Origin of the sequence: Bradyrhizobium sp. SUTN9-2, assembly GCF_003122645.1 — a bacterium.
Taxonomy (GTDB): Bacteria; Pseudomonadota; Alphaproteobacteria; order Rhizobiales; family Xanthobacteraceae; genus Bradyrhizobium; species Bradyrhizobium yuanmingense.
In genome coordinates, this window is record NZ_LAXE01000001.1 from 5,185,360 (window position 1) to 5,240,111 (window position 54,752).

Genomic DNA, 54,752 nt, shown 5'->3' on the forward strand with positions numbered 1-54,752 from the left:
CTCTGACGCTGGACCGGTTCGCGGTCCTCGCGCGTTGGTCGAGGCCGTGGGAGCTTCGATAATGATGAGAGACGACCTCGCCGACATCTACCGCGCCTACATCGCTTGCCTGAATCGGCGGGATTGGCCGGCACTCGGACAATTCGTGCATGAGGAGGCCACCCACAACGCGCGGCCCCTTGGGCTTGCGGGCTATCGCGCGATGCTGGAACGGGATGTTCGGGAGATCCCCGATCTGCAGTTCCATATCGAGATGCTGATCTCCGATCCTCCCCGCATCGCCGCCCGATTGAAGTTTGACTGCACACCGGTCGGGACATTCGTTGGTCTTGCGGTCAACGGGCGGCGCGTGTCCTTCTGCGAAAACGTCTTCTACGAATTTCTCGACGGCAAGATCCGGCAGGTCTGGTCGGTGATCGACAAGGCCGCGATCGAGGCGCAGCTCTGACGCCACGCCTCGATCTCGAATTCACGCCGCCGCGGGCGCCACCTCGCCTTGCGGCTTTGCGAAGGGGCGGAACGTCATGGCCATCAGGAAGGCCCCTAAGCCCATCGCCCAGGAGGCGATGTAGAGCCAGGCATAGCTGGAGAAGGCATCGTAGATCAGGCCGCCGGCGAGCGGGCCGGTCGCCATGCCGAGGCTGCCTGCCATCGCCGTGCCGCCGATCACCGTGCCCATCATCTTGAGCGGGAAGTTCTCGCGGATCAGAACGGCATAGAGTGGCATAGTGCCGGCATAGATGAAGCCGAAGATCGCGCCGACCGCATAGAACGTCGTCAGCTGTTGCGCGAAGACATAGGCGAGCGCGCCAAAGGCCTGCAGCAGCAGGCCCGAGACGAGCACGCGCTTGGCGCCGAAGCGGTCGCCCATCAGCCCGAAGGCGATGCGCCCGCCGAGGCCGGCAAATCCCTCGATGCTGTAGATCGTCACCGCTGCGACCAGCGGGATGCCGCAACTCACGGCATAGCTGACGGTGTGGATGATCGGGCCGGAATGCGTCGCGCAGCAGAAGAAGTTGGTGGCGAGCAGGATCAGGAATTGCGGCGAGCGCAACGCCTCGCCCATCGACATCTCGTTTTGTCCGGCGGTTTCGCCGGCGGGCGCGGCCGGACCTTGCGCGAGCGCCGGCGGACGGCGCACCAGGAACGAGACCGGGATCATGATGGCGCCGACCACGAGCGCGATGATCTGCATCGAGGTGCGCCAGTCGTGGCCGGAGACGAGCCAGGCCGCCAGCGGCGACATCGTCATCGGCGCCATGCCCATGCCGGCCGAGACCAGCGACACGGCGAGGCCGCGATTGGTGTCGAACCAGCCCGTGACGGTCGCCATCATGGGCGCGAAGATCGCAGCGCAAGCGGCGCCGACCAACAGGCCGAAGACGATCTGGAACACGAGAAGCGAGGTGGCGTGGCTCGCCGCGAACAGGCTGAGCGCCAGCACGACCGATCCCGTCAGCACCACCGGCAGCGGCCCGAACCGGTCGGACAGCGTGCCCCAAGCCATGCTGGTGAAGGCCATGGCCAGAAAGCCGATCGTCATCGCGCTGGAGATGCCGGTCACCGACCAGCCGGTGTCCTTGGTGATCGGCTGGAGGAACACCGGCAGCGAAAACATGCCGCCGATCGCGACGCAGCCAAGCACGCCGCCGGCGGCGACGATCACCCAGCGATAGTTGGAAGAAATCATTTCAGTCTCCCGTCAGGTCTGTCTCGCGTGGAAGACGAACGGGAACCGCGCCGGCCGACAGGCTGATGTCGTTTCTGCCGCACGCTTTCGTGAGCGGCCAGCAAAACTCGAAAAACAACCCCATGCACAGTAGCGGCGCCAGCGGGATCAATGACTTACCTACCAGGAACGACAGCTCAGCGGCTCCCTGTCCTCGCGCGACATCATCACAGATCGGTTTGACACGTCGGGCAAAACAGCCGCAGAATGACAGCATCCCACACATATTGATCTGGTCCGCGATGTTCATCGTGATGATGCTTCGCGCCGCCGGTCTGTTGGTGGATTGCAGGGAGTCCCACATGCCAAAGATCGACGTCGCCGCCGTGCCGGCCCGCAAGGGCTCCGGCTATCCGGCGCCTTTCAATGCGCCTTGCGCCGAGCGCATTCGCAAGCGGCTCGGCGATGCCGGAGGCTTGTCGGATTTCGGCGTCAACCTGATGCGCCTGCCGCCGGGCACCTGGTCGAGCCAGCGGCACTGGCATTCGCACGAGGACGAGTTCGTCTACATTCTCGAAGGCGAGGTGACACTGATCGAGGATGGCGGCGAAACCGTGCTGCACGCCGGCGATTGCGCCGCCTTCCCCAAGGCCAGCGGCAACGGCCATCACATGATCAACAGGTCGAGCGTGACGGCGGTCTATCTCGAGATCGGCTCACGCTCGCCAGCCGACCTCATCACCTGCTCCGACATCGACATGATGAGCCCGGCATCGGACGGCCGCTTCCTGCACAAGGACGGCACGCCCTATCCGTAAGTGACATTGCGGCTCACAGGGCCGCACTACGGCGCCAGTCGTCGACCGTGAGCCAGACGGCCGAGACCAGGAAGTAGATCGCGCCGACGGCGGCATAGCCCGCGACATTCGCAATCGACGGCACCGCAGGCGTCGCGGCCTGGAAGATGAAGAAGCCGCCCGCCAGGGCCGACTGGCCACCGCTGAGCACCATGGCCCATTGCGCGCCGAGACGCTTCCAGCGCCGCACGGCCGTGCCGAGCTGGAGCAGTCCGGACAGGATCGCCCAGGCTCCGAAGATTCCGAGCACCCAGTTCATGCTGACCTGCAAGGCCAGGATGACCGCAATGGTGGTGGCGAGGCTGACCAGCACGTTCAGGCCCTGCGTGCGGTTCTGGTTCAAGCCACCGCTCCAGAGCGCGTCGAGATAATTGGCGGCAGCGTCCCAGGCCGGATAGGCAACGAGCAACGTCGCTGCGATCACTGCCGATGACGGCGCGATCGCGAGGGCCGCAATGACCCAAGCGACGGAAAACGCGGCACGCATGAAGTAGTACCGTTTCAGCCATTCCGCCTGGTCGGCGCCCAATGCCATCTCGCTGGTTCTCATTTTCTGCTCCTTACCTACTAGTTGGTAGTTTACGTACGACGCCGAAGCAGCGCCCTGCCCGGCCTGTGCCGATCTCGTCAGTGCCTGGTGGAAAGCCGCTCCAGCAGCGGCCGGGTGATTGTCCCGAAGATTTTTGGATCGCCATAGGCCCGCGCCGACAGCATCGCGCCGTGAACGGTTGCCATGAATCCCTCCGCCTCGGCCCGCGCGGTGCCGGAGAGATGGAGCCGGCCTTGCCGCTTGCCGCGCTCCATCACCGAAGCCAGCCACGACGACACGGAGCGGAAATGCGCGCGAACTTCGAGCGCCACTTCCTCGGGCAGAATCGGAAGCTCACTGGCAAGGAGCGCGCAGACGCAGAAGGGAGCCGTCGCATCCTTGATGCACGCCTCCCAATAGGCGATGTAGCTTTTGAGCTGCTCGGCGGGGTCGGCGACATTGCGCTCGAGCGCCGACAGCCCTGCCTGGGCCTCCTCGCGATAGCGCGACACCAGGGTGCGGACCAGATCGACCTTGCTGGCAAAGTGGTGGTGGATGCTCGGCTTGCGGATGCCGACGACATCGGCGATGTCGGCGTAACTGAAGCCGTTGTAGCCGCCCGCGATGATCAGCGTACGGGCGCAGCCAAGAATGTCGTCGGCGGTCGAGGAAGCGGTGCTCATGGCGCTTAACTACCTTCCAGTAGGTAGGCGGTCAAGCGAGGATGCTTCAATGATCCGTGAGTGAGTGGTAGGAGCCCTGCATGACCATCCGCCCGATCGTGCGCTATCCCGACCGCCGGCTTGCGCTGCCGGCCCGCCCCGTCACCGCGTTCGACGATTCCTTGCGCGAGCTCGCGCAGGATCTGCTCGACACAATGCGCGCCGCGCCCGGCATCGGCATCACCGCGCCGCATATCGGCGTGCCCTTGCGCGTCGTGGTGCTGGAGCTCGACGCGAAGGACGGCCCGCAGACCTACGTCAATCCGGAGATCACATGGGTCTCGCCGGAGATGATCATGCACCGCGAAGGCAGCGTCTCGATGCCGGGGATCAACGACGAGGTGCAGCGACACGCGCGGGTGCGGATCAGCTATCGGGATCTCGACGGCAACATGCACACCGAGGAGTCCGAAGCCCTGCGAGCTGTCTGCCATCAGCACGAGATCGACCAGCTCGACGGCATATTCTGGATTCAGCGGCTGTCGCGGCTGAAGCGGGAGCGGCTGGTGAAGAAGCTCGAGAAGATGTCGCGGAATTCGTAGGGTGGATTAGCGCAGCGTAATCCACCTGAGTACGACAAAATGAGAGAGATGGTGGATTACGCCGCCCGCTGCGCTTCGCGGCGGCCTGCTAATCCACCCTACGCTACTGCCTGTGTGGGACACCCCGGATTACGCTGCGCTCCATCCAGGCTACGGAGCCCGATTACGCCCTCTTCCCTGTCCGCTTGATGATCGGCGCCTTGCGACGCTCGCGCTTGCCGCGCGCGATCTCGGTGGCGAGCGCGTCCAGCTTCGGCTCCCAGAAAATCCTGAACTGGCCGACCCAGGCATCGACCGCTTGCAGCCCGGCGGCGTCGACCGAATAGAGGCGCCTTTGCGCTTCCGCCCGGACGCTCGCAAAGCCGCTCTCGCGCAGCACCTTGAGGTGCTGCGAGACGGCCGCCTGGGTGATGCCGAACTCGGCCCCGATGACTTCGACGACCTCGCCGGACGCCATCTCCTTGAGGCCGAGCAGCTCGAGGATGCGGCGGCGCACGGGATCGGCGAGAACCTCGAAGGCGTGCATCAGCTTCCGGTGCCGGGATGAACGATGTCGGGCGGCATCTCGCCGCGATAGAATGCGATGGTGCGGTCCGAGCGCTGCTTCGCCTCGTCAGGATCGACCCCGCTTGCGACATGCGCCGCACGCCAATATTCGCCGCTCGTCGTCATGAAGTCCTTGCCCTCGGGCGAGACCATCCACGCCTCCGCCGTTTCATGATCGACCGATGCCCCGGTCGCAAGATATCGCTCAAGTCCCGCAAGCGCGAGGTCCCAACCGATACCGACCGCACCCGGACCGAACTGATTCCAATGATCCTCGATGATCGCGGTGTGCTCAAGCGTCAGGCGCGCCTGGCTCCGCTCGGCTTTCAGGCTGACGTCGATCCAGCTCGTGGCGCCGCCGAATTCCCAGGTCGCGGCGAAATGGGTGGGCGGCGTGCAGGACGTGATGGTGCCGCCGGCATTGCCCTTGACCTGGTAGCGTCCGCCGAGCCGGAGGTCGCCCTCGACCGGCGCAAACCAGCGCGGGATCCGCTCCCTGCTGGTCACGGCGTCCCAGAGATCGTCGACGCTGGTGTCGTAGAGCCGCGTTAGCGTCACCGCGCTAGCCGGCTTGCCGTCTCTCTCCAAGCTCCTCACCGAGCGTGTCACAAGCCCCAAGACCCTGGCGACGTCGATCTGCATTTTCGGTTCTCCCTGTGGTTCGCCCGCCGGACAAATATCGATCGCGACTAATATAAGTCAATACTTATATTGCGCAACGTTCCGCTGCGTCAAACCGCCCGCGCGGCGGAACCAAACAACGGCCACGGCGTCTATCGGTGCCCTCCCCAGCCCCACAAGACGGAAAGACCTCATGAAAGTTCGCAAATTCGCCATCGCCGACGCCTCGCTCGAGCGCTCACCGGGACAGGATGGCGATATTTTCGTCGCCAACATGGTCGACCAGCGCCACGGCGGACCTATCACGATCGGCTTCGGCCGCTACGCGCCGAACCAAAATCTCAAGGAGACCATGAAGGTCGACGATGTCATGATCGTCCTCGAAGGGAAGCTGTCGGTCACGAGCGACGGCAGCACCGTGACCGCGGGGCCCGGCGAGATCGTCCATATGCCGAAGGGCGAGACGGTCACGATCCGCTCGCACGAGCAAGGCGCCGTCACCGCCTATGTCACCTATCCGCATTGGCAGGAGGCGCATGAGTGAGGCACGAGCTGCGACGCCCTACCCGCCGGGCATCAGCGCCTTCGCCGGCTCGTAGGGCGGATTAGCCGAAGGCGTAATCCGCCATTGCCGACACGGCGCGGCGAGAGATGGTGGATTACGCCGGCGGACTGCGCTTCGCGCAGCCGCAGGCCAATCCACCCTACGCACCGACCACTAGCGCTTTGGCTAGCGCCATGTAGGCCGGCAGCGTCACGGGATCGTTGGCGGCGTTGCCTGCCATGGGATGCGAGGCGTAGCGTGCGATCACCATTTCGGCTTTGGGATCGATGTAGATGCCCTGGCCGTAGACGCCGCGCGCCATGTAGGCGCCGTGCTCATTGTGCGTGATCCACCATTGATTGCGGTAGGAGGCGCCCGGCAGTGTGGTGTAGCCGGCCGGCTTGAATTTTTCGGGATCGCCGCCGCGCGCGATGTCCTCGACCACCTGCGACGGCACGATCTGGCGGCCGTTGAAGCGGCCGTGGTTGCGCATGGTCTCGCCAAAGCGAGCGAGATCGCGCAATGTCGTGGAGAGACCGCCGCCGCCGCTCTCGGTGCCTATGCGGTCGACGTGATAATGCGCGTCCTCCTCCGCACCCATCGGCTGCCAGATCCGCTCCGACAGCAGATCGGACAGCGTCATGTTGCTGGCGCGGCGGCAGATCCACGCGAGCACGTCGGTGTTGACGGTCTTGTAGGCAAAGGCCTTGCCGTGCTCGCCTTGCTTCTTCTGCGCGATGAGGAAATCGAAGATGGTGGTGGGGCCGTCATAGCCCGGAGGGATCGGCGCCATGCCGTTGGCGCGCCTGAGGCCCCACACGTCCGAGTTCTTGTCGGTGTAGACCTCGGTGTAGAGCAGCCCCGTGGTCATATCCATGACCTCGTGCACACGCGCATCGCCGAACGCGCTTGGCTTCAGCTCCGGAACATAGTCGACGACGGGCGCCTGCGGATCGACCTTGCCCTCAGCGACCAGAATCCCCGCGAGCACGCCGGTGAACGACTTCGTCACCGACATCGCGATATGCGGCTTGTGCGGCTTCAACGCGCCGAAATAGCGCTCATAGATCAGCTTGCCCCGGTGCAGCACCGCGATGCCGTCGGTGTAGGTCTCCTCCAGCATCTTCTCGAAGGTCATGGGACGCCCGTCCATCGTGGTCGAGGCAACCCGGCCGATGTCCTGCTCCGCCCGCGGCAACACCGACGCCGGCCCTGCCCCGCGCCAGACGTTCACGGTCGGCACGAGCTGGCGGATGTTGCTCCAGGCCCAGCGCAGCTCGGGGAAGCTGCGGAAGGAGCCGTCCTGGAAGGTAATGAGGCGGTCGGGGGATGGCGGGAAGCCGCGCATATAGCCGAGGGTTTCGGGGTCGGTTTCAGCGGCAGCAGGCTGCTGGCTGGCGGCAGTCGCGACGGACATTAAGCGGGCTCCTTGGAGACGATGCGGATGTCGTATCACGGGAGCAGAGGTCGGGCATCCGACGTTTGTGCCGGGTAGCTACGCAAGTCGAGATGACGTGGCCAAGCATGGCACGCGAACGGCTCGCAGCGCCGCACTATGCCGAAAGAGGAGTGGCAGCCTGCCGATCCTGCCCGCTCCGGATTCCTCATCCCGCCTTGAGCAACCACCGGATCGGCAATGCGACCACGAAGAGCGTGGTGACACCTGCAGCCCACAGCGTCACGAACCATAGCAGCTGCCTCCAAGTCCGCGATGCGCGCAGCATCAGTGATACCCCTCGCCGTGCCGCACCTTGCCGCGGAAGATCCAATAGACGTAGCCGGTATAGACAAGGATTACCGGTACCAGCACCGCCGCGCCGACGAGCAGGAACAACTGGCTGCTGGGATGCGTGGCTGCCTGCCAGATCGTAATCGAGGGCGGCACGATCATCGGCCACATGCTAATGCCCAGCCCGGCATAAGAAAGCAGGAAAAAGCCGAGCGCGCACAGGAACGGCATCCCATCCTCGCCCTTTGCGAGCGCGCGGTGAAAGCGCCATGCCAGCAGGGCCAAGAGAACTGGCACAGGCGCTGCGTAAAGCATGTTCGGCAGCGTCAGCCATCGCTCCCGGAACGCAGGGCTTTGGATGACCATCATCAGTGATATGAGGGCGATGAAGCCGAGTGTCGCAAATCCGAGAACGCGTGCGTAGTTGCGGCAGCGTGCCTGAAGCGCGCCGTCGGTCTTCCATATCAGCCAGCATGCGCCGAGCAGGCCGTAGCCGACGACAAGAGCAATACCGGTCAAAACCGAGAAAGGTGTCAGCCAGTCCCACCACCCGCCGGCGTAAGCACGCCCCTCCACGCGGATGCCCTGCACGATGGCACCAAGGCAAACGCCCTGGAGCAATGCGGCCGCAAAGCTGCCCCACGAGAAGGCGCGGTCCCACCATATTTCACCAGCCGACGTCCGCGCTCGAAACCGCATTTCGAAGGCTACTCCGCGGAACACCAGCGCCAGCAGCATCAGAATGAGCGGCATATAAAGCGCAGGAAAAATCGTCGCGTAGGCCAGTGGAAACACGGCGAACAATCCGCCGCCACCGAGGACGAGCCAGGTTTCGTTGCCGTCCCAGACCGGTGCCACCGAGTTGACCATGACATCGCGATCGGGCCTCGCCACCTCGGCCGGAAACAGGATGCCGACGCCGAGGTCGAAGCCGTCCATCACGACGTAGAGCAGCACGGCCGTGGCGATCAGCAGCGCCCAAATCAATGTGAGGTCGATGCTCATGGCCGGATCCCCGCTTGCCGCGGCTCTGCTCTGTGCGTGTCTGACCCTGCTATCAAGGCTGGCGCCGGCGTGATGCCGGCCGTGCGGACCGGCTGGCCTTGTGGCGGTCCGTGCTCGCCGGCTTCAGGGGTCTGGCGGAAGAGGTGAAACAGATAAGCAATCCCCGCGCCGAACACGACAAAGTACACGACAACGAATGCCGCCAGAGACGCGGCCACCGCCGGCGCTGCGATCGGCGCCACGCTATCGGCGGTCCTCAGCAGTCCATAAACCGTGAATGGCTGGCGTCCCGCCTCCGTCACCGTCCATCCGGCCGTCACAGCGATCAGCCCCGACGGCCCCATGGCCACGGCAAAGCGGTGCAGCCATGGCGTGTCGTACAGAGCGTCGCGCCAACGCAGAACGAGCGAGGCCATGCCGAGCACGATCATCAGAATCCCCAAGCCGACCATGATGCGGAACGCCCAGAAGACGAGCGGAATGTTGGTCGGCCAGGTGTCTTTCGGGAAAGCCTTGAGCCCCTTGACCTCTCCATCAAGGCTATGCGTGAGATAGAGGCTCGCAAAGCCAGGAATGGCAATTTGGCCGCGCGTCACCCCGGCTTCGGCGTCCGGCATTCCGAACAGGATGGAAGGCGCGCGGCGCTCGGTCTCGAAGTGACCCTCCATGGCGGCGACCTTGGTGGGCTGGTGGTGATACGAATTCACCCCATGCAGATCGCCGATCAGAAGCTGTAGCGGGGCCACGATCGCGGCCATCCACATCGCCATTGAGAACATGATGCGAGCGCGTTCGTTCATCCTGTTCCGCAGCAGGTGCCAGGCGCCCACGGCTCCCACGATCATCGCGGTGGTCAGGTAAGCCGCGGTGACCGTATGGGCGAACCGATAGGGGAACGACGGATTGAAGATGATCGCCGGCCAGCTCTCGGGGATGAATTGGCCGTCCGCTCCCATCGCGTGTCCAGCCGGCGTCTGCATCCAGGAATTTGCGGCTAGAATCCAGAAGGCCGAAAGCAAGGTGCCGCCCGCGACGAAACAGGTCGCGACGAAATGCAGGCGCGGGCCAACGCGTCCCAGGCCGAAGAGCATGACTCCAAGGAAGCCGGCCTCGAGAAAGAATGCCGTCAGCACCTCGTAGCCGAGGAGCGGCCCGAGCACCGGGGATGTCTTGTCGGCAAACACCGACCAGTTCGTGCCGAACTGGTATGACATGACCAAGCCCGACACCACGCCCATGGCGAAAGCGACGGCGAAAATCTTCAGCCAATAGCGGTAGGTATCGAGATAGGCGCCGCGGCCCGTCCACAGCCACAGCCCTTCGAGCACGGCAAGATAGCTCGCCAGCCCGATCGTGAAGGCCGGAAATAGGAAGTGCCAGACCACCGTGAAGGCAAACTGGAAGCGCGCGAGATCCAACGCGCTGGGTAATAAGTCGGACATAGCTCCGCCCCCGACATCAAGTGCGGCCCGCAGCTAACGCTTTCAACCTACGCTTGTTCCAGCTGCCTCGAACATCCGATGTCGAGGGTTTTAAGCATTCTCTGCGGGCGCTGTCCTTGAAGGCTATCCTCGGCACATTACCATCTCAATATGCCGGAATGTCCTACCCCGCGCACGGCCTGCAACGGACGAGTTGCGGTTGAGTTCGACGCGCAGAGGCCGTTCTGCCGGCTTCGAAGAGCCGGCGCCGAGCTTCTTTGATCAATGCAAGTTCTGGCGCGCTGCCGTTGGGCAAGCCTCACAAGAGGCCATTGTCCTTGAGCAGTTGAACTTCATCACCCGTAATCCAGCCGAAAACCTTCAGCAGCCCATCATTCTGCTCAAGCAGATAGGCATTGGTAAAAGGCACATCGATACGCCTGCCATCTTTCTCGAACTCGCTGCTCCAGCCCACGTGGACGAGGCAATGTGTTTCATCGATCGAATGCATCTCGATCTCGGAGACGGTGACCGCCTTGTTTCCGATCTGACGGTAGCGCTCGTATCCTTTTGAAATCCGCTCGACAAAAGCGTGATCGTTGTCCCCTGCCATGACACCCTTTGGTCCTGCAGCGATATATTGGGTGGAAAAAAGCGAACGAAAAAACTCCTCATCAAGAGTACCGTTCAAGCCATCTCTGAAGGCTTGGGCATATCGTTCAAAGAACTGTTCCACTTCGCTTGTCGAGATGGTCATCGCAACTCCTCCTTCGACTTCGAGAAAATGTTGCCAGATCCGCCGCAAGCTGACGGTGCGCTACCTATCGATCTTGGCAAAGATGGACCCTGTGCCAGCGACGCGAGTCTTGCCGGCGCTCGCAAGCACCAGCTTGAAAACGAAGAAGCCCGCATCTCTGCGGGCGTTCCAGGGTTTCACCTTTCTGGTTCCGGGCCGTGCCAACCAACCAGATCACTCCCACTCGATCGTCCCCGGCGGCTTGCTGGTCACATCATACACCACGCGGTTCACGCCCTTCACCTCGTTGATGATGCGCGTCGCGGTCTCCCCTAAGAACTTCATGTCGAACTGGTAGAAGTCCGCGGTCATTCCGTCGGTCGAGGTCACCGCGCGCAGGCCAACGACGTAATCGTAAGTGCGGCCGTCGCCCATGACGCCGACGGTCTTTACCGGGAGCAGCACCGCAAAAGCCTGCCAGATCTCGTCGTAGAGGCCGTGCTTCCTGATCTGGTCGATGTAGACAGCGTCCGCCTTGCGCAGGATGTCGAGCTTATCCCTGGTGATCTCGCCAGGGCAGCGGATGGCAAGGCCCGGACCCGGGAACGGGTGGCGGCCGACGAAGATTTCGGGGAGGCCGAGCTCGCGCCCGAGCTTGCGCACCTCGTCCTTGAACAGCTCGCGCAGGGGCTCGACGAGCTTCATGTTCATGCGCTCAGGAAGGCCGCCGACATTGTGGTGCGACTTGATGGTGACGGAAGGTCCGCCGGTGAAGGAGACGCTCTCGATCACATCAGGATAGAGCGTGCCTTGCGCCAGGAAGTCGGCGCCGCCGATCTTCTTGGCTTCAGCTTCGAACACCTCGATGAAGAGGCGGCCGATGGTCTTGCGCTTGGCTTCGGGGTCGGTGACGCCCTCGAGCTCGCCGAGGAATTGCTTGGAAGCGTCCACGTGCACGAGCGGGATGTTGTAATGGTGGCGGAAGAGGTCGACGACCTGCTCGGCCTCGTTGAGGCGCATCAAGCCGTGATCGACGAACACACACGTCAGCTGGTCGCCAATGGCCTCGTGGATCAGGACGGCCGCCACGGCCGAATCGACGCCGCCAGACAGGCCGCAGATCACCCTGCCCTTGCCGACCTGCTGGCGGATCTTTGCGATCTCCTCCTCGCGGAAGGCGCGCATGGTCCAGTCGCCGGTGAGGCCGGCGATCTTGCGCACGAAATTGCGGATGAGCTTGGCGCCGTCGGGCGTGTGCACCACCTCGGGGTGGAACATCAGGCCGTAATATTTGCGCTTCTCATCCTGGATGATTGCGAAGGGCGCGTTCGGCGAGGTGCCGGCGACGGAGAAGCCCGGCGGCATCCTGGTGATGCGGTCGCCATGGCTCATCCAGACCTGGTTCTTGCTGCCTGACGACCAGACGTCTGCGAACAGCTGGCTCTCGGCCTTCACCTCGACATCGGCGCGGCCGAATTCGCGGTGATGGCCGCCCTCGACCTCGCCCCCTAACTGGGCCGCCATGGTCATCTGGCCGTAGCAGATGCCCATCACCGGCACGCCGGAATCGAAGATGAGTTGGGGGGCGCGGGGTGAGCCGGCCTCGTGCACCGACTCGGGGCCGCCGGAGAGGATCACCGCTTTCGGCTTCATCTCCTCGAAGGCGGCTTCCGCCTTGTTGAACGGGACGATCTCGCAATAGACGCCGTCCTCGCGCACGCGACGCGCGATCAGCTGCGTCACCTGGCTGCCGAAGTCGACGATGAGAATCTTGTCGTGCGCCGAGGCCACCGAGGGCGTCGACGCGGAGCGGTCGTTCTGTGCTGCTGTCATGGCCAGCCAATACGCTGGCGGCGCGCGGGCCGCAACCGCGGTGGTGGAGCGCCCACATGCTTCTTTGGGCATGGACACGAGGCACTTAGGTAAGTAATATTTACCTAATTTGGTCAACGCAAACGTCGTCGCAACGCTAACGAGCGCTCCAAGAAAAAGCGGCCACATCGGGGCGACGATCAACGCCTCGCGCCCGCAATGACGGAGGCAACAGCGTGCGCTAACAAAAGCGGCGCCGGCTCCGAGACAGGATCGCCCCCATGAAACTCCCCACCTCCCCCTTCACCGTCACCGACTGGAGCAAGGTTGAGCCGACCACGCATCCCGGCGAGAGCGGCGAGGCCACATGGCGCACGCTCAACATCGGCGAACTCCGCGTGCGGATGGTGGAGTACTCGCCGGGCTATCTCGCGGATCACTGGTGCGACCGCGGCCACGTGCTCTACGTGCTGAAGGGCGAGCTCGATAGCGAGCTGCGCGACGGGCGCAAATTCAAGCTCACGGCGGGAATGAGCTACCAGGTATCGGACTTCGGCGACGCCGCGCACCGGTCCTCGACGACGACGGGGGCGACGCTCTTCATCGTCGACTGAAGCGCGCCGACGGTTAATTTGCACCGCGAAATAGCAAAGTGGCGGGACGTTTCGGGCCACGGGTGGTGCCTTGAAGTGGCCCCAAATTCTCGCTATATTGTGATCATCGATACTTGGCCGAACGACTGGGCCGCTTCGCTTCGTTGCTGACGGGCGCGCACGCTTCAGATGAATTCTCCAAACATCGACTCATCAGGGACTATGGGCGCAATGCTGCGTACCGGTCTGCGTGCGTACCTCTCTAACTAAACAAGGAAATTCCCATGGCTATGGGCACCGTGAAGTGGTTCAACACCCAAAAGGGTTATGGTTTCATCCAGCCGGATGACGGCCAGAAGGACGTGTTCGTTCACATCAGCGCCGTCGAGCGCGCTGGCCTCTCCTCCCTCAACGAGGGTCAGAAGGTCTCGTTCGACATCGTCGCCGACCGCCGCAGCGGCAAGTCGTCGGCTGACAATCTCCGCGTCGGCTAACGCCCTCGCACCGTTCTGACCGCGGACGTACCGGCAGAACGTTGGAACTCGAAAGCCCCGCGACCGGGATCGGTCTGCGGGGCTTTTGTTTTGATGTCATTCCGGGGCGCCCGCAGGGCGAACCCGGAATCCATGGACCCGCGGAGACCGCCGCACGATGGATTCCGGGCTCGCGCTACGCGCGCCCCGGAATGACAACGTCGATCAGCCGGTCTTTTTCAGCACCGACACGAAAAACCCATCCGTCCCGGTCCGGCGCGGCGTCATCAGCCAGCCCTCGGCTGACTGCAGCGCAGCCTCGCCAAAGGCTTCCGCCTTGTCCCAGAGCACGCTTGCAGTCTGCTCGGGCGGGACGACCGAGAACTCGCCATGCCGGCCGACGAACGCCCTCACCTGCTCGCCGTTCTCCTCCGCCAGCACCGAGCAGGTGATGTAAGCGATGCGGCCGCCTAGCTTGACCAGCGGAACCGCGCGCTCCAGCACCTCGGCCTGGTCGCGCAGGCGGATCTCCAGCGCGCCGGGGCGCATCCGCCATTTGGCATCGGGGTTGCGGCGCCAAGTGCCGGTTCCGGTGCAGGGCGCGTCGATCACGACGAGGTCGGCGGTGCTGCGGATGTCGGCAAGCGAATCGGCCTCGCCCTTGGGCGTGCGGATTTCGGCGTTGTGGACGCCGGCGCGCGACAGCCGCTCATGGATCGGCGCGAGCTGGCGCTTGTCGCGGTCGGTCGCGATCAGCCGGCCCTTGCCCTGCATCAGGGCGGCCAGCGCCAGCGTCTTGCCGCCGGCGCCGGCGCAGAGATCGATCACCTGCTCGCCGGGTTTTGCCGCTGTAAACTGGGCCGCAAGCTGCGATCCCTCATCCTGCACTTCAATCGCGCCCTTGATGAAATCCTCTTCCGCCTGGATGCCGGGGTTGCGCGCATCGGCCGAAAGCTCGATGCGCAGGCCGGTTGCGGACCAGGGCGTCGGTTTTGCATGAAGATGAGAAAGCGCCTTCAGCGCCTTGTCGCGGTTGGATTTTAGCGTGTTGACGCGCAGGTCCAGCGGCGCCCGGCTCGCCATCGCGGCCGCCTCCGCGGCGCGATCCTCGCCGAACACTTTTGCAAGGTGCGGGTCGAGCCATTCCGGGTAGTCGCCGGCGACGGCGGCAGGTGCGTCCTGGAGGGAGCGCGAGGCGAGCGCAGCCTGCTCGGCCTCGGTCAGCGGCGCCGGCGCAAAGCGGCTGCCGTCGAACAAGGCGCCCATGGTCGCCGTGTCCATTTTGCGCTCGAGGCGGAGCATGCCGATCAGCCGGGCCCGCGCGGTATCGGAATCCATCAGCCAGGCGCTCGAGGCGTAGCGGCGCAGCACATCCCAGACGAGGCCGGCGATGGCCGCGCGGTCGCCGGAACCGGCGAAGCGGTGCGCGGCGCCCCACTCCTTCAGCGCCTTCGCCGCGGGCACGCGGTCCCTCTCGATGGTGTCGATCAGTTCGATGGCTGCGGACAGCCGGGCAGCAGGGGTCATTCGCGTTCTTTCAAGTGGTGCGCAGCGCCTAGATCAGCAGCAAAAGCTTCAGCGCGAAGTAAATCCACATCGCGAGCAGCACCAGCACGCCGGCGAGCCAGACCGTGGAGCGGCGGCCGAGATCGTTGGAGGAAACGAACACGCCGGCATGGGCAAAGCGCGTCACCACGAACACCCAGGACATCAGCACGATGAAGAGATCGGCGCGGCGCAAGGGCAATGCCAGCGCAATCAGGACATAGAACAGCACCGGCAGCTCGAACTGGTTGCGGTAGCAATTGGCGATTTGTGTGGCGCCCTTCGGCCAGTTCGGCTCGCCGAGCGCAATGTCACGGATCTTGGTCTCGCCGGAGACCAAGGTCTTGCGGCGCGCCAGGACCATGCCGATCAGCAGCGCGAAGGTGAGAGCGACCTGCACGAAGACCGGCAGCAGGACCATTTGAACGGACATCGGAACTTTCCCGGGAGGCGAAATGCCGCCGACGTCATTAGCCGCGACTTTTGGCGCTGACAATGAACGACTTGAACCGGCATTCCCGCTTCCCCGACCAACCCCAGATTGTTGAAGCGATTTCGGCCCCTTGGGCCCCGAGGCGAGACAGCCATGAATTCCTTGTCCAGCTTGTTCAGCGAAGCCGCCGCGGGCCAGCTCGGCCTCCTGATGTCGGCACTGTCGGGGATCGCGGCAGCGCTCGCGGTCGCGTTGGCCATGACGGTCTACTTCCGCCTGAGCTATCGGACCTGGCGGGACGTCGCCCGGCATGGCCTGGCGACCTTGGCCGCGCTCGCGCTGTTCGCCTTTGCCGCCTACGACATGCGTCACGCGGCGCTCGCCTATCTCGGTCTCAACCCCTCCAAGCCTGCGGTCGAGTTCGAGATCCGCATGCCCTGGGAGATGCTGGCGGCGGTGGGCGACAGCCAGATCGAGCTGCACACCGACCGCAACCAGACATTGGCGCTGGTGGATGGCGTGCGCGACCTCTCGGACGGCCGGGCCGTGCTGCGCGGCGCAGTGGTGCTCAACCACCGCACGGCCGATCGCGTTCTGGTCGTGAACCTCTCAGGCAAGGGCGTCTTCGAGTTCCGCCTCCGCTTGCCGGCCGAGCCGCATCGCTCCGGCCAGTTCGGCCCCTGGCACCTCGCCGACCGCATCGCTTCCCCGCTCGCCGCTGCCGTCGCCCCGCAGGACGGCTACAGCATCCGCTATCGCGTGCTTTAAACTTTGTTCGTTGCGATCCATGCCCGGCCCGTCATCGTTCCGACGCGCGGCGACGGGTAGGATGATCGCATGTCCGAATTTCGTCTCACGCAGATTTCCGACACCCATCTCGGCCGGCGCTTTCCCGGCCTGATCGCCAACTTCGCGGCGATCAGCGAGCATATCGACGCCGGTAGGCCCGATCTCGTCGTCAACACCGGCGATGTCTCGTTCGACGGGCCGACCAGCCGCGACGACGTCGAATTCGCAAAGAGCCTGCACGACGCGCTGCCGGTCACCTGCCGCTATCTCCCCGGCAATCACGATATTGGGGACAATCCGACCGCGATCGGGCCGGCGCCGAAGCCGCCGGTCAGCGAGACGCACCGCCAGCAGTTCTGCGACATCATCGGCGAAGATCATTGGGTGTTTGACGCCGCGGGCTGGCGCTTCATCGGCCTCAATTCGCTGGTGATGAATTCGGGCCTCGCCTTCGAGGCCGAGCAGTTCGACTGGCTGTCTCAGGAAATCTCGCGCGTGAACGGCAGGCCGGTCGCGCTGTTCCTGCACAAGCCGCTGTTTCTCAACCTGCCCGACGATCCCGAGACGCCGGAGACGTCGATCCGCTACGTGCCGCAGCCGGCGCGGGCGCGGCTGATCGAGATGTTCGGCAAGGTCGACCTGCGTCTCATCGCCAGCGGGCACGTGCACCAGCGCCGCGACTTCACCTTCCGCCACACCCGCCACGTCTGGGCGCCGTCAGCGGGCTTCGTCATCAACGATCAGCGCCAGGACCGGATCGCGATCAAGGAAGTCGGCCTGGTCGAATACCGCTTCCAGGCCGACAGTCTCGAGGTCCGCCACATCAGGGCGGCCGGCCAGGTCGATGTCGATATCGAGGAGCTGCTGATCCAGATGGGCGGCGGGCACTGATAAAATCGGCTGCGTGCAGTAGGCGCGCTTGATGTCCGCCTGTCACTCAACACCTAGCGCAGAACCGGACACGCGTGCTCCACATCCCGACCCCGTAAGCGAGGCCTGTCTCGTGGTTCTGGAGCTTCGGCTTGCGACCAACAGGAACATCGCTGGCTCCGCGCGCATTGAAGGACGATCAGACTACGTCGATGGAGGCCCCATGACCAGGACAACGCTGAATGAAGCGAGGCTGACCAATTTGGCCACGGCTTGCGCGGCCTTGGCACTCGTCCTCACGATGGTTCCGGCAACGGCGCAGGAGGCTGGGCGCTCGAGAGTCGGCACACTCACGTGCAACATATCGCCCGGAGTCGGCATGATTGTTGCGGGACAACGGCAGCTGAGCTGCATCTATGCATCGGCACGAGGCAGGGCGCGCGAGGCTTACGAAGGCACCGTCAGCACGCTTGGTCTGGACATAGGAGCCACGTCCGGCGGTCAGCTCGTTTGGACCGTGTTTGCGCCAACGACAGTTCGCCGGGCAGCCTTGGCCGGAACTTATGCGGGCGCGACCGCCGGCGGCACTGTCGGCGCCGGAGTTGGTGCCAACCTCCTGGTGGGCGGCTCGGATCGTACGATCGCCTTGCAGCCGGTGTCCGTCCAGGCGCAGACAGGTGTGAACGTCGCAGCAGGCATATCAAGAATGGAATTGCGGCCGGTTGCAGCGCCTGCACGCGGCAAGGCCCAGTGACGGCCGTCGCTGCCGATCTCAGGAGTTCGTCATTGAGTTGACGACCTCCACGATGGCGGCGGGGTCTGCGTACGTGACCATATGCCCGGCATTTGGAACAAGGTGAAGATCGGACCGAGGCAGTGCTTGATGTAAATCCTGCGCTTGTCTGAATTCGATCACTTGGTCCTCTGTTCCGTGGAATATCTGCACTCGCTCGCCGATGGCTGGATAATAAGCTTGGAATTGTGTTGCAGTTGGAATGAGGAGTGCACTTTCCTCCGCAGCCGCCCTCAACTGTGTAGGTCTGAGCACCAAAGACGCTGGAAATTCATTCCTGAACGTCTGCGGGACAGAACGGGGCGCAAAGATCTTGCGAAGAGCTCCTGGCAGGACGGCCCACGAAACGATCGGCGCGACAGTGTAACTGACCAGGTCGCCCAGGACCGGTATGGCTGGACCTGACATCAGCCACACGTCCAATCGGCCGGTCGGGAAATAGTACCCTGACGCAAGCACAAGACCCTGGGTCGGATAATCCTTTCGCACGGCGAGAGCGATAGCGACCAAGGCGCCCCAAGAATGGCCGAGCACAACCGGATTGCGGATTCCAAGTTGATTGAGCGCCTTCGCCAACAGAGCGGCTTGAGCTGCCGCGGTCCATATTCGGAGCCGCGGCCGCTGACTATAGCCAAAGCCTGGGCGATCGAAGCACACCACGCGATTGGTGCGGGCAAGAAGATCGACCAGACCGCTGATCGTGAAGTCCTGGATCATGGATCCGTTGCCATGGAGCAGCACGACGCAAGGAGCGGCCGGATCCCCTCGATCGACATAGTGGAGCACTACGCCGTCGCATTCGAGGAACTTGCCGATTGGTGGATTCCTCCACTCGGCCAGTTTTGAGAAGCCGATGTTACCGACGACGAGAAGCGCCAATAACAAGGCAGCGATGAGCAACACGGTTTCAGCGGTGGTCATTACTGACCCTTGATGATCGAGGGTATGAACATGAGACCCGCGGCGCCAAGCAAGTGAACCAATCCATGGAGTAATTGGAAGTTGAAGCGCTCGTTCCTGCGCGCGATCGCGGAGGATTGATTAAAAATCACGTGCCCCGGAACGGTCCAGAAATGCCCACGTTGGCCGCTAAGGATCGCACCTGTGACGGAGAGGATCCGACGTCACCAACAATAACCAAGGAGCAACAGATGGCTAATCCACGCCAGGAGGAAAAGTCTACGCAAAGCCCTGAGGACACAATGCGCCGCGCCGCCGAAAGGACCGCTGAGCAAACCAGACGGATCGGCTTAGCTACCGCTGAGGCCAGCGAGGAGGTGGCCCAAGCCAGCAGTCACCTGCTGCAACAGAATGCCGAGATGTTGCAAAACAGTTGGCGCTTCGGCGTCGACATGGCCACTGTAATGTTGGGCCGGTCTGCTGATCAGCTTGGTCGCACGTTCGGTGTGACGGGCAATGAAACGGAGCAGGCAACAGAACGATCGGTCCGCAACGCTGAAGCAATCATGTACTCTACAACCGCGGTCGTCAAAGGAATGAACGGCGTCTCACGCGAGTACTTCGATTTCGTTCGACAGCAGATCGAGAGGACCATGGACCGTATGAATGAACTCTGGCGCTGCCGAACTCCGCAGGATTTGGCGGCTGTGCAGACCGATCTGATGCGCGATTCGATCAGAAGCGCCCTCGATACCAGCCGCCGGATGGCGGACATGTCTTTGAAGGTGGCTGACGATGCAGGAAACCATATTACTCAGAGTATCGAACGCATGCGGCACGCCGCCTAAAGCGCGACGCGATTAAGATGAATCGTCATCGCGCTTTGGGTTACTGTTTGAGCATGAGCTTTTCGGAAAACCGCCACCCACTTTTCCGAATCATGCTGTAGCGCACTGTCACAGCCATGGCGCACATGTGCGGCTGAACCTCAGCCGCTCTTGTGTTGCGGCCTCGCGAAAGACTCAAGCCACGCTTTTGAGATCCTGCTGGATCGCGGCGAGCAGCGATTGCAGCGCAGCGCTGTTCACCGGCTTGGCCTCGGTGCCGGCTGGCTGAGCAGCGGGGCGCTGCGCAGCTTTCACGGGACGCTTCGGGAATGGCGGAGGCGCAGGCATTGCGGCCGGGGCGAATTCGCCCTCGTCCTCGGCGTGAACGAACTTGCCATGGATGACGTCGTCGCGACGGCCCATGATGAACATGGTCGCCCAATAGCCGACGGCCAGGAGGATGACGCAGAAAATACCAATCTCTAACATCGCAGCACCTAAAATATGCGCGATGATTCAATGCCTTCGTCCGGCCGTCAATGAACAGGCGGTCACACCCGCGGCTTTTGCGGGCAGGTGTGACCATTTGGTGACTCTTTCTTAACTATCCCCACGCGGCGTGTGGCCGCGGGGCCACGTGAGTCCCATTCCCTGTCGCCTAAAGCGCGATCAATGCGCTCGCGCTTTAGGTTGTTGTTTGGGCATGATCTTTCCGGAAAACCGCTTCGCACTTTTCCGGATCATGCCTAGGCCTTGTCCGGCCCGACCCGGACCAACTGTTTGCCGAAATTGGCGCCCTTCAGCAGGCCCATGAAGGCGCCGGGGGCGCTTTCCAGGCCCTCGGTGACGAACTCCTTGTACTTGACCTTGCCGTCGCGAACCCAAGCGGACATGTCGCGCAGGAAGTCGCCGTGGCGGGCGGCAAAGTCTGAGACGATGAAGCCGCGGAAGGTCAGCCGCTTGGTCAGCGTGGCGCGCATCAGGCTGGCGGCCCATTTCGGCGGCTTGGCCTCGGTGTCGTTGTAATGGGCGATCAGGCCGCACACCGGCACGCGCGCAAACGGGTTGAGCAGCGGGAACACCGCCTCGAACACCGCACCGCCGACATTCTCGAAATAGACGTCGATGCCCTTTGGGCAGGCTTCCTTCAGCTTGGCGGCGAGATCGGGATCGCGGTGATCGATGCAGGCATCGAAACCGAGCTCCTTCACGACGTAGTCGCACTTGTCCTTGCCGCCGGCGATGCCGACCGCGCGTGCGCCCTTGATCTTCGCGATCTGCCCCACCGCCGAACCGACCGCGCCGGACGCACCGGCAACGACGACAGTCTCGCCCGGTTGCGGCTTGCCGATGTCGAGCAGGCCGGTATAGGCGGTCATGCCGGGCATGCCGAGCACGCCGATCGAGGTCGAGATCGGCCCGAGCTTGGGGTCCACCTTAATCAGGCCCTTGCCGTTCGAGATCGCATGAGTCTGCCAGCCCGAGCGGATGCGCACGATATCACCGACCGCGAAATCGGGATTGTTGGAGGCCGCGACCTCGCTGACCGCCTCGCCTTCCATCACGCCGCCGACCGGCACCGGAGCTGCGTAGGACGGCCCTTCGCTCATGCGCCCGCGCATATAGGGATCGAGCGACAGCCAGATCGTGCGCAGCAGGACTTCGCCCTGCCCTGGCGTCGGAACGGCGAATTCCTCCAGGCGAAAATCAGACGGCTTGGGTTCGCCGACGGGACGCGCGGCGAGAACGATGCGTTTGGCTTGGGCCATGGCTTCCTCCTTTTGTCTTTCGATACGGACGGAAGCGGAGGCAGCGAGGCGCGTCAACACAAAAGCGGTGAGCGGTTGGCCCCTCGGAGCCGAGGGCGCGTCAGCGTCGATTCAAGGCCTATCGCCGATCAAGCCTGTTCAGATCCGTTGTCGCCGTTTCCAGCATTTTGTGCCGAGACAGCGTCCTTCATTCGGGTAGCCCGGCCATCCGCATGCCCTCCGAGGCGAGCGCGAAATCCTGCGGGCGGCGGACGAGCAGCCAATCCTCCAAAACGCCAACCCGTAAAGTCGGATCCAGCCTGCGAACGTGGGCCATCGCTTCTCGGGCGTCGTCCATCCGCCCGGCCAGCGCATGGCTCGCCGCCATGAAGGCGGCCACCCGCAGGACGTTCGGCATCTGCCGCGACGCCCGCTGCAGTGACGCCACCGCCTCGTCGAAGCGGCGGCAATACAGATGTCCCATCGCGATCCCGGTCTGCATCTGAAATATCTCGGGGTCGAGCGGGCTGAGCCGCATGGCGCGACTGAAATAGTCGATCGCGCCGTCGTGTTCGCCCATCGAGATTCGTTGATACCCGCCGAGATACCAGATCGTCGACGAATTCGGATTGAGCACCAGCGCGCGGTCTACATGGGCGACGCAGGTGTCCAGATCGCCGCCGAAATGGGGCCATGCGTGGCCGCCACGGCACAATGCAACTGCGTCGTTCTTGTTCAGCGTCACCGCGCGCTGGCACAACCGCGCCGCCTCGGCGCCATCGGCGGCGCGGTCTGCGAGCCAGCGATTCATCTTGCGCCAGTAAAAGCACCACGCCGCCATGCCATAAGCCGCAGCAAAGTCCGGATCGCGATCGATCGCCCCGTAGAACAGTGGCAACGCCGCATCGATTCCGTCGCGGGTCGCGGTGTGGAATTGCGCCAGCCCGCGGAGATAATAGTCGTAGGCATCGAGGCTTTCGGTCGGTTTGCGCTTGGCGCGTTCGATTTCGGCGAGTTCGAGCTGCGGCGCAATCGCGCCGACGACGCTGGCGGTGATCTGGTCCTGCAGTTCGAAGATGTCGTCCATCGCGCTCTCGAACCGTTCAGCCCACAGATGAGCGCCGGTAGAGGCGTCGATCAATTGTCCGGTGATGCGCACGCGGCCAGCGGAGCGGCGCACGCTGCCTTCCAGGACGTAGCGCACGCCCAGTTCGCGGCCAATTTGCTTCACATCGACCGCGCGGCCCTTGTAGGTGAAGCTGGAATTGCGGGCGATCACGAACAGCCAGCGGATTCGCGACAGACCGAAGATGATGTCTTCGACGACGCCGTCGGCGAAGTAGTCCTGAGCGGGGTCCCCGCTCAGGTTCAGAAACGGCAGCACTGCGATCGAGGGCCGGTCGGGCAGGTCGAGCGCGGCAACCGGCTTCTCCGCCGACGGCACGATCGCGATGCGCTGATCGGCCGCTACGTGCACCTCGCCGACGAAGCGGAACCCCTTGCGCGGAACGGTTCGAATCAGCCGCTGTCCCTCTCCACTGTCTTCCAGCGCCCTGCGCACAGCGTTGATGTGGCTGGCCAGCGTCGATTCCGAGACGATCCGCCCGCCCCAGACCGTGTCGAACAGATCATTCTTGCTGACGACGTGGCCGCGGTTGCGCACCAGATACAGCAGCAGATCGAAAGCCTGCGGCGTGAGGCTGACCGCCTCGGAGTCCCGCCGCAACTCCCGCCGGTCCTCATCGAGGACATAGGCTTCGAAGGTGAACCGCACCACAAAGACCCTGATTGAAACCCGAGCGGCATCCCGCTCTCGGCGCACCCAGCCGATGCTGCTGCGCCCTGTTTGGACGAAACTGCAAGTAGATTTCAAGCAAAAACCAAGGGCGCTGCACGTCCATACCAAGGTCTTGGGCCGGATTCCGGCGCATCCTTGCCGCCTCTAGAGCGAACGAGACGCGAGGGCACAATGAAGATCGTGGTGATCGGCGGCAGCGGCCTGATCGGAAGCAATGTGGTGCGCAGGCTTCAGGCCAAAGGCCACGAGGTGGTCGCGGCCTCGCCCTCCTCCGGCGTCAACACATTGACCCGCGAGGGCCTCGCCGAGGCAGTCGACGGTGCACAAGTCGTAATCGACGTCGCGAACTCGCCGGCCTTCGACGACAAGACCGCGATGGATTTCTTCCGGACCTCGGGCCGCAACCTGCTGGCGGCCGAAACCGCCGCCGAGGTGAAGCATCATCTCGCGCTGTCGGTGGTGGGCACCGACCGACTGCAGACGAGCGGCTATTTCCGCGCAAAGCTTGTGCAAGAGGAGCTCATCCAAGCATCAAGCCTTCCATACACCATCCTGCGCGCGACCCAGTTCTTCGAATTCATCGACGCGATCATCGCAGGCGGCGCCGAGGGCGACGTGATCCGGCTGTCGCCTGCGCATCTCCAGCCCGTCGCTGCCGACGACGTCGCGGCCACACTGACCGAATTGGCGCTCGGTCCGCCCCGCAACCGCATAGTCGAGATCGCTGGTCCCGAAAGGCGCGGCCTCGATGACTTCGCGCAGCAGGTTCTGGCCGCCAGGGGCGACACGCGCCGAGTGATCCCCGATATCCACGCCGACTATTTCGGCCTGACCCTGAACGATCAGTCGCTGACGCCGGGCGACGAGCCGCAGCTCGGGCGGACCCGGCTCGCCGACTGGCTCCACAACTCTCTCCTCACCCCAAAGGACGCAAAACGATGAGCACGATCACCACTAGGGACGGCACCGAGATCTATTACAAGGACTGGGGCCAAGGCCCTGTCGTGACCTTCTCGCACGGCTGGCCGCTGAATGCAGACGCCTGGGACGGCCAGATGCTGTTCCTTGTCCAGCACGGCTTTCGCGTCGTCGCGCACGACCGGCGCGGGCATGGTCGCTCCAGCCAGGCCTCGGAGCACAACGACATGAACGGCTATGCCGACGATCTCGCCGCGGTGATCGAAGCGCTTGATTTACGGGACGCCACGCTGATCGGCCATTCCACCGGCGGTGGCGAGGTCGCGCGCTATATCGGCCGCCATGGTACCGGTCGCGTCGCCAAGGCGGTACTGATCGCGGCGGTGCCGCCGATCATGCTGAAGACCGAAGCCAACCCGGAGGGACTTCCGGTCGAGGTGTTCGATGCCATTCGTGCAGGCGTCGCCGGCGACCGGTCGCAATACTACAAGGATCTGGCGATTGCCTTCTACGGCGCAAACCGGCCGGGTGCAAAAGTCTCGCAGGGCACGCTCGACCAGTTCTGGCTGTGGAGCATGCAGGCAGGCGCCAAGAATGCCTATGAGAGCGTCAAAGCTTTCTCGGAAACTGATTTCACCGAGGACCTGAAGAAGTTCGACGTGCCGACCCTGGTCCTGCACGGCGAGGACGACCAGATCGTGCCGGTCAAGGACTCCGCGCGCAAATCGGCGAAGCTGATCAAGGGCGCCAAGGACGTCTACTACCCGGGGGCCCCGCACGGCCTGACCGCCACCCATCAGGATCAGATCAACGCCGAGCTGCTGAAATTCATCCGAAGCTAGCGATCTCGTTCACCTGAATTGCAGATCTCAACGAGAAAGACAGCAGCATGGACAAACCTGCCCACCGCACCCTCGCGGGCGTCGTCGTTCCCGACGCTCCCATAGTCGATGCCGCAATCGAACATGCGCGGCAGCACTGCGCGCCGTATCTGTTCAACCACGTCGTCCGCTCGTGGCTGTTCGCGGCAAGGCTCGGACAATTGCAGAACGTGGTGCACGATGAGGAGGTGCTCGCGGTCGGCACCCTGCTGCACGACATCACGCTGAATGAAAGCTTCGCCGGACCTCGCCGCTTCGAGGTCGAAGGCGCGGACCTGGCGCGGCACTTTGCCGCCGAGCGCGGCTTCGACCGGCGCCGCGCCCAGCTGATCTGGGACAGCGTCGCGCTGAACTCGACCCCGTCGATCGCTCTCTACAAAGAGAGCGAGGTTGCACTCGCCACGGCCGGCATCTGCTTCGACGTCATCGGGCTGCAATACGACATCATCCCCGCCGCCGAAGTGTCGCGGATCGTCGCCGAATTCCCGCGAATGCAGATCAAGCGGCAATTCCGCCGCTGCTTCTGCCATATTGCAAGCACCAGGCCGGAAACAAGCTACGACAATTTCATCCGGGATTTCGGCGAACGCTTTGTCGAAGGATACAGCGCGCCTTCGGTGGTTGATCTGGTGGATGCAGCGCCATTCGCCGAGTAGGATTGCATCTCAACCTTACCTGAGCGACCGCGACGACGAGCTTATCCGAAATCCGGTCGCGGGCCGCTCCGGTCGAACCAAGCACGGCAGTATCTTATCGCGCGCAAAACGCGCGCGCGACCGAAGCGCCTAACCCCCGCCCGGATAGTTCGGGCTCTCGCGCGTGATGGTGACGTCGTGGACGTGGCTTTCGCGCAAGCCCGCGCCGGTGATGCGGACGAACTGGGCCTTGTCGTGCAGCTCCTTCATGTCGCGCGCGCCGACATAGCCCATCGCGGCGCGCAAGCCGCCGGCGAGCTGATGCATGACGTTGCCGACCGGGCCCTTGTAGGGCACCTGGCCCTCGATGCCCTCAGGCACGAGCTTGAGCGTGTCCTTGATGTCCTGCTGGAAGTAGCGGTCGGCCGATCCCCGCGCCATCGCGCCGACCGAGCCCATGCCGCGATAGGCCTTGTAGGAACGGCCCTGCCACAAAAACACTTCGCCGGGCGTCTCGTCGGTGCCGGCGAGCAGCGAACCGACCATGGCGATGTCGGCGCCGGCCGCGAGCGCTTTCGCAAGGTCGCCGGAAAATTTGATGCCGCCATCGGCGATGACGGGGATGTCGGCCTTCTTCGCCGCTTCGACCGCATCCATGATCGCGGTGAGCTGGGGCACGCCGACGCCGGCGACGATGCGCGTGGTGCAGATCGAGCCCGGGCCGATGCCGACCTTGATGCAATCCGCGCCCGCATCGATCAGCGCCTGCGCGCCTTCCGTGGTGGCAACGTTGCCGGCGACCACCTGCACCGAATTGGACAGGCGCTTGATGCGGTTCACCGCCTGCAGCACGTGACGGGAATGGCCGTGCGCGGTGTCGACGACGACAAGGTCGACGCCGGCATCGATCAGCCGCTCGGTGCGCTCGAATCCGGTATCGCCGACCGTGGTGGCGGCAGCGACGCGAAGACGCCCCTGCCCGTCCTTGCAGGCGAGCGGATGAGCAACCGCCTTCTCCATGTCCTTCACGGTGATGAGCCCGACGCAGCGATATTGATCGTCGACCACCAGCAGCTTCTCGATGCGGTGCTGGTGCAGCATCCGCCGCGCCTCATCCTGGTTGACATTCTCACGGACCGTGACGAGCCCTTCACGGGTCATCAGCTCGGAGACTTTTTGCCGGCGGTCGGTGGCAAAGCGCACGTCGCGGTTGGTGAGGATGCCGACCAGCTTGCCGGGCGTGTTCTTGCCGGCGCCGGTGACGACGGGAATGCCGGATATGCCGTGATCGCTCATCAGCTTGAGCGCGTCGTCGAGCGTGGCGTCGGGGCTGATGGTGAGCGGGTTCACCACCATGCCGGACTCGTAGCGCTTGACCTGCCGCACCTGGGCGGCCTGCCCTTCGGGATCGAAATTGCGGTGGATGACGCCAAGGCCGCCGGCCTGCGCCATGGCGATCGCCATGCGGGCCTCGGTGACGGTGTCCATGGCCGAGGCCATGATCGGGATGTTGAGCGGAATGGCGCGGGTGACGCGGGAGCGAATGTCGACCTCGCCCGGCATGACGTCGGACAGGCCCGGCTTCAACAGCACGTCGTCGAACGTAAAGGCTTCGCGGATGCCCTGAAGTTGCACCGTGGCCATCTGCCAACTCCTTCCTGCGGCCCTGCCGCAAATGCTAATGGATGAGCGCCGCCCTCGGCGTCCCTTGCGGCAACGCCTTGAGAATCGGAGCCCATCGGTGGGGTTGACGCGGGTCGATAGCACGGCCGCGTGACGAATCAAAGCAATTCGGGCCGCTGGCCAGCCATGCACAGGGGTTTTTTGGCCGATTCAGCGGGGTTGGGCTCGGTACGCCGTCCCTCCTCCGGTCATTCCGGGGCGCGACGAAGTCGCGAGCCCGGAATCCATCGCGCAGCGGATGCTGCAGTCCGATGGATTCCGCGTTCGCGCCAAGTGGGCGCGCCCCGGAATGACGAAAGACGGTCACACCGTTGTTACGCGGGATTTAGGTACCATGCATGGATCCGCAATGGTCGGCGGCGGACGGCGGTGATAAGCCGCAACTCCACTCCTCCTTCCGATTTCATTGCCCTCATGGTCGACAAGCAACGCGTCATTCCGCTGATCGTGGCCACGGCTCTCTTCATGGAGAACATGGATTCGACCGTGATCGCCACCTCGCTGCCGGCGATCGCGGCCGACATCGGCACCAGCCCGCTGACGCTGAAGCTCGCGATCACCTCCTATCTGCTGTCGCTCGCGGTGTTCATTCCGGCGAGCGGCTGGACCGCCGACCGGTTTGGCGCGCGGATGGTGTTCGCGATCGCCGTCGGCGTCTTCATGGTCGGCTCGGTCGGCTGCGCGCTCTCGACCTCGGTCACCGACTTCGTGTTCGCGCGCATCCTGCAAGGCATGGGCGGCGCCATGATGACGCCGGTCGGGCGCCTCGTGCTGCTGCGTTCGGTCGATAAGAGCGCGCTGGTCAACGCCATGGCTTGGGTGACGGTCCCTGCCCTGATCGGTCCCGTGATCGGCCCGCCGCTCGGCGGCTTCATCACGACCTATGCGTCCTGGCACTGGATCTTCCTGATCAACATCCCGATCGGGCTGCTCGGGATCTTCATGGCGCTGCGCTTCATCGATCCCATCAAGAGCGAGACGCAGGAGCCGTTCGATCTCTACGGCATGGTGCTCTCTGGGCTGGGGCTCGCAGGCATCGCCTTCGGCCTTTCCGTTGCCGGCCTCAACCTTCTGCCATGGAGCACCGTCGCCGCGTTGATCGTGGGCGGTGCGATCTCGATGACGCTCTACGTCATCCATGCGCGGCGGACCGGATCGCCGGTGCTGGACTTCTCGCTCCTGAAGCTGCCGACGCTGCGCGCCGCCGTGTTCGGCGGCTTCCTGTTCCGGCTCGGCATCGGCGCACTGCCGTTCCTGCTGCCGCTCCTGATGCAGATCGGCTTCGGCCTGTCCCCGTTCCATTCCGGCCTCGTCACCTTTGCCTCCTCGCTCGGGGCCATGGGCATGAAGACGCTGGCTGCGCGGATCATCCGCACGTTCGGCTTCCGCAATTTGATGACGGTGAACGCGATCATCAGCGCGTTCTTCCTCGGCGTCTGCGCGCTGTTTACGGTGACGACGCCGCTGCTCATCATCATGGTGATCCTGGTGGTCGGCGGCTTCTTTCGCTCGCTTGAGTTCACCGCGATCAACACGGTCGCCTATGCCGACGTCGAGACCGCGCAAATGAGCCGCGCCACCACCCTCGTCAGCGTCAACCAGCAGCTCGCGATCTCGGCCGGCGTCGCCGTCGGCGCGGCCTGTGTCGAGACCACGATGTGGTTCAGCCATGTCAGCGAGCTCAACGCCACGGTGTTCGCGCCCGCCTTCGTCGTAGTCGCGCTGACCTCGGCGGCCTCGAGCTGGTTCTTTTGGCAGATGCCTGCGGACGCCGGCCACGAGATTTCTGGACGCAAGGCGGTGGAGATCGCGAGCCGCAAGGGCGCCGGCAAGGGTGCGGAGAAGGCCGCGGTCAAGGCGGCATCCGAGGATACGCAGGACGTGCGGGATCAGCGGCTGGGGTAGTCTCCTCCCGTCATTGCGAGCGAAGCGAAGCAATCCAGAATCTCTCCGCAGAAGCACTCTGGATTGCTTCGTCGCAAGAGCTCCTCGCAATGACGGAGTGCGAGGCTACGCCGCTCCCCCGCCGCGAAATCCCGTCGCCAGCACATAGCGTTCGGACGAATCCTGACGGCTCGCCGCCGGCTTGACGTGACGCACCGTTGCAAAGTCGCGCTTGAGCTGGGCCAGCAGCTCGGCATCAGCGCCGCTCTGGAACGTTTTCGCCAGGAACGTGCCGCCGGGTTTGAGCACGTCGCAGGCAAAGGCCGCCGCGGTCTCGACGAGGCCGACGATGCGGAGCTGGTCGGTCTTGCGGTGGCCGGTGGTGTTGGCCGCCATGTCGGACATCACGACGTCGGCCTTGCCGCCCAGCATGGCGGTCAGCTTCTCGGGCGCGTCGTTGTCCATGAAGTCGAGCTGCGCGAAATCCACGCCCGGAATCTCGGGCATCTCGAGCAGATCGATGGCGATGACCTTGCCCTTGCCTTCCAATGATCCGACGCGCTTGGCGGCGATCTGGCTCCAGCCGCCGGGTGCAGCGCCGAGATCGACCACGGCCATGCCGGGCTTCAGAAGCCGGAACTTGTCGTCCATCTCCAAGAGCTTGAACGCGGCGCGCGAGCGATAGCCCGCCGCCTTGGCCTTGGCGACATAGGGATCGTTGAGCTGCCGCTCCAGCCACAGCTTCGACGACAATTTGCGCTTGCCGCCGGTCTTGACCTGGACGTGCAAGCGGCCGGTGGTGTCCTTGGCCATACTCACCAGCTCCTGAGCGCGCCGTCCTCGCGCATCATCTCGACCAGCATGCCCTCGCGCAAGCCGCGGTCGGCGACGCGCAGGCGCGGCAGCGGAAAGGCGCGGCGGATAGCGTCGAGGATGGCGCAGCCGGCCAGCACAAGATCGGCACGCTCGACGCTGATGCAGCTGTTGGCGGCACGCTCCTCGTAGCTCATGCCGAGCAGCTTGTTGATGGTCGCGGTGATGTCGGCATCGTTCATCCAGATGCTGTCGATGCGGCGGCGGTCGTAGCGCGCGAGGTTGAGATGGATGCCGGCCAGCGTCGTCACCGTGCCCGACGTGCCGAGCAGGTGCATGTCGGCGAGATCGCGGCCGTGCTCCTCGGCGAATGGCGCGACGTGGCTTGCGACCTCCTGCTCCATGGCGGCATAGATCTCTGGCGTGACGTCGCGTCCGCCGAACTGCTCAGCGAGCGTGACCACACCATAGGGAATCGACATCCAGGCCTTGATGCGCGGTTCCGGCTTTTCCGGGTCGCGCTCGATCCGCACCAGCTCGGTGGAGCCGCCGCCGATGTCGAACAGGATCGCGCCCCGTCCCCTGGGATCGACCAGCGGCGAGCAGCCCAGCACGGCGAGCGCGGCCTCGGTCTCGCGGTCGATCACCTCGAGCTCGATGCCGGTCTCGGCCGCAACGCGGCTGCGGAAACCTTCCGCGTTCGAAGCCGCGCGGCAGGCTTCGGTCGCGATCAGCCGCAGCCGCCGTGCCTTCCGCAGATTGATCTTGTCGCGGCAGATGCTGAGCGCGGCGATGGCGCGCTCGATCGCGGCGTCGCTGATGCACCCGGTCGCCGAGACGCCCTCCCCGAGCCGGATGATGCGCGAGAAGGAATCGACCACACGAAAGCCGTCCTGAGTCGGACAGGCGATCAGCAGCCTGCAATTGTTGGTGCCGAGGTCCAGCGCCGCATAGACGCCGGTTCCCGGCGCCTGCGCGCCGACGGCAGGATTGGTGGCCAACGCCACCGCCGCCATCGACCCCTCCAGCTCGCTATGCGGCGCATGGCCGTCGCGGAGCCGCGTGTGGTCATTCATACAAACTGTCTTTCCGCGGCCGGTCGGGCCGGTCTGGAATTGATTATTCGCCTGAAACATTAGCAGCGCGGCAGGCCTGCGCAACAACGCATCACATGGGACCATGTCCAATCGTGCGTTGTCGTGAACGGGGGTGGTGGGTTATTTGAGGGAGTCCGGTGCTCCGCTGCCGCGAAAATGCGCAAATGCCGGCTTTTCAGGTCAATTCCCATGCAAGAACACACCAAATCGTCGACGCTCGAGAACGCTATTGCACTGCAAAAGTATGGCGTCGGGCAACCGGTCCGCCGCAAGGAGGATGACACGCTGGTGCGCGGCAAGGGCCGCTACACCGACGATTTCAACCTGCCGAACCAGGCCTATGCCGTAGTCGTCCGCTCGACCCATGCCCATGGATTCATCCGCAGCATCGGCCTCGATGCCGCCAAGGCGATGCCGGGCGTGCTGGGGGCGTGGTCCGGGAAGGATCTTGATGCCGCCGGCTATGGCCCCTTCACCTGCGGCCTGCCGCTGAAGAGCCGCGACGGCTCGCCCCTGCTCCAGACCAACCGCCAGCCCCTGGCGACCGACAAGGTCCGCTTCGTCGGCGATCCCGTCGCCTTCGTGGTGGCCGAGACGCTGGCTCAGGCGCGCGACGCGGCCGAGGCGGTCGACCTCGACATCGAGCCGCTGCCGGCGGTGACGGACCCCGAGCAAGCCGCCAAGCCCGGCGCGCCGCAGCTCTATGACCACATTCCTGGTAACGTCGCGCTCGACTACCACTATGGCGACATGGACAAGGTGAACGCCGCCTTCGCCAGCGCCGCTCATGTGACCAAGCTCGACATCGAGAACACCCGCGTTGCCGTGGTCTCGATGGAGCCGCGCGTGGGGCTTGCCTCCTACGACAAGAAGACCGAGCGCTACACGCTTCAGGTGCCGACGCAGGGCGTTGCCGGCAACCGCGCCAATCTCGCGAAGAACCTGAAGGTGCCGAACGAGAAGGTGCGCATCCTCACCGCCAATGTCGGCGGCTCCTTCGGCATGAAGAACATCAACTATCCCGAGTACATGTGCATTCTGTATGCGGCGAAGGCACTGGGACGCCCGGTGAAGTGGCTGGACGAGCGCTCGACCAGCTTCCTCTCCGACAGCCACGGCCGCGCCCAGAAGATCCACGCCGAGCTCGCGCTCGATACCGAGGGGCACTTCCTCGCGGCAAAACTGTCCGGCTACGGCAATCTCGGCGCCTACATCACCGGCGTCGCGCCGGGGCCGCTTTCGCTCAACACCGGCAAGAACTTCTCCAGCGTCTATCGCACGCCGCTGATGGCGGTCGACATCAAGGTGGTGCTGACCAACACCACGCTGATGGGGGCCTATCGCGGCGCCGGCCGGCCCGAGGCGAACTATTACATGGAGCGGCTGATCGACCGCGCCGCCGACGAGATGGGCATCAATCGGCTGACCTTGCGTAAGCGCAACTTCATCAAGCCGAACCAGATCCCGTTCGCGGCGTCGTCCGGCGTCACCTATGACAGCGGCGACTTCCAGGCCGTGTTCAACAAGGCGCTCGAGATCTCCGACCACGAGAACTTCGCCAAGCGCAAGAAGGAGAGCAAGAAGGCGGGCAAGCTGCGCGGCATTGCGGTCGGCTCCTATCTCGAGGTCACGGCGCCGCCGAGCCCCGAGCTCGGCAAGATCGTGTTCGATCCTGACGGCACCGTGCAGCTCATCACCGGCACGCTCGATTACGGCCAGGGCCATGCCACGCCGTTCGCGCAGGTGCTGTGCGAGCAGCTCGGCGTCCCCTTCGAGAGCGTGAAGCTCGTGCAGGGCGACAGCGACATCGTCCACACCGGCAACGGCACCGGCGGCTCGCGCTCGATCACCGCGACCGGCCAGGCCATCGTGGGCGCCGCAAAGCTCGTCATCGAGAAGGGCAAGCGCGCGGCCGCGCATATGCTGGAAGCATCCGAAGCCGATATCGAGTTTGCCGACGGCAGCTTTACGATCGCCGGCACCGATCGCAGCATCGACATCATGGAGCTCGCAAAGAAGCTGCACGACGGCAAGGTGCCGGAGGGCGTGCCTGACAGCCTCGATGTCGACCACACCAGCGAACCGGTCGCCTCGGCCTTCCCGAACGGCTGCCACGTCGCCGAGGTCGAGATCGACCCGGACACCGGTGTGGTGCAGATCGTGCGCTACAGCGCGGTCAACGATTTCGGCACGGTGATCAATCCGTTGCTGGTTGCGGGCCAGCTCCATGGCGGTGTGGTCCAGGGCATCGGCCAGGCGCTGATGGAGCACATCCGCTACGACGACAATGGCCAGCCGATCACAGGCTCACTGATGGACTACGCCCTGCCCCGCGCGGAGGACGTCCCCAACATGACGGTCGGCGATCACCCGGTGCCCGCCACCACCAACCCGCTCGGCAGCAAGGGCTGCGGCGAAGCCGGCTGCGCCGGCAGCCTGTCGACGGTGGTGAACGCGGTGATCGATGCGCTCTCCGACTACGGCATCAAGCATATCGACATGCCGCTGACCCCGGAGCGGGTGTGGCGCGCGATCCAGGAGGCGAAGGCCAAGGCGGCGTAAGGGGCTCTTTCGCAGACGGTCATTCGCCGCGTCCACACGCACAGCTGTCATCGCCCGACTTGATCGGGCGATCCAGTACTCCGAGGCAGTCGTGATTCATGGATGGGCCGCGGCGTACTGGATGCCCCGGTCAAGCCGGGGCATGACACCGTCTTTGGAGTGACGGGCTCGGCCTTCCGCCTACGCCGCCGCCTGCTCGCGCGGCTGGTAGATCGCGGTGTGCTGGCAATGCGCGAGCGGTGTCGTGCCGTTGGCGACGACCAGCGCGTCGAGCTCGACGAAGCGGTGGCCCTTCTTCTCGTAGTTCGCAGTGACTTTTGCGCGCGCGGTGATCTCGTCGCCGGCGTGCGCCGCGGACAGCAGCTGCATGCGGCTGCCGACGTGGATCCAGGGGCCCAGGATGGTGTTGTCCACCAGCACGCGGTTCATGACGCGCTGGATCAGGCCGGGATGGCCTAACCCTTCGCGCGCGAAGATCGGATCGGCCTCCCTGACGTCAGTGAGATAGTCGGCCGCATCCTGGCCGGCCCAGCGGCGCGGCGTCGTGCCGAGCCATTTGCCCATCTCGAATGTCGCAGGACTGACAGGCTTGCGCTCGGCGACGGCGGGGACTTCGACATAGTCGCTCAACGACACCGCCGGCACCGCCGCCGGCAGCGACGCCGTTCCCGTGGCGCAGAGCTCGGTGCGGCTGAACACCTCGATGGTCAGCAGGCGGTTATGCTCGGTGGCATCGACATCGGCGGTCTCGCCGTCATAAACAGGCTTGATGAAGCGGGCCTCGACCAGCCCACGTGAGAGGAAATCGCGGCCCCAGCGCGCGATCGGCACGTGCATCATGTAGGCGAAGACGTCGACGCCGGGGACCAGCCCGCCGGAAAAGCCGAAGCGGCGCGCCACATTGTCATCGTGCATCTTGTTTTCGGACTGTTTGGCGGTGTTGTAGGCCTCGACGCGGTAGGTTTCGAGCCGGTTCGGCATGGTTGGCGTTCCCATTTCTTGTTGTTCGCGGCCGATGGTAGGCGCCGGGGAACAGCGGTCAATCCCCCTCGCCTTTGCGGCCTGAATGGGGTACCACGCGGCGAATGACCGATACCCCGACCCGCATCTATGTCGACGCCGACGCCTGTCCGGTGAAGGACGAGATCTACCGCGTCGCGCTCCGGCACGGCGTGCCCGTGAGCGTCGTCGCCGGCAACTTCATCCGCGTGCCGCAGGACCCGCTGATCGAGCGCATCGCTGCGGGTAGCGGCATGGATGCGGCCGACGACTGGATCGCCGAGCGCGCCAGGCCCGGCGACGTGGTCGTGACCTCGGACATCCCGCTGGCGAGCCGCTGTGTGAAGGCGGGCGCCGACGTGATCGCCCCGAACGGCAAGCCTTTCACGGAGGAATCGATCGGCATGACGCTGGCGGTGCGCAATCTGATGACCGATCTGCGCTCGGCCGGCGAAGTCACCGGCGGCCCACGCTCGTTCTTGCCACGAGACCGCTCCACCTTCCTCTCGGCGCTCGACCAAACGCTGCGCCGGATCCAGCGCCGCCGCGCAGATCAGGCCGCAACGAGCCAAGGCTGACCATGGCGCCGCCGTTGATCCAACTGAAAGACATCCGGCTGACCTTCGGCGGCACGCCGCTGCTCTCAGGCGTCGAGCTCAACGTTGCGCCATCCGAACGGGTCTGCCTGATCGGCCGCAACGGCTCCGGCAAGTCGACGCTGCTGAAGATCGCAGCCGGCCTGGTCGAGCCGGATTCCGGCACGCGCTTCGTGCAGCCGGGCGCAACGGTGCGCTACCTGCCGCAGGAGCCGGATTTTGGCGCGCACAAGACCACGCTCGCTTATGTCGAATCCGGGCTCGCGCCCGGCGACGACCAGCACCAGGCGCGCTATCTCCTGGAGCAGCTCGGCCTCACCGGCGAGGAGAACCCGCACGACCTCTCCGGCGGCGAGGCGCGCCGCGCCGCGCTGGCGTTCGTGTTGGCGCCCTCGCCCGACATTCTGCTGCTGGACGAGCCGACCAACCATCTCGATCTCGCCACCATCGAATGGCTGGAGCAGGAGCTCGACTCCAGGCGCAGCGCGCTCGTCATCATCAGCCACGACCGCCGCTTCCTCACCAACCTCTCGCGCTCAACCGCCTGGCTCGACCGCGGCAGGATCAAGCAGATCGACCGCGGCTTCGCCTCGTTCGAGAGCTGGCGCGACGAGGTGCTGGCCGAGGAGGAGCGCGACCAGCACAAGCTCGACCGCAAGATCGTCGACGAGGAGCACTGGCTGCGCCACGGCGTCTCCGGCCGGCGCAAGCGCAACGTCAAACGCCTTGCCAATCTGCACGCATTGCGCGCCCAGCGCCGCAATTACCGCGGCACCGCCGGCAACGCCAACCTCGCAGCCAGCGAGGCCGAGCAGTCCGGCAAGCTGGTGATCGAGGCCAAGGGCATCACCAAATCGTATGGCGAGCGCAAGATCGTCGAGAACTTTTCGACCCGCATCCAGCGCGGCGACCGCCTCGGCATCATCGGGCCGAACGGCGCCGGCAAGACCACGCTGGTCAATCTGCTCACCGGCGGCATGCAGCCCGATTCCGGCACGATACGTCTCGGTGCCAACCTGGAGATGGCTACTCTCGACCAGCACCGCGAAAGCCTCGATCCCAAATCGACGCTGGCCGAAGCGCTCACCGGCGGCCGCGGCGATCAAATCATGGTCGGCGGCAAGCCGAAGCACGTCGTCGGCTACATGAAGGATTTTCTGTTCGCGCAGGAGCAGCGCGGCACGCCGCTGGAGGCGCTCTCCGGTGGGGAGCGCGGCAGGCTGATGCTGGCGCGCGCGCTGGCAAAGCCGTCGAATCTCCTGGTGCTCGACGAGCCGACCAACGATCTCGACCTCGAAACGCTCGACGTGCTCGAGGAGATGCTCGGCGACTACGAAGGCACCGTGATCCTGATCAGCCACGACCGCGACTTCCTCGACCGCGTCGTCACCTCCGTGATCGCGCCCGAGGGTAACGGCAAGTGGATCGAATATGCCGGCGGCTACAGCGACATGCTGAGCCAACGTGGCGCCGATTTGAAGCGCGAGGCGCCGAAGGCGCCACCGCTTGCGGAGAAGAAGGACGAGCGCGCCGCGGTCCCCTCGTCCGCGCCCAAGCGCAAGCTCAGCTTCAACGAGAAGCACGCGCTGGAAACGCTGCCGAAGAAGATGGAAACGTTGCACGCCGATATTGCAAAATTGCAGCGCGTGCTCGACGATCCCAGTCTCTATGCGAAAGATCGCAAAAAATTCGACGATACGTCGGCCGCCATCGCCAAGGCCCACGAAGAGCTGTCGGCCGCCGAAGAGCGCTGGCTCGAACTTGAAATGCTCCGTGAAGAGATTGAACAGGCATAACTCATGACAACAACTCTCGCAGCCAAGATCGCCCGCGAATACGGCACGCCCTGTGCCGTCATCGACATGGATAGGGTCGAACGGAACATCGCGCGGATCCAGAAGGCCTGCGACGACGCCGGGATCGCCAATCGTCCCCACATCAAGACGCACAAGAACCCGACCATTGCCAAGATGCAGGTCGCGGCCGGCGCCAAGGGCATCACCTGCCAGAAGCTGGGCGAAGCCGAGATCATGGCCAATGCCGGCATCGACGACATCCTGATCAGCTACAATCTGCTGGGCGACGAGAAGATGGCCCGCCTCGGCGCGTTGCAGGCGAAGGCCAACATGACGGTCGCGGCCGACAATTCGACCGTCGTCGCCGGCCTGCCGAAAGCCGCTGCCGCGTCAGGCCGCCCGCTCGCGGTCGTGGTCGAATGCGACACGGGGCGCAAGCGCGCCGGCGTCGAGACGCCGGCCGAGGCGATTGCCCTGGCACGCGAGATTGCGGCGTCTGAGGGACTCGAGTTCGCCGGCTTCATGCTGTATCCGACCGAGACCGGCTGGGCTGAGGCGCAGAAGTTTTACGACGAGGCGCTGGCCGGCGTGCGCGCGCACGGGCTGGACGCCAAGATCGTCTCGACCGGCGGCACGCCGAACCTCGTCAATATCGGCAAGCTCAAAGGCGGCACCGAGCACCGCTTCGGCACCTACATCTACAACGATCGCATGCAGGTCGCCGCGGGCTCGGCGACCTGGGATGATTGCGCGCTGCACATCTATTCGACGGTGGTGAGCCGCGCCGCGCCCGAGCGCGGCATTCTGGACGCTGGCTCGAAGACGCTGACGACAGACACCGGCGGGCTCGACGGCCACGGTCTGATCCTGGAGCACCCCGAAGCGAAAATCGCGAAATTCGCCGAGGAGCACGGCTTCCTCGACCTCTCCCGCAGCAACACGCGCCCGAATGTCGGCGACGTCGTCCGCATCGTTCCGAACCATGTCTGCGTCGTCGTCAACATGATGGACGAGGTGGTGATGGTGCGCGGCGAGGACATCATCGGCACGCTGCCGGTCGCGGCGCGGGGGAAGCTGCGGTAGGGGCACATTGCCGTAGGGTGGGCAAAGCGAAGCGTGCCCACGACTTTCTCGCCGTGCCTGCGAAAGATGGTGGGCACGGCGCTTCGCGCCTTTGCCCACCCTACGATTTCTGCAATTGAGCGACCCACTCCAGCACGCCCCTGCCGGCCGCAGCCCCGGTCGCGAACGACGCCTGCAACAAATACCCGCCGGTCGGCGCCTCCCAATCCAGCATCTCGCCGGCGACGAACACACCTTGCAGCTTGCGGAGCATGAAGTGCTCGTCGAGCTCGTCGAACAAAATTCCGCCTGCCGTCGAGATCGCACGATCGATCGGCGCCACTCCGGTGAGCTGAACTGGAATGGCATTGATCAGCTGAGCAAGCTCCGCCGGCGAGAACGCGGCCAGCGGCCGGCCGGAGGCGATGGCGGATTCCTGCATCAGGCCGATGCCGACCGGCGACAGCTGCGCCGCCTTGCGCAGGAAGTTCGCCAGCGATTGCTTGCCGCGCACACCCGACAGCCGCGTGGTCAGTGCAGCGGCGTCGAGGTCGGGCCGCAACGCGATCATCAGCGTCGCCTGCCCGAGATTCAGCACGGCCTCGCGCAGCTCGGCCGACAGCGCGTAGATCGCGCCGCCTTCGATACCGCTGCGGGTGATCATCGCCTCTCCGCGCACCGTTTGCGCGCCAATCGTCAGCGCCACGCCTTTGAGCGGCTGGCCTTCGAAACGGTCGCGGAGCACTTTGGACCAGGCGACCGTGAAGCCGGAATTGGCCGGCCGCAGTTTCGAGACAGCAATGCCCTTTGCGGCGAGGATGTCGACCCAGCTGCCGTCCGAGCCCAGCCGCGGCCAGCTTGCGCCGCCAAGGGCGAGCAGCGTTGCGTTCGCTTCGACAGCGGTGACGCCATTCGGCGCCTGAAAGATCAGCCGGCCCTCGCCGTCCCAGCCGGTCCAGCGATGGCGAAACGCAAAGCGGACGCCGGCGGCATCGAGCCGCCGCAGCCATGCGCGCAGCAAGGGCGAGGCCTTGAACGCCCTGGGAAACACGCGTCCGCTGCTGCCGACAAAGGTCGGCTCGCCCAGCGCCTCGCTCCAGGCACGCAGCGCATCGGGCGAAAATGCCTCGACCGCCGCCTGCAGCTTCGGTGCGGCCTCGCGGTAGCGCGCCATGAATTGCGGCAGCGGTTCGCTGTGAGTGAGGTTGAGTCCGCCGCGGCCGGCCATCAGGAATTTGCGTCCCGCCGACGGCATCGCGTCGTAGACAGTGACGCGGGCGCCGCCTGACGCCAGCACCTCCGCCGCCATCAGCCCGGCGGGACCGGCGCCGATCACGGCGATATGGGGGGCGGTAATGGTCATGGCGTGAGTTTAGGCCGAGCCGCGTGCCAAACCAAAGGTCGTCATGCTCGGGCTTGTCCCGGGCATCCACGAGAGCGATGTTCGCGGATACGAAGACGTGGATGGCCGGGTCAAGCCCGGCCATGACGACTGAGACTGAGATTATGCCGCGCTTAAAGCTTGATCCCCGCCCGCGCAGCAGCCTGGGCAACGTATTTCTGCGTCTGCTCGAACGCGCCCTGCAGCGCCCTCGCCTTCGACATGTCACTGATTTCGGCGAAATGCGCGGCGATCGCATCCGGCGTCCACTCGCTCTCCGGCAGGTTGATGCCTTCGCTCTCCAAAATCTTGATCACCGCAAACGAGCCGGCACCGGCGCCCATGATGGTGCGGGTCGGCGCATCCTCGCTCAGCATGTACTCGACCGCGGGGGTGATCGCGTTCGCCTTCATCAGCTGCAGCGCCTGCGGCGGCAGCAGCTCTTCCGTCATGCGGGTCGCAGCCGTCGGCGAGATGATGTTGACGCGAATGTCGTTCTTGCGGCCCTCCTCGGCGAGCACGTTCATCAAGCCGACCATGCCGGATTTCGCGGCGCCGTAATTGGCCTGGCCGAAATTGCCGTAGAGGCCCGAGGACGACGTCGTCAGCACGATGCGGCCGTAATTGCGGTCACGCATGCCGGCCCAGGCTGCCTTGCAGCAATAGAAGGTGCCGACGAGATGCACGTCGAGTACCTTCTGGAAATCGGCCACCTCCATCTTGCCGAACGACTTGTCGCGCAGGATGCCGGCATTGGCGCACAAGAGATCGACGCTGCCCCACTCCTTGGTAGCGCGCTCGACCATGGCGGTGACCTGCTCGAAATTGGAGACGTCGGCGCCGTCGGCCATCGCGATGCCGCCGGCCTTGCGGATCTCCTCGACCACGGCCTCGGCCGGCGACAGCGAGCCTCCGGTGCCGTCGCGCGCGCCACCGAAATCGTTGACCACGACCTTGGCGCCGCGGCTCGCCAGCCCCAGCGCATGCGCGCGTCCGAGACCATTGCCCGCGCCGGTGACGATGGCGACGCGTCCGTCGAACCTGATTGGCATGAGTAAAGTCCTTGTTCTTCCTTCTCCCCTTGTGGGAGAAGGTGGCATAGGCGGCCTACGGCCGCCGTACCTAAAATGGACGCCGACGCGTAGCGTCGGCTGCGGCGCCGGATGAGGGGTTTGCTTCTACAAGCGAGTCCGCGGAGAGAAACCCCTCACCCGGCTTCGCTTCGCGAAGCCACCCTCTCCCACAAGGGGAGAGGGTGACACCGCGCTTTGGGTGGCTTTTTGAGCAGCGATGGGTTGCCGGGTCAAGCCCGGCAACGACGCCTCAGATCAAGCGAAATAGATCAACCCAAGCCAGTCCGCGACCAGCGCCGGCTTGTCCTCGCCCTCGATCTCCACCGTGACGTTGGTGCGGGACTGCAATTCGTTCGGCTTGCGGAGCTTGGCTTCCGCCAGCACGAAGCGGCCACGGACGCGCTTGCCCGAGCGCACCGGCGAGATGAAGCGCAGCCTGTCGAAGCCGTAATTCACGCCCATCGTGGTGCCCGCAATCACGGGCATCACCTCGTAGGACATGATCGACAGCAGCGACATCGTGAGAAAACCGTGCGCAATGGTGGTGCCGAACGCGGTTTCCTTCTTCGCGCGTTCCGGATCGATGTGGATGAACTGGTGATCCTCGATCACGTCGGCATAGCTGTCGATGCGGGGCTGATCGATCAGGTGCCACGACGATACGCCGATCTCCTTGCCGATCATGGCCTGATAGGCCTCGAGCGTAACAGGCGGCTTCTTCCAGACTTCGTTCACTTAGGTCTCACTCCGTGTCTTCGCCAGCTCCGGAAAATCCTCCTCACGGAATTCCCGGCCGCGCAAGGGATCGCTGCGATCGTCGTCGCGTTCGAGCCGTCGTAGCTGGACGCGGCGGATCTTTCCAGAGATCGTCTTCGGCAGCTCGGTGACGATTTCGAGGCGGCGGATGCGCTTGAACGGGGCCAGACGCGCGTGCAGGTGCTTGAAGATCGATAGCGCGGTTTCCGGCGAGCGTTCTGCACCCGCGGTCAGCAGCACGAACGCCTTGGGGATCGCGAGCCGGATTGGATCCGGGCTCGGCACCACCGCAGCTTCCGCGACCAGCTCGTGCTCGAGCAGGACGCTCTCCAGTTCGAACGGGCTGATGCGATAATCGGAGGATTTGAAGACGTCGTCAGAGCGGCCGACGAAGGTCAAGTAGCCGTCCTCATCCGCGAATACGACGTCGCCACTGCGATAGAGCGCGCCTGCGGCGCCGGACAATTTGCCGTCGTCGCCCTGATAGCCCTGCATCAGGCCGGCGGGGCGGTCGGCGCCGAGCACCAGCGTCACCTCGCCCTCCTTTGCGGGATGGCCGTCGGCATCGCTGATCTGCACGCGATAGCCCGGCAACGGACGGCCCATCGAGCCGATCTTGATCGGCTGGCCCGGCGAATTGCCGGCGAGCGCCGTGGTCTCGGTCTGGCCGTAGCCGTCGCGAATGGTGAGGCCCCAGGCTGCCTGCACCTGATCAATCACCTCGGGATTGAGCGGCTCGCCGGCGCCGCAGACCTCGCGAAGCGCCACCTTGAACGAGGCGAGGTTCTCCTGGATGAACAGCCGCCACACCGTCGGCGGCGCGCACAGCGTGGTGACGCCGCAGCGGCCGATGGTGGCAAGCAGCGACTTGGCATCAAAGCGCGGCTGGTTGACCACGAACACGGTCGCGCCCGCATTCCACGGCGCGAAGAAGCAGCTCCAGGCATGCTTGGCCCAGCCGGGCGAGGAGATGTTGAGATGGACGTCGCCGGGCTTCAGCCCGATCCAGTACATCGTCGAGAGATGGCCGACGGGATAGCTGCGCTGACTGTGTCGCACCAATTTTGGTTTTGCTGTCGTACCCGAGGTGAAATACAGCAGCATCGGATCGTCGGCATTGGTCGGACCATCAGGCGCGAAGCTTTCGGAAGCTTTTGCTGCTTCGTCATATGCCAGCCAACCGTCGGAGCCCGCGCCGACGACGATGCGAACGACATTCTCGGCGCCTAGGCTCGTGAATTTCGCGACCTGGTCCTGCGCGGCGACCACTGCCCTTGCCTTGCCGCGATCGAGCCGGTCGCGCAGCTCGTCGGCGGTCAGCAGCGTCGTGGCGGGAATGACGACCACGCCGAGCTTCATCGCGGCAAGCATCGTCTCCCACAGCGGAACCACGTTGCCGAGCAGCAGCAGGAGATGGTCGCCGCGCCGGAGGCCCTGCGCGCGGAGGAAGTTGGCGACCTGGTTGGAGCGGCGCGACAGCGCCGCAAAGGACAGCTTCGTCTGCTTGTCCTGGGCGGCATCAACGATCCAGAGCGCGGGCCGATCCTTGCTGTCCGCATTGGCCGCGAGCTCGGCGTCGAACCAGTCGAGCGCCCAGTTGAAAGGAACCGGATCAGGCCAGCGGAAACCTTTGACCGCAGCCTCGTATTCCGTGCGGTGTTGCAGAAGGAACGCGCGTGCTTCCTGGAATGTGGTCATCAAGCTTTCCCGGCTAAACTCCTAACGTGCTTGATAATTCCGGAAAAATCCACCCCGCCCTGGCCGGCTGCGTCGAAAGACTGATAGATCTCCTGCGCATGCTTGCCGAGCGGCGTCGCCGCGCCGGCAGCCTTGGCGGCATCCTGCGCCAGGGTGAGGTCCTTCACCATCAGCGCGGAGGCAAAGCCCGGCTTGTAATCGTTGTTGGCCGGCGAGGTCGGCACCGGGCCCGGCACCGGGCAATAGGTCGTCAGCGACCAGCACTGGCCGGACGAGGTCGAGGCCACATCGAACAGCGCCTGATGCGAGAGCCCGAGCTTTTCAGCCAAGGCAAAGGCCTCGCTCACCGCGATCATGGAAATGCCGAGGATCATGTTGTTGCAGATTTTTGCGGCCTGCCCGGCGCCGGCACCGCCGCAATGCACGATCTTCTTGCCCATGTTCTCGAGCACGGGCTTTGCCGCGGCAAATGCCTTCTCCTCGCCGCCGCACATGAAGGTGAGCGTCGCACCCTTGGCACCGCCCGTGCCGCCGGAGACCGGCGCATCGACCGAGAGCACGCCGTGCTTGGCGGCGAGCGCATGCGCGGCTCGCGCGCTTTCGACGTCGATGGTGGAGCTGTCGATGATGAGCGCACCCTTGGTCATGGCGGGCACGACCTCGTTCCAGACGCCGAGCACATGCTTGCCTGCGGGCAGCATGGTGACGACGACATCGGCGCCCTTCACCGCGGCCGGGGCGCTGTCGGCGATGCTGGCGCCATCGGTCTTGGCCTGATTGCGCGAGGCTTCGACAAGATCGAACGCCACCACCTTGTGGCCGGCCTTGACGAGGTTGGCCGCCATCGGGCCGCCCATGTTGCCGAGACCGATGAATGCGATCGCCGCCATTGTCGTTTCCTCCGCTACAGCGTTGTTAATTGAACTTCAATTCGTCCGCGCCGATCTCGGCGAAATAGGGCGCAAGCACCTCCGGCGTCACATCCTCGATCCGCGGCGGCGACCAGGTCGGGTTGCGGTCCTTGTCGATCACGGCGGCGCGCACGCCCTCGCGAAAATCATCGCTCCGAAACACCTCCAGCGCGGCGCGGTATTCGCGAACCAGGCACTCTTCCAGGCTCGATCCGCGCGCAAGGCGCAGTAGCTTCAGCGTGACCACCATGCCGCGCGGCGATTTTTCGTTCAGCGTCTTCAGCGTGGCCAGCGCGAACTCGGAACCATCGCGCTTCAGCGCAGCGACAATGTCCTCCATGCGGTCGAAGCCGAACAACGCATCGATGACCGGCTCCCTGGCGGCGACCGGCCCCGCAGTCTCGCCGGAGGCGAAGCCGTCGATGAGCTTGCTGACATCGGCTGCGGTCGCACCGGACCGCAGCTTGGTCAGCGCCTCGCGCAGCTCCGGCAATCTCACGGCCGGCACCACCCAATCGGCAAACTTCGCGTGGATCGCGTCCGGCCCGTTCATGGTCTGGCCGGTCAGCCCGAAATAGGTGCCGATCTCGCCCGGCGAATGCGACAGCAGATAGGTGCCGCCGACATCGGGGAAGAAGCCGAGGCCGACTTCGGGCATCGCGAGCTTGGTCCGATCGGTGACGATACGGTGGCTGGCATGGGCGGACAGACCGACACCGCCGCCCATCACGATGCCGTCCATGAAGGCGACATAGGGTTTTGGAAATTTCTTGATCCGGGCATTGAGGATGTACTCCTCGCGCCACAGGATCTTGCCGAGGTCGCCATTGACCTTGGAACTTTCCCAGAGCGTGCGGATGTCGCCACCGGCGCAGAGGCCGCGCTCGCCGGCGCCTTCCAGCAGGATCACGGCAACGGCAGGATCAGCCTCGAAGCGATCGAGCGCCTTGTCGATGTCGCGAAACATCTCAAGCGTCACGGCGTTGATCGCCTTGGGACGATTGAGCCTGATGATGCCGGCCGCGCCTTCGACGCGCGCGACCAGATCGCCCTCTTCCACCCCACTCATCGCGCGCCCTCGATCAGCTTGCGCGCCACGATGAGCCGCATGATTTCATTGGTGCCTTCGAGGATCTGGTGCACGCGTAAGTCGCGCACGATCTTCTCGATGCCGTATTCGCTGAGGTAGCCGTAGCCGCCGTGGAGTTGCAGCGCATGGTTGGCAACCTCGAACCCGACATCGGTGCCGAAGCGTTTCGCCATGGCGCAGAGCATGGTGGCGTCGGGGTCTTTGCGATCGAGCGCCGCGGCGGCGCGCCACAGGAAGGTGCGCGCGGCCTCCAACTCGATCGCCATGTCGGCGAGACGGAATTGCAGCGCCTGGAATTCGTCGAGCCGCTTCCCGAACGCCTTGCGCTCCTTCATGTAGGCGCGCGCCTTGTCGAGTGCTGCTTGCGCGCCGCCGAGCGAGCACGCTGTAATGTTGAGACGGCCGCCGTCGAGGCCGGCCATCGCGATCTTGAAGCCTGTGCCCTCCTCGCTCAGGCGATTGGCCACAGGCACGCGGGCGTTCTCGAATATCACCGCGCGGGTCGGCTGCGCGTTCCAGCCCATCTTGCGTTCATTGGCGCCGAAGGAGACACCCGGCGCCTTGCCGTCGATCACGAGCGTCGAGATGCCGCCGGGACCGTCGCCACCGGTACGTACCATCGCGACCAGAATATCCGTTCCGCCAGCGCCGGAGATGAATTGCTTCTGGCCGTTTAGGACGTAGTGGTCGCCGTCGCGCACGGCGCGCGTGCGCAGCGCCGCGGCGTCCGAGCCGGCACCCGGCTCGGTCAGGCAGTAGCTTGCGATCAGCTCCATGGTGCAGAGCTTCGGCAGCCATTGGTGGCGCTGGGTGTCGCTACCGAAGGCATCGATCATCCAGCTCGCCATGTTGTGGATGGAGATGAAGGCCGAGGTGGTCGGGCAGCCCGTCGCCAGCGCCTCGAAGATCAGCGCTGCGTCGAACCGCGTCATGGCGGAGCCGCCAACATCGTCGCGGATATAGATGCCGCCCATGCCGAGCTTGGCGGCTTCGCGCATCACCTCGACTGGAAAATACTTCTCCTCGTCCCAACGCAGCGCGTGCGGCGCGATCTTCTCGGCCGCAAACGCCAATGCCATGTCGCGAACCGCGATCTGATCCTCATTCAGAGCGAACTGCATGCCGGGCTGCTCTTTCTTTCGTCATTGCGAGCGAAGCGAAGCAATCCAGACCGTCTCCGCGGAAAGATACTGGATTGCTTCGTCGCTACGCTCCTCGCAATGACAGGCTGGGCTACAGCCTTACTTCATCAGCGGGATCGAGAACTCCGCGCCTTCCTTGACGCCGGACGGCCAGCGCGAAGTCACCGTCTTGGTCTTGGTGTAGAAGCGGATCGAATCCGGTCCGTGCTGGTTGAGATCGCCGAAGCCCGATTTCTTCCAGCCGCCGAAGGTGTAATAAGCGATCGGCACCGGGATCGGCACGTTGATGCCGACCATGCCGACGTTGACCCTGGCCGCGAAGTCGCGCGCGGCATCGCCGTCGCGGGTGAAGATGGCAACGCCGTTGCCGTAATCGTGGTCGGACGGCAGCGCCAGCGCCTCCTTGTAGTCGTGCGCGCGCACCACCGAGAGCACCGGGCCAAAGATCTCTTCCTTGTAGATCCGCATGTCCTTGGTGACGTTGTCGAACAGCGAGCCGCCGAGATAGAAGCCGTTCTCGTAGCCCTGCATCTTGAAGCCGCGGCCGTCGACGGCGAGCGTCGCGCCTTCCTTGACGCCGATGTCGATGTAGCTCTTGACCTTCTCGACCGCCTCGCGGGTCACGAGCGGACCGTAGTCGGCCGACGGATCGATCGAGGTGCCGATCTTGAGCGACTCGACGCGCGGGATCAGCTTTTCCATCAGGCGGTCGGCGGTGGACTTGCCGACGGGGACCGCGACGGAAACGGCCATGCAGCGCTCCCCGGCCGAGCCGTAGCCGGCGCCGATCAGCGCGTCCACGGCCTGGTCCATGTCGGCGTCGGGCATGACGATGGCGTGGTTCTTGGCGCCGCCGAAGCACTGGCAGCGCTTGCCGGTCTGCGCGGCGCGCTCGTAGATGTATTGCGCGATCGGCGTCGAGCCGACGAAGCCGATGGCCTTGATGTCGGGATCGTCGAGGATGGCGTCGACCGCCTCCTTGTCGCCGTTGACGACGTTGAGGATGCCGGCGGGCAGGCCCGCTTCCATCATGAGTTCAGCGAGCAGCATCGGCACGCCGGGGTCGCGCTCCGAGGGCTTGAGGATGAAAGCGTTGCCGCAGGCGATCGCCGGCGCAAACTTCCACATCGGGATCATCGCCGGGAAATTGAACGGCGTGATGCCTGCGACGACGCCGAGCGGCTGGCGCATCGAATAGATGTCGATGCCGGGGCCAGCGCCTTCGGTGTATTCGCCCTTCATCAGATGCGGAATGCCGCAAGCGAACTCCGCGACTTCTAGGCCGCGCTGGATGTCGCCCTTGGCATCGGGGACGGTCTTGCCGTGCTCGCGCGCGAGCAGCTCGGCGAGCTTGTCGTAATCGCGCTGGACCAGCTCCACAAATTTCATCATGACGCGGGCGCGGCGCTGCGGATTGGTCGCGGCCCATTCGGGCTGTGCCGCGCGCGCGTTCTCGACAGCGGCGCGGACTTCGGCCTTGGACGCCAGCGCCACCTTGGCCTGAACGTCACCGGTCATCGGCTCGAAAACGTCGGCGGTGCGGCCAGAGGTGCCCTTGACCTCCTTGCCACCGATGAAATGTCCGATTGAACGCATGGAATGGTCTCCTTCAGGCCGAGCGTGGTCGCTTTGACAAATCCTATTGACCTGCATTTTATAGGATTCAAGTCTGAGATAATGCACCATAGATGTGCGAAAATGCTGGATCAAGGCGCTATCGATTGGGACGACTTTCGCTTCGTGCTGGCCATCGTGCGGGGCGGCTCGGTGTCGGCTGCGGCAAAACAGCTGGGGGTCGACCATGCCACCGTGATCCGCCGCGTCGACCGGCTGGAGAAGCACCTCTCGGCCAAGCTGTTCGACCGGCGCAAGACCGGCTACCTCCTCACCGAGGCCGGCCAGCGCGTCGCCGACAGCGCCGAAGCCATGGAATCGACCATTGTTGCCAATCAGGAGCAGGTCGGCGGCTCCGTGGCGCGGCTGACCGGGACGGTGCGGATCGGCGCGCCTGATGGGTTCGGCACCGCCTTCCTGGCGCCGCGGCTGACGCCGTTCGCGGACCGCTATCCCGATCTCGACTTGCAACTTGTAGCAACCGCGCGGCTGTTCAGCCTCTCCAAGCGCGAGGCCGACATCGCCATCAGCCTGACCATGCCGAAGGAAGGTCGCATCGTCGGGCGCAAGCTGCTCGACTACCGCCTCGGGCTCTACGCGGCCCCCGCCTATCTCGACCGCTTCCCGAAAATCGCCTCGCGGCAGGATCTGACGCAGCACCGCTTCGTCGGCTACATCGAGGAACTCTTGTTCACGCCTGAGCTCGACTATCTGCCGCAGGTGTCGCCGCGGATCTCGGCGCGCTTCCGCAGCGCCAATCTGATCGCGCAGCTCAACGCCACCCTCTCCGGCTTCGGCATCGCGGTGCTGCCGCATTTCATGGCGAGCGACTATCCGCAGCTTGTCGCCGTGCTGCCCGAAGAGATCTCGATCACGCGGACGTTCTGGATGCTGATGCACGCCGACAGTAAGGACCTGGCGCGGATCAGGGCCGTGGCGGATTACATCAGCGAGATCGTGGAGCGCGAGCGGGCGTTGTTTGCAGGGCGTTAGCACCGCTCTCGTAGCGTGGGTTAGCCGAAGGCGTAACCCACCTCTTCCGTCTCCGCGGACGAACACAGTGGTGGGTTACGCCAAGCGAATGCGCTTCGCGCAATCGCATGGCTAACCCACCCTACACGGCATCTCGCCTAGTTCTGTTTCGCCTTCTTCGCGGCCGCCACTTTCGACTCACGCTTCGCTCCCTCGAGCGCGTGGTCCCGGCCGGCCTTCAGCATCTCGTCGGACAATTCGCTCGAGCCGGCGATGCGCGCCAGCAGCATGGTTCCGGCCATCGTCGCGAGCGTCGCGATCGCCTGCTTGCGTGCCGCCTTGCGCGGCATGTTCGAGATGGTGTCGGTCAGGGCCTCGATCATCTCATCCAGCTTGCCGGCAAAGGCCTTGCGTGTCTTCGGACTCTCGCGGGCGATCTCGGCTCCCAGCGCGGGAATCGAGCAGCCGTGACCGGGATTGTCGCGATGCAGCGTGGACAAATAGCTTTCCGCGATCAGCGCCAGCCGCTTTTCCGGAGCGACCTCGCCGGTGAGCTTGCGCCAGTGTTCCATCGAACGGTCCATCGCGTAGGCAAAAGCCTCGATCACCAGCGCCTCGCGGGAATCGAAATGCGCGTAAAAGCCGCCGTGGGTCAGGCCCGCCTCCTTCATGAGGTCGGCGACGCCGATACCGTGGGCACCCTTCTCCCGCAGCCGCACCGAGGCCTTCTTCACGATGCGATCGTGGGTTTCCTGCTTGTGTTCCCGGGAATAGCGCATGCGGATCTCATTGAATGTCGGAGATCATCTCATAACACGCAAATGCCGCGATGGGTGCATTAATTCATGTCAAGTTGCTTCCGATCATGGAGAACGTTGCAGTTGCGTGCACCGCGAGGGCCCCCTTCCCGTCGCGAACGAAACCCTCGGTATAGCTGGTCTGCCGCCCCAGCTTGATGATCTTGCCCTCGGCCGAGATCAGCCCCGAGCGAACCGACAGGGGGCGGAGAAACGTCAGCTTCAGATCGAGGGTCACCGAGCTTTGTCCGGCCTCGAGCCGGGTCGAGATGGCACATCCCATCGCGGTATCGAGCAGCGCCGCGGCGGTCGCGCCGTGGAGAAGACCGATGGTGTTTTCGAGATCCTCGCGCGGCTGCAGTTCCATGACGATACGGCCCGGCTCGACCACGGCCATGGTGAAACCTATCAGCTTGGCGAAGGGCGGCGGCGGCAGGCGGCCGTCACGGATGCCCAGCATGGCATCCATGCCCGACAGGCCCATCGCCGCCCGCGCCACCGGCGCAGGCACCTGCCAGTCCACTACGCGTTCCCGCCTCTGCGCGGGCGAAAACAGGTCGGGTTGATCGTCACCGGTCATGGCAGCCTCTTTAGATGATATTCGTCATACTATGCCACGGACTTCACGCTGGCAACCCGCCCTCCCCGCCGCTTGACAAGACGTACGTTTCGGCCCGGAAGTGATCCCGACCGGCGCGCCCCGCGCATGTCCACGAAACCTTTCGAGATCCCACGATGGAAATGCTCAACAATCATTGCGGCGTGACGCGCGATGCGCGCGGCGTCGTTCATGTCGCGATCTGCAACGCCGGCCCGCTCAACATCCTCGGCTCGCCCGTGACCGACGCCGTGCGCGAAGGCCTGCAGCAGCTCGCATCCGACCGCAGCATCCGCGTCGTGGTGCTGCGCGGACAGAGCGAGAAGAGCCTGATCGGCGGAGCCGACATCAAGGAGATGGCCGGGCTCGACCAGACATCCGCCGAGGCCTTCATCAGCCGCCTGCGCGATCTCTGCGAGGCGGTGCGCGCCTTCCCTGCCCCGATCATCGCACGCATGCCGGGCTGGTGCCTCGGCGGCGGGCTCGAAGTGGCGGCGGCCTGCGACTTCCGCGTCGCCGCGCATGATGCCCATTTCGGCATGCCCGAGGTGCGTGTCGGCATCCCCTCCGTGATCCATGCCGCGCTGTTGCCGCGCCTGATCGGTTGGGCCCGCGCGCGCTGGCTGGTGATGACGGCGGAGAACATCGATGCAGCCACGGCGCTGGCATGGGGCCTGGTCGACAAGGTCGCTGCGCCCGGCGAGCTCGATGCCGAGGTCGAGCATCTAGTGAAGGCCTTGCTCGAATGCGGCCCCGAGGCGCTGCGCTCGCAAAAGGCGCTGCTGCGGCAATGGGAGGAACTGCCGCTGACCGAGTCGGTGAATTTGAGCGTGAAAGTGTTCGGCGAGTCATTCCTGACGGACGAGCCGACGCGGCTGATGGGCGCGTTTGTGAACCGGAAGCGGTAGGATGCAGGTTGCCGTGCCCCGGACGCAGCGCAGCGCCCGCTTGGCGGTGCGCTGCTGAGCCGGGGCCCATGCACCGATGAGGTCGGCGCGATCTGGGTCCCGGCTCTGCGTCGCAACGTTGCACGTCGCGCCGCGTCCGGGACACGGACGAGGGAGTGACCAAATCTCATCCGACCCACGACATTTTCTCATCCCAACCGCGGTTGCATTTTTTGCGCCGCATCATATGATGTTCATCATCTTACACGTCATCGCCAGGGAGTTCTCGTCATGGCCGAAGCCGCCGATCCCGTCGTCATCGTCTCCGCCGCACGCACCCCGCTCGGCCGCTTCATGGGCGAGTTGTCGCCGCTCCCGGCCCACAAGCTCGGCTCACACGTAATCGGTGCGGTGCTCGAACGCGCCAAGCTCGCGCCCGAGAAGGTCGACGAGGTCTTCATGGGCTGCGTGCTGCCGGCAGGCCAAGGCCAGGCGCCGGCGCGCCAGGCCGCACGCAGCGCCGGTCTGCCTGATGCGACCGGTGCCACCACCGTCAACAAGGTCTGCGGTTCCGGCATGAAGGCGACCATGCTGGCGCACGACATCATCCGCGCCGGCTCGGCCGACATCGTCGTCTCCGGCGGCATGGAGAGCATGAGCAACGCGCCCTACCTGCTCGCCAAGGCGCGCGGCGGCTATCGCGTCGGCCACGACCGCATCATCGACCACATGATGATGGACGGCCTGGAGGACGCCTACGAGACCGGCCGTTCCATGGGCGATTTCGGCGAAGCCACGGCGGAAGCCTATCAATTCACCCGCAAGGATCAGGACGCCTATGCGATGGAGACGCTGAGCCGCGCCCGCAAGGCCGTCGAGGGCGGCGCGTTCAAGGCCGAGATTGCGCCGATCACGCTGACCGAAAAGGCCGGACCGCGCGTGATCGCCAATGACGAGCATCCGCTCAAGGTCGACCCCGCCAAGATCCCCGGATTGAAGCCGGCGTTCCGCGCCAACGGTACCATCACGCCGGCCGCCTCCTCCGCCAATGCCGACGGCGCCGCCGCGCTGGTGCTGACGAAGCGCGCGCTTGCCGACCGGGGCGGCCTGCCTGTTCTCGCCGAGATCAAGGGCCACGCCACCCATAGCCAGGAGCCACAATGGTTCACCACGGCGCCGATCCCGGCGATCCGCAAGCTGCTGGACAAGGTCGGCTGGAGCGCGGGCGACGTCGACCTGTTCGAGATCAACGAGGCCTTTGCCGTGGTGGCGATGGCGGCGCAGCGCGACCTCGGCATTCCCCGCGAGAAGCTCAACGTCAATGGCGGCGCCTGCGCGCTGGGCCACCCCATCGGCGCCACCGGCGCGCGGCTGATCGTGACGCTGCTGCATGCGCTGGAGGCCAACAACCTCAAGCGCGGCATCGCCGCGCTCTGCATCGGCGGCGGTGAAGCCACGGCCATCGCGGTGGAACGCCGCTGACGCGGACGTCCGGAAACGAGGGAACTCTGTCATTTGCGACAGATACATCCCGTGTCATTCTCTAGACTGACGCAGGTCTGTCTCGGCCTGCCCATCAATGTTGAGGCCCAATGATCTCGAACTGGCTCGCGGCAGCACTGTCCCGCCGTAACATTCATTACGGTTGGGTGATGGTCGGCGTGACTTTCCTCACCGCGCTGATCAGCGCCGGCACGGTCGGCGCGCCCGGCGTGTTCATCGTTCCCCTGCAGAAGGAGTTCGGCTGGAGCACGGCGGAGATCTCGTCCGCGCTGTCGATCCGCTTCATCCTGTTCGGACTGATGGCGCCGTTCGCGGCCGCCCTGCTCAACCGCTATGGCCTGCGCAACGTCACGCTGGCCGCCCAGCTGATCGTGGTCTCGGCGCTCGTGCTCTCGCTCGGCATGACGGAGGTCTGGCAGCTCATTGCCCTCTGGGGCGTGGTGATCGGGATCGGCACCGGCATGACGGCCTTGGTGCTCGGCGCGACCATCGCCACGCGCTGGTTCGCGGCACGACGCGGCCTCGTCATCGGCATCATGACGGCGAGCGTTGCCACCGGCCAGCTCGTGTTCCTGCCGCTGCTGGCAAGCCTCACCGAGCGCTATGGCTGGCGCCTCGCGCTCGGTCTCGTCTGCATCATGCTCGGTGTTTCCGCGCTGGCCGTGCTGCTCGCGATGCGTGACCGCCCCAGCGACGTCGGCCTGCGGCCGTTCGGCGACGAAGGCACCGCACCCTTGCCCGCGCCGCCCGTCAGCCACGGCTCGATCACGGGCGTTGCACTCGGCACGCTGCGCGACGCCTCGACGTCGATGACGTTCTGGATCCTGTTCGCGACCTTCTTCATCTGCGGCGCCTCCACCAACGGGCTGGTGCAGGTGCACCTGATCCCGATGTGCCTCGATTTCGGCATCCCGCAGGTGCAGGCGGCGAGCCTGCTGGCGGCGATGGGCATCTTCGACTTCTTCGGCACGATCATGTCGGGCTGGCTGTCCGACCGCTACGACAATCGCTGGCTCCTGTTCTGGTACTACGGCCTGCGCGGGCTCTCGCTGATCTTCCTGCCGTTCAGCGATTTCTCCTTCTACGGCCTCTCGGTCTTCGCGATGTTCTATGGTCTCGACTGGATCGCGACGGTGCCGCCGACGGTGCGGCTCACCGCGCAAAAGTTCGGGCCCGAGCGCGCCAATCTGGTGTTCGGCTGGATATTCGCCGGCCATCAGCTCGGCGCCGGCGCCGCGGCGTTCGGCGCGGGGTTCTCGCGCACAGTCTACCAGAGCTACCTGCCCGCCTTCTTCATCGCCGGCGCGCTCTGCGTGTTCGCGGCCCTGATCGTGCTGGCGCTGTCGCGGCAGCCGAAGCCGCAAGTGGCGATGGCGTGAGAAGGAACCACGTCTTCTGCCTTCCGGTTTGACAGAAGAAACAGAGCCCCGCAGTGTCGTGAAGGCGGGCCAAATCTTCCGACATGACCACGCCGCAAAGATGCCTCCTATGCTGTGGCGATGACAGACAGGCCTGGACGGACGCGCAAGCATGCCCTTCGGATTGGCACGGCGGGATGGAACGTGCCGTCCCAGCATGCGGATGCGTTCAAGGCCGAGGGCTCCCACCTTGAGCGCTACGCCTCAGTGCTGAACTGCACCGAGATCAACACGTCGTTCTATCGTCCGCATCGGCGCACGACATATGAGCGATGGAGCGCTGCGGTGCCGGCCGGCTTCCGTTTTGCGGTCAAGGTCCCGCAATCGATCAGCCATGCGCCGGAGCTGAGGTTCGATCGCGCGGACGTCGATCGGTTCTGCGAGGAGATTTCCGGCCTTGGGCAAAAGCTCGGCGTGCTGCTGCTGCAATTGCCTTCGTCGACAATCTTCGCAAGGCGCGGCGCCGGGAAGCTCGTAATAGCGC

Annotated in this window: 55 protein-coding genes (2 of these 55 only partly in view); 24 read left to right on the top strand and 31 right to left on the bottom strand. The window is 64.7% G+C overall.

What is annotated here, in order from left to right:
* Both XF30_RS24115 and XF30_RS24120 read left to right on the top strand, forming a co-directional pair.
* A protein-coding gene (locus XF30_RS24115; protein WP_109144035.1) for a bifunctional helix-turn-helix transcriptional regulator/GNAT family N-acetyltransferase crosses the window boundary here: on the top strand, positions 1–6 show its end. The gene continues 867 nt to the left of window position 1, outside the view; only the last 6 of its 873 coding nucleotides appear in the window; its start codon lies beyond the left edge, outside the window; it ends in the stop codon at positions 4–6.
* Positions 7–61: 55 nt separating this feature from the next.
* The gene (locus XF30_RS24120) at positions 62–448 is read left to right on the top strand and encodes an ester cyclase (protein WP_109144036.1); all 387 of its coding nucleotides are present in this window, start codon (positions 62–64) and stop codon (positions 446–448) included.
* A 21-nt stretch (positions 449–469) separates the two neighbouring features.
* On the opposite strand, the gene XF30_RS24125 is transcribed toward XF30_RS24120, so the two are convergent.
* Both XF30_RS24125 and XF30_RS24130 read right to left on the bottom strand, forming a co-directional pair.
* Entirely contained in the window at positions 470–1,690 is a 1,221-nt protein-coding gene (locus XF30_RS24125) for an MFS transporter (RefSeq protein ID WP_109144037.1), read from the bottom strand.
* Position 1,691: 1 nt separating this feature from the next.
* Positions 1,692–2,033, bottom strand: a complete 342-nt coding sequence (locus XF30_RS24130) for a hypothetical protein (RefSeq protein WP_109144038.1) — start codon at positions 2,031–2,033, stop codon at positions 1,692–1,694.
* Between XF30_RS24130 and XF30_RS24135 the strand changes: the two genes are divergently transcribed.
* Positions 2,032–2,487 carry a cupin domain-containing protein gene (locus XF30_RS24135; protein ID WP_109144039.1) on the top strand — a complete coding sequence of 152 codons (456 nt, stop codon included), beginning with the start codon at positions 2,032–2,034 and terminating at the stop codon, positions 2,485–2,487. The two genes, XF30_RS24130 and XF30_RS24135, sit on opposite strands and share 2 nt — an antisense overlap.
* A gap of 13 nt (positions 2,488–2,500) precedes the next feature.
* Here XF30_RS24135 and XF30_RS24140 read toward each other — a convergent pair whose 3' ends face one another.
* Positions 2,501–3,076, bottom strand: coding sequence for a DUF308 domain-containing protein (locus tag XF30_RS24140; protein ID WP_109144040.1), 576 nt, complete (start codon positions 3,074–3,076; stop codon positions 2,501–2,503).
* A 77-nt stretch (positions 3,077–3,153) separates the two neighbouring features.
* Entirely contained in the window at positions 3,154–3,738 is a 585-nt protein-coding gene (locus XF30_RS24145; RefSeq protein WP_036000944.1) for a TetR/AcrR family transcriptional regulator, read from the bottom strand.
* 80 nt (positions 3,739–3,818) lie between these two features.
* On the opposite strand from XF30_RS24145, the gene XF30_RS24150 reads away from it, so the two are divergent.
* Positions 3,819–4,319 carry a peptide deformylase gene (locus XF30_RS24150; protein WP_109144041.1) on the top strand — a complete coding sequence of 167 codons (501 nt, stop codon included), beginning with the start codon at positions 3,819–3,821 and terminating at the stop codon, positions 4,317–4,319.
* 163 nt (positions 4,320–4,482) lie between these two features.
* Here the strand turns inward: XF30_RS24150 and XF30_RS24155 are convergent, their stop codons facing one another.
* Together XF30_RS24155 and XF30_RS24160 are read right to left on the bottom strand one after the other, a co-directional pair.
* Positions 4,483–4,845: an ArsR/SmtB family transcription factor gene (locus XF30_RS24155; protein WP_057028929.1), complete on the bottom strand. Its 363-nt coding sequence runs from the start codon at positions 4,843–4,845 to the stop codon at positions 4,483–4,485.
* Positions 4,845–5,507, bottom strand: a complete 663-nt coding sequence (locus XF30_RS24160; protein ID WP_036000961.1) for an SRPBCC family protein — start codon at positions 5,505–5,507, stop codon at positions 4,845–4,847. The genes XF30_RS24155 and XF30_RS24160 overlap by 1 nt, the downstream gene beginning before the upstream one ends.
* Before the next feature lie 172 nt (positions 5,508–5,679).
* Between XF30_RS24160 and XF30_RS24165 the strand changes: the two genes are divergently transcribed.
* The gene (locus XF30_RS24165) at positions 5,680–6,030 is read left to right on the top strand and encodes a EutQ-related cupin domain-containing protein (RefSeq protein ID WP_109144042.1); all 351 of its coding nucleotides are present in this window, start codon (positions 5,680–5,682) and stop codon (positions 6,028–6,030) included.
* A gap of 160 nt (positions 6,031–6,190) precedes the next feature.
* On the opposite strand, the gene XF30_RS24170 is transcribed toward XF30_RS24165, so the two are convergent.
* The 5 genes from XF30_RS24170 to guaA form a co-directional block, all read right to left on the bottom strand.
* Entirely contained in the window at positions 6,191–7,447 is a 1,257-nt protein-coding gene (locus XF30_RS24170; RefSeq protein ID WP_109144043.1) for a serine hydrolase domain-containing protein, read from the bottom strand.
* A 306-nt stretch (positions 7,448–7,753) separates the two neighbouring features.
* Positions 7,754–8,764 carry a cytochrome d ubiquinol oxidase subunit II gene (gene cydB / locus XF30_RS24180; protein WP_036000973.1) on the bottom strand — a complete coding sequence of 337 codons (1,011 nt, stop codon included), beginning with the start codon at positions 8,762–8,764 and terminating at the stop codon, positions 7,754–7,756.
* Entirely contained in the window at positions 8,761–10,206 is a 1,446-nt protein-coding gene (locus tag XF30_RS24185; RefSeq protein WP_057028924.1) for a cytochrome ubiquinol oxidase subunit I, read from the bottom strand. Before XF30_RS24185 ends, cydB begins: the two co-directional genes overlap by 4 nt.
* A gap of 298 nt (positions 10,207–10,504) precedes the next feature.
* Entirely contained in the window at positions 10,505–10,942 is a 438-nt protein-coding gene (locus XF30_RS24190) for a DUF6841 family protein (protein WP_109144045.1), read from the bottom strand.
* A gap of 213 nt (positions 10,943–11,155) precedes the next feature.
* A complete protein-coding gene (gene guaA, locus XF30_RS24195) occupies positions 11,156–12,754 on the bottom strand; it encodes a glutamine-hydrolyzing GMP synthase (protein ID WP_109144046.1) in 1,599 nt (532 codons plus the stop codon).
* Between the two features lie 260 nt (positions 12,755–13,014).
* Between guaA and XF30_RS24200 the strand changes: the two genes are divergently transcribed.
* Together XF30_RS24200 and XF30_RS24205 are read left to right on the top strand one after the other, a co-directional pair.
* Positions 13,015–13,347: a DHCW motif cupin fold protein gene (locus XF30_RS24200; protein WP_036000985.1), complete on the top strand. Its 333-nt coding sequence runs from the start codon at positions 13,015–13,017 to the stop codon at positions 13,345–13,347.
* A 263-nt stretch (positions 13,348–13,610) separates the two neighbouring features.
* Entirely contained in the window at positions 13,611–13,820 is a 210-nt protein-coding gene (locus XF30_RS24205; protein WP_008141931.1) for a cold-shock protein, read from the top strand.
* Between the two features lie 204 nt (positions 13,821–14,024).
* Here XF30_RS24205 and XF30_RS24210 read toward each other — a convergent pair whose 3' ends face one another.
* The gene (locus XF30_RS24210; RefSeq protein WP_109144047.1) at positions 14,025–15,326 is read right to left on the bottom strand and encodes an RsmB/NOP family class I SAM-dependent RNA methyltransferase; all 1,302 of its coding nucleotides are present in this window, start codon (positions 15,324–15,326) and stop codon (positions 14,025–14,027) included.
* Positions 15,327–15,354: 28 nt separating this feature from the next.
* Positions 15,355–15,777, bottom strand: coding sequence for an MAPEG family protein (locus XF30_RS24215; RefSeq protein WP_036000992.1), 423 nt, complete (start codon positions 15,775–15,777; stop codon positions 15,355–15,357).
* A 153-nt stretch (positions 15,778–15,930) separates the two neighbouring features.
* On the opposite strand from XF30_RS24215, the gene XF30_RS24220 reads away from it, so the two are divergent.
* The 3 genes from XF30_RS24220 (at position 15,931) to XF30_RS24230 (ending at position 18,190) form a co-directional block, all read left to right on the top strand.
* Positions 15,931–16,545, top strand: a complete 615-nt coding sequence (locus XF30_RS24220) for an acriflavin resistance protein (protein WP_109144048.1) — start codon at positions 15,931–15,933, stop codon at positions 16,543–16,545.
* Between the two features lie 69 nt (positions 16,546–16,614).
* Positions 16,615–17,457: a metallophosphoesterase family protein gene (locus XF30_RS24225; protein ID WP_109144049.1), complete on the top strand. Its 843-nt coding sequence runs from the start codon at positions 16,615–16,617 to the stop codon at positions 17,455–17,457.
* Positions 17,458–17,737: 280 nt separating this feature from the next.
* On the top strand, positions 17,738–18,190 hold the full coding sequence (locus XF30_RS24230; protein WP_081492880.1) for a DUF992 domain-containing protein: 453 nt from the start codon (positions 17,738–17,740) through the stop codon (positions 18,188–18,190).
* Positions 18,191–18,208: 18 nt separating this feature from the next.
* On the opposite strand, the gene XF30_RS24235 is transcribed toward XF30_RS24230, so the two are convergent.
* A complete protein-coding gene (locus XF30_RS24235) occupies positions 18,209–19,150 on the bottom strand; it encodes an alpha/beta fold hydrolase (RefSeq protein ID WP_036022562.1) in 942 nt (313 codons plus the stop codon).
* A 230-nt stretch (positions 19,151–19,380) separates the two neighbouring features.
* Here XF30_RS24235 and XF30_RS24240 point away from each other — a divergent pair, with 230 nt between their 5' ends.
* On the top strand, positions 19,381–19,977 hold the full coding sequence (locus XF30_RS24240) for a phasin family protein (protein WP_036001015.1): 597 nt from the start codon (positions 19,381–19,383) through the stop codon (positions 19,975–19,977).
* Positions 19,978–20,151: 174 nt separating this feature from the next.
* Here the strand turns inward: XF30_RS24240 and XF30_RS24245 are convergent, their stop codons facing one another.
* From XF30_RS24245 to XF30_RS24255, 3 genes are all read right to left on the bottom strand, one after another.
* A complete protein-coding gene (locus XF30_RS24245) occupies positions 20,152–20,445 on the bottom strand; it encodes a hypothetical protein (protein WP_057028917.1) in 294 nt (97 codons plus the stop codon).
* A 257-nt stretch (positions 20,446–20,702) separates the two neighbouring features.
* A complete protein-coding gene (curA, locus tag XF30_RS24250; protein ID WP_036001009.1) occupies positions 20,703–21,725 on the bottom strand; it encodes an NADPH-dependent curcumin/dihydrocurcumin reductase in 1,023 nt (340 codons plus the stop codon).
* Between the two features lie 187 nt (positions 21,726–21,912).
* Positions 21,913–23,478 (bottom strand): winged helix-turn-helix domain-containing protein, encoded by a 1,566-nt coding sequence (locus XF30_RS24255; protein ID WP_109145835.1) that lies wholly within the window; start codon positions 23,476–23,478, stop codon positions 21,913–21,915.
* Positions 23,479–23,673: 195 nt separating this feature from the next.
* Here XF30_RS24255 and XF30_RS24260 point away from each other — a divergent pair, with 195 nt between their 5' ends.
* The 3 genes from XF30_RS24260 to XF30_RS24270 are packed head-to-tail and all read left to right on the top strand — an operon-like array spanning position 23,674 to position 25,957.
* A complete protein-coding gene (locus tag XF30_RS24260; RefSeq protein ID WP_109144050.1) occupies positions 23,674–24,444 on the top strand; it encodes an SDR family oxidoreductase in 771 nt (256 codons plus the stop codon).
* Positions 24,441–25,262 (top strand): alpha/beta fold hydrolase, encoded by an 822-nt coding sequence (locus XF30_RS24265; RefSeq protein ID WP_109144051.1) that lies wholly within the window; start codon positions 24,441–24,443, stop codon positions 25,260–25,262. The genes XF30_RS24260 and XF30_RS24265 overlap by 4 nt, the downstream gene beginning before the upstream one ends.
* A gap of 47 nt (positions 25,263–25,309) precedes the next feature.
* Positions 25,310–25,957, top strand: coding sequence for an HD domain-containing protein (locus XF30_RS24270; protein WP_109144052.1), 648 nt, complete (start codon positions 25,310–25,312; stop codon positions 25,955–25,957).
* Between the two features lie 129 nt (positions 25,958–26,086).
* Here XF30_RS24270 and guaB read toward each other — a convergent pair whose 3' ends face one another.
* Positions 26,087–27,580: an IMP dehydrogenase gene (gene guaB, locus XF30_RS24275; protein WP_109144053.1), complete on the bottom strand. Its 1,494-nt coding sequence runs from the start codon at positions 27,578–27,580 to the stop codon at positions 26,087–26,089.
* A 453-nt stretch (positions 27,581–28,033) separates the two neighbouring features.
* Here guaB and XF30_RS24280 point away from each other — a divergent pair, with 453 nt between their 5' ends.
* Positions 28,034–29,524, top strand: coding sequence for an MFS transporter (locus tag XF30_RS24280; RefSeq protein WP_109144054.1), 1,491 nt, complete (start codon positions 28,034–28,036; stop codon positions 29,522–29,524).
* A gap of 105 nt (positions 29,525–29,629) precedes the next feature.
* Here the strand turns inward: XF30_RS24280 and XF30_RS24285 are convergent, their stop codons facing one another.
* Both XF30_RS24285 and XF30_RS24290 read right to left on the bottom strand, forming a co-directional pair.
* Positions 29,630–30,316 carry an RlmE family RNA methyltransferase gene (locus XF30_RS24285; RefSeq protein ID WP_109144055.1) on the bottom strand — a complete coding sequence of 229 codons (687 nt, stop codon included), beginning with the start codon at positions 30,314–30,316 and terminating at the stop codon, positions 29,630–29,632.
* A 2-nt stretch (positions 30,317–30,318) separates the two neighbouring features.
* Complete coding sequence (locus tag XF30_RS24290) at positions 30,319–31,392, bottom strand: Ppx/GppA phosphatase family protein (RefSeq protein ID WP_109144056.1); 1,074 nt, start codon at positions 31,390–31,392, stop codon at positions 30,319–30,321.
* A gap of 210 nt (positions 31,393–31,602) precedes the next feature.
* On the opposite strand from XF30_RS24290, the gene XF30_RS24295 reads away from it, so the two are divergent.
* Complete coding sequence (locus XF30_RS24295) at positions 31,603–33,975, top strand: xanthine dehydrogenase family protein molybdopterin-binding subunit (RefSeq protein ID WP_109144057.1); 2,373 nt, start codon at positions 31,603–31,605, stop codon at positions 33,973–33,975.
* A 180-nt stretch (positions 33,976–34,155) separates the two neighbouring features.
* Here XF30_RS24295 and XF30_RS24300 read toward each other — a convergent pair whose 3' ends face one another.
* Positions 34,156–34,956 carry a hypothetical protein gene (locus XF30_RS24300; RefSeq protein ID WP_109144058.1) on the bottom strand — a complete coding sequence of 267 codons (801 nt, stop codon included), beginning with the start codon at positions 34,954–34,956 and terminating at the stop codon, positions 34,156–34,158.
* Between the two features lie 104 nt (positions 34,957–35,060).
* Here XF30_RS24300 and XF30_RS24305 point away from each other — a divergent pair, with 104 nt between their 5' ends.
* Genes XF30_RS24305 through XF30_RS24315 form a run of 3 tightly spaced genes read left to right on the top strand, consistent with a single transcriptional unit; the run spans position 35,061 to position 38,449 of the window.
* Positions 35,061–35,552 carry a YaiI/YqxD family protein gene (locus tag XF30_RS24305; RefSeq protein WP_109144059.1) on the top strand — a complete coding sequence of 164 codons (492 nt, stop codon included), beginning with the start codon at positions 35,061–35,063 and terminating at the stop codon, positions 35,550–35,552.
* 2 nt (positions 35,553–35,554) lie between these two features.
* Complete coding sequence (locus XF30_RS24310) at positions 35,555–37,366, top strand: ABC-F family ATP-binding cassette domain-containing protein (RefSeq protein ID WP_109144060.1); 1,812 nt, start codon at positions 35,555–35,557, stop codon at positions 37,364–37,366.
* 3 nt (positions 37,367–37,369) lie between these two features.
* Positions 37,370–38,449 carry a D-TA family PLP-dependent enzyme gene (locus XF30_RS24315; protein ID WP_109144061.1) on the top strand — a complete coding sequence of 360 codons (1,080 nt, stop codon included), beginning with the start codon at positions 37,370–37,372 and terminating at the stop codon, positions 38,447–38,449.
* Positions 38,450–38,549: 100 nt separating this feature from the next.
* Here the strand turns inward: XF30_RS24315 and XF30_RS24320 are convergent, their stop codons facing one another.
* The 8 genes from XF30_RS24320 to XF30_RS24355 form a co-directional block, all read right to left on the bottom strand.
* The gene (locus XF30_RS24320; RefSeq protein WP_109144062.1) at positions 38,550–39,791 is read right to left on the bottom strand and encodes a BaiN/RdsA family NAD(P)/FAD-dependent oxidoreductase; all 1,242 of its coding nucleotides are present in this window, start codon (positions 39,789–39,791) and stop codon (positions 38,550–38,552) included.
* Between the two features lie 152 nt (positions 39,792–39,943).
* Entirely contained in the window at positions 39,944–40,861 is a 918-nt protein-coding gene (locus tag XF30_RS24325) for an SDR family NAD(P)-dependent oxidoreductase (RefSeq protein WP_036022527.1), read from the bottom strand.
* 276 nt (positions 40,862–41,137) lie between these two features.
* Positions 41,138–41,617, bottom strand: coding sequence for a MaoC family dehydratase (locus tag XF30_RS24330; RefSeq protein WP_109144063.1), 480 nt, complete (start codon positions 41,615–41,617; stop codon positions 41,138–41,140).
* Positions 41,618–43,336: an AMP-binding protein gene (locus XF30_RS24335; protein WP_109144064.1), complete on the bottom strand. Its 1,719-nt coding sequence runs from the start codon at positions 43,334–43,336 to the stop codon at positions 41,618–41,620.
* Positions 43,336–44,226: a 3-hydroxyisobutyrate dehydrogenase gene (gene mmsB, locus XF30_RS24340; protein WP_109144065.1), complete on the bottom strand. Its 891-nt coding sequence runs from the start codon at positions 44,224–44,226 to the stop codon at positions 43,336–43,338. Before mmsB ends, XF30_RS24335 begins: the two co-directional genes overlap by 1 nt.
* A gap of 25 nt (positions 44,227–44,251) precedes the next feature.
* Entirely contained in the window at positions 44,252–45,316 is a 1,065-nt protein-coding gene (locus XF30_RS24345) for an enoyl-CoA hydratase/isomerase family protein (RefSeq protein WP_109144066.1), read from the bottom strand.
* Entirely contained in the window at positions 45,313–46,458 is a 1,146-nt protein-coding gene (locus tag XF30_RS24350) for an isobutyryl-CoA dehydrogenase (protein WP_109144067.1), read from the bottom strand. Before XF30_RS24350 ends, XF30_RS24345 begins: the two co-directional genes overlap by 4 nt.
* A gap of 120 nt (positions 46,459–46,578) precedes the next feature.
* Entirely contained in the window at positions 46,579–48,075 is a 1,497-nt protein-coding gene (locus XF30_RS24355; protein WP_036001072.1) for a CoA-acylating methylmalonate-semialdehyde dehydrogenase, read from the bottom strand.
* A 102-nt stretch (positions 48,076–48,177) separates the two neighbouring features.
* On the opposite strand from XF30_RS24355, the gene XF30_RS24360 reads away from it, so the two are divergent.
* Positions 48,178–49,086 carry a LysR family transcriptional regulator gene (locus tag XF30_RS24360; protein ID WP_036001074.1) on the top strand — a complete coding sequence of 303 codons (909 nt, stop codon included), beginning with the start codon at positions 48,178–48,180 and terminating at the stop codon, positions 49,084–49,086.
* 137 nt (positions 49,087–49,223) lie between these two features.
* Here the strand turns inward: XF30_RS24360 and XF30_RS24365 are convergent, their stop codons facing one another.
* Both XF30_RS24365 and XF30_RS24370 read right to left on the bottom strand, forming a co-directional pair.
* Positions 49,224–49,844 carry a TetR/AcrR family transcriptional regulator gene (locus XF30_RS24365; protein ID WP_036022516.1) on the bottom strand — a complete coding sequence of 207 codons (621 nt, stop codon included), beginning with the start codon at positions 49,842–49,844 and terminating at the stop codon, positions 49,224–49,226.
* A gap of 64 nt (positions 49,845–49,908) precedes the next feature.
* A complete protein-coding gene (locus tag XF30_RS24370) occupies positions 49,909–50,442 on the bottom strand; it encodes a PaaI family thioesterase (protein WP_192893237.1) in 534 nt (177 codons plus the stop codon).
* 155 nt (positions 50,443–50,597) lie between these two features.
* Here XF30_RS24370 and XF30_RS24375 point away from each other — a divergent pair, with 155 nt between their 5' ends.
* From XF30_RS24375 to XF30_RS24390, 4 genes are all read left to right on the top strand, one after another.
* Positions 50,598–51,368, top strand: a complete 771-nt coding sequence (locus tag XF30_RS24375; protein WP_109144069.1) for an enoyl-CoA hydratase — start codon at positions 50,598–50,600, stop codon at positions 51,366–51,368.
* A 270-nt stretch (positions 51,369–51,638) separates the two neighbouring features.
* Positions 51,639–52,829, top strand: a complete 1,191-nt coding sequence (locus XF30_RS24380; protein WP_109144070.1) for an acetyl-CoA C-acyltransferase — start codon at positions 51,639–51,641, stop codon at positions 52,827–52,829.
* A 110-nt stretch (positions 52,830–52,939) separates the two neighbouring features.
* On the top strand, positions 52,940–54,229 hold the full coding sequence (locus tag XF30_RS24385; RefSeq protein ID WP_109144071.1) for an MFS transporter: 1,290 nt from the start codon (positions 52,940–52,942) through the stop codon (positions 54,227–54,229).
* A gap of 120 nt (positions 54,230–54,349) precedes the next feature.
* Positions 54,350–54,752: the 5' portion of a DUF72 domain-containing protein gene (locus XF30_RS24390; protein WP_051056846.1), read on the top strand. It continues 341 nt past the right edge of the window; the window shows 403 of its 744 coding nt (coding positions 1–403); its start codon is at positions 54,350–54,352; the stop codon falls past the right edge of the window.

What these genes read in the sequence shown, in the direction of transcription:
- XF30_RS24120 (WP_109144036.1), top strand. Translation starts at nt 62, where the DNA reads ATGATGAGAGACGACCTCGCCGACATCTACCGCGCCTACATCGCTTGC.
- XF30_RS24125 (WP_109144037.1), bottom strand. Translation starts at nt 1,690, where the DNA reads ATGATTTCTTCCAACTATCGCTGGGTGATCGTCGCCGCCGGCGGCGTG.
- XF30_RS24135 (WP_109144039.1), top strand. Translation starts at nt 2,032, where the DNA reads ATGCCAAAGATCGACGTCGCCGCCGTGCCGGCCCGCAAGGGCTCCGGC.
- XF30_RS24130 (WP_109144038.1), bottom strand. Translation starts at nt 2,033, where the DNA reads ATGTGGGACTCCCTGCAATCCACCAACAGACCGGCGGCGCGAAGCATC.
- XF30_RS24140 (WP_109144040.1), bottom strand. Translation starts at nt 3,076, where the DNA reads ATGAGAACCAGCGAGATGGCATTGGGCGCCGACCAGGCGGAATGGCTG.
- XF30_RS24145 (WP_036000944.1), bottom strand. Translation starts at nt 3,738, where the DNA reads ATGAGCACCGCTTCCTCGACCGCCGACGACATTCTTGGCTGCGCCCGT.
- XF30_RS24150 (WP_109144041.1), top strand. Translation starts at nt 3,819, where the DNA reads ATGACCATCCGCCCGATCGTGCGCTATCCCGACCGCCGGCTTGCGCTG.
- XF30_RS24155 (WP_057028929.1), bottom strand. Translation starts at nt 4,845, where the DNA reads ATGCACGCCTTCGAGGTTCTCGCCGATCCCGTGCGCCGCCGCATCCTC.
- XF30_RS24160 (WP_036000961.1), bottom strand. Translation starts at nt 5,507, where the DNA reads ATGCAGATCGACGTCGCCAGGGTCTTGGGGCTTGTGACACGCTCGGTG.
- XF30_RS24165 (WP_109144042.1), top strand. Translation starts at nt 5,680, where the DNA reads ATGAAAGTTCGCAAATTCGCCATCGCCGACGCCTCGCTCGAGCGCTCA.
- XF30_RS24170 (WP_109144043.1), bottom strand. Translation starts at nt 7,447, where the DNA reads ATGTCCGTCGCGACTGCCGCCAGCCAGCAGCCTGCTGCCGCTGAAACC.
- cydB (WP_036000973.1), bottom strand. Translation starts at nt 8,764, where the DNA reads ATGAGCATCGACCTCACATTGATTTGGGCGCTGCTGATCGCCACGGCC.
- XF30_RS24185 (WP_057028924.1), bottom strand. Translation starts at nt 10,206, where the DNA reads ATGTCCGACTTATTACCCAGCGCGTTGGATCTCGCGCGCTTCCAGTTT.
- XF30_RS24190 (WP_109144045.1), bottom strand. Translation starts at nt 10,942, where the DNA reads ATGACCATCTCGACAAGCGAAGTGGAACAGTTCTTTGAACGATATGCC.
- guaA (WP_109144046.1), bottom strand. Translation starts at nt 12,754, where the DNA reads ATGACAGCAGCACAGAACGACCGCTCCGCGTCGACGCCCTCGGTGGCC.
- XF30_RS24200 (WP_036000985.1), top strand. Translation starts at nt 13,015, where the DNA reads ATGAAACTCCCCACCTCCCCCTTCACCGTCACCGACTGGAGCAAGGTT.
- XF30_RS24205 (WP_008141931.1), top strand. Translation starts at nt 13,611, where the DNA reads ATGGCTATGGGCACCGTGAAGTGGTTCAACACCCAAAAGGGTTATGGT.
- XF30_RS24210 (WP_109144047.1), bottom strand. Translation starts at nt 15,326, where the DNA reads ATGACCCCTGCTGCCCGGCTGTCCGCAGCCATCGAACTGATCGACACC.
- XF30_RS24215 (WP_036000992.1), bottom strand. Translation starts at nt 15,777, where the DNA reads ATGTCCGTTCAAATGGTCCTGCTGCCGGTCTTCGTGCAGGTCGCTCTC.
- XF30_RS24220 (WP_109144048.1), top strand. Translation starts at nt 15,931, where the DNA reads ATGAATTCCTTGTCCAGCTTGTTCAGCGAAGCCGCCGCGGGCCAGCTC.
- XF30_RS24225 (WP_109144049.1), top strand. Translation starts at nt 16,615, where the DNA reads ATGTCCGAATTTCGTCTCACGCAGATTTCCGACACCCATCTCGGCCGG.
- XF30_RS24230 (WP_081492880.1), top strand. Translation starts at nt 17,738, where the DNA reads ATGGTTCCGGCAACGGCGCAGGAGGCTGGGCGCTCGAGAGTCGGCACA.
- XF30_RS24235 (WP_036022562.1), bottom strand. Translation starts at nt 19,150, where the DNA reads ATGACCACCGCTGAAACCGTGTTGCTCATCGCTGCCTTGTTATTGGCG.
- XF30_RS24240 (WP_036001015.1), top strand. Translation starts at nt 19,381, where the DNA reads ATGGCTAATCCACGCCAGGAGGAAAAGTCTACGCAAAGCCCTGAGGAC.
- XF30_RS24245 (WP_057028917.1), bottom strand. Translation starts at nt 20,445, where the DNA reads ATGTTAGAGATTGGTATTTTCTGCGTCATCCTCCTGGCCGTCGGCTAT.
- curA (WP_036001009.1), bottom strand. Translation starts at nt 21,725, where the DNA reads ATGGCCCAAGCCAAACGCATCGTTCTCGCCGCGCGTCCCGTCGGCGAA.
- XF30_RS24260 (WP_109144050.1), top strand. Translation starts at nt 23,674, where the DNA reads ATGAAGATCGTGGTGATCGGCGGCAGCGGCCTGATCGGAAGCAATGTG.
- XF30_RS24265 (WP_109144051.1), top strand. Translation starts at nt 24,441, where the DNA reads ATGAGCACGATCACCACTAGGGACGGCACCGAGATCTATTACAAGGAC.
- XF30_RS24270 (WP_109144052.1), top strand. Translation starts at nt 25,310, where the DNA reads ATGGACAAACCTGCCCACCGCACCCTCGCGGGCGTCGTCGTTCCCGAC.
- guaB (WP_109144053.1), bottom strand. Translation starts at nt 27,580, where the DNA reads ATGGCCACGGTGCAACTTCAGGGCATCCGCGAAGCCTTTACGTTCGAC.
- XF30_RS24280 (WP_109144054.1), top strand. Translation starts at nt 28,034, where the DNA reads ATGGTCGACAAGCAACGCGTCATTCCGCTGATCGTGGCCACGGCTCTC.
- XF30_RS24285 (WP_109144055.1), bottom strand. Translation starts at nt 30,316, where the DNA reads ATGGCCAAGGACACCACCGGCCGCTTGCACGTCCAGGTCAAGACCGGC.
- XF30_RS24290 (WP_109144056.1), bottom strand. Translation starts at nt 31,392, where the DNA reads ATGAATGACCACACGCGGCTCCGCGACGGCCATGCGCCGCATAGCGAG.
- XF30_RS24295 (WP_109144057.1), top strand. Translation starts at nt 31,603, where the DNA reads ATGCAAGAACACACCAAATCGTCGACGCTCGAGAACGCTATTGCACTG.
- XF30_RS24300 (WP_109144058.1), bottom strand. Translation starts at nt 34,956, where the DNA reads ATGCCGAACCGGCTCGAAACCTACCGCGTCGAGGCCTACAACACCGCC.
- XF30_RS24305 (WP_109144059.1), top strand. Translation starts at nt 35,061, where the DNA reads ATGACCGATACCCCGACCCGCATCTATGTCGACGCCGACGCCTGTCCG.
- XF30_RS24310 (WP_109144060.1), top strand. Translation starts at nt 35,555, where the DNA reads ATGGCGCCGCCGTTGATCCAACTGAAAGACATCCGGCTGACCTTCGGC.
- XF30_RS24315 (WP_109144061.1), top strand. Translation starts at nt 37,370, where the DNA reads ATGACAACAACTCTCGCAGCCAAGATCGCCCGCGAATACGGCACGCCC.
- XF30_RS24320 (WP_109144062.1), bottom strand. Translation starts at nt 39,791, where the DNA reads ATGACCATTACCGCCCCCCATATCGCCGTGATCGGCGCCGGTCCCGCC.
- XF30_RS24325 (WP_036022527.1), bottom strand. Translation starts at nt 40,861, where the DNA reads ATGCCAATCAGGTTCGACGGACGCGTCGCCATCGTCACCGGCGCGGGC.
- XF30_RS24335 (WP_109144064.1), bottom strand. Translation starts at nt 43,336, where the DNA reads ATGACCACATTCCAGGAAGCACGCGCGTTCCTTCTGCAACACCGCACG.
- mmsB (WP_109144065.1), bottom strand. Translation starts at nt 44,226, where the DNA reads ATGGCGGCGATCGCATTCATCGGTCTCGGCAACATGGGCGGCCCGATG.
- XF30_RS24345 (WP_109144066.1), bottom strand. Translation starts at nt 45,316, where the DNA reads ATGAGTGGGGTGGAAGAGGGCGATCTGGTCGCGCGCGTCGAAGGCGCG.
- XF30_RS24350 (WP_109144067.1), bottom strand. Translation starts at nt 46,458, where the DNA reads ATGCAGTTCGCTCTGAATGAGGATCAGATCGCGGTTCGCGACATGGCA.
- XF30_RS24355 (WP_036001072.1), bottom strand. Translation starts at nt 48,075, where the DNA reads ATGCGTTCAATCGGACATTTCATCGGTGGCAAGGAGGTCAAGGGCACC.
- XF30_RS24360 (WP_036001074.1), top strand. Translation starts at nt 48,178, where the DNA reads ATGCTGGATCAAGGCGCTATCGATTGGGACGACTTTCGCTTCGTGCTG.
- XF30_RS24365 (WP_036022516.1), bottom strand. Translation starts at nt 49,844, where the DNA reads ATGCGCTATTCCCGGGAACACAAGCAGGAAACCCACGATCGCATCGTG.
- XF30_RS24370 (WP_192893237.1), bottom strand. Translation starts at nt 50,442, where the DNA reads ATGACCGGTGACGATCAACCCGACCTGTTTTCGCCCGCGCAGAGGCGG.
- XF30_RS24375 (WP_109144069.1), top strand. Translation starts at nt 50,598, where the DNA reads ATGGAAATGCTCAACAATCATTGCGGCGTGACGCGCGATGCGCGCGGC.
- XF30_RS24380 (WP_109144070.1), top strand. Translation starts at nt 51,639, where the DNA reads ATGGCCGAAGCCGCCGATCCCGTCGTCATCGTCTCCGCCGCACGCACC.
- XF30_RS24385 (WP_109144071.1), top strand. Translation starts at nt 52,940, where the DNA reads ATGATCTCGAACTGGCTCGCGGCAGCACTGTCCCGCCGTAACATTCAT.